General features: G+C 66.6%; 51 protein-coding genes and 1 other RNA gene (2 of these 52 running past the window's edge). 25 read left to right on the top strand and 27 right to left on the bottom strand.

All coding sequences use genetic code 11. The features are described 5' to 3' along the window. From BAC01S_RS15845 to cobA, 4 genes are all read left to right on the top strand, one after another. On the top strand, positions 1 to 209 hold the end of the coding sequence (locus tag BAC01S_RS15845) for a phosphoadenylyl-sulfate reductase (protein ID WP_027795655.1). 547 nt of this gene lie to the left of the window's left edge; only the last 209 of its 756 coding nucleotides appear in the window; the start codon falls outside the window, past its left edge; it ends in the stop codon at positions 207 to 209. Positions 210 to 325: 116 nt separating this feature from the next. Then, positions 326 to 1,288, top strand: coding sequence for a sulfate adenylyltransferase subunit CysD (gene cysD, locus BAC01S_RS15840; protein WP_027795654.1), 963 nt, complete (start codon positions 326 to 328; stop codon positions 1,286 to 1,288). A gap of 26 nt (positions 1,289 to 1,314) precedes the next feature. After that, on the top strand, positions 1,315 to 2,631 hold the full coding sequence (locus tag BAC01S_RS15835; RefSeq protein ID WP_027795653.1) for a sulfate adenylyltransferase subunit 1: 1,317 nt from the start codon (positions 1,315 to 1,317) through the stop codon (positions 2,629 to 2,631). 72 nt (positions 2,632 to 2,703) lie between these two features. Beyond that, entirely contained in the window at positions 2,704 to 3,483 is a 780-nt protein-coding gene (gene cobA, locus BAC01S_RS15830) for a uroporphyrinogen-III C-methyltransferase (protein WP_027795652.1), read from the top strand. A gap of 74 nt (positions 3,484 to 3,557) precedes the next feature. Here cobA and BAC01S_RS15825 read toward each other — a convergent pair whose 3' ends face one another. From BAC01S_RS15825 to lptF, 3 genes are read right to left on the bottom strand one after another with little or no spacing between them, the layout of a single operon-like run. Next, positions 3,558 to 3,938 (bottom strand): sirohydrochlorin chelatase, encoded by a 381-nt coding sequence (locus BAC01S_RS15825; RefSeq protein WP_043202407.1) that lies wholly within the window; start codon positions 3,936 to 3,938, stop codon positions 3,558 to 3,560. 22 nt (positions 3,939 to 3,960) lie between these two features. Continuing rightward, complete coding sequence (gene lptG, locus BAC01S_RS15820; RefSeq protein ID WP_027795650.1) at positions 3,961 to 5,109, bottom strand: LPS export ABC transporter permease LptG; 1,149 nt, start codon at positions 5,107 to 5,109, stop codon at positions 3,961 to 3,963. A gap of 3 nt (positions 5,110 to 5,112) precedes the next feature. After that, positions 5,113 to 6,213, bottom strand: coding sequence for an LPS export ABC transporter permease LptF (lptF, locus tag BAC01S_RS15815; protein ID WP_027795649.1), 1,101 nt, complete (start codon positions 6,211 to 6,213; stop codon positions 5,113 to 5,115). Between the two features lie 134 nt (positions 6,214 to 6,347). Between lptF and BAC01S_RS15810 the strand changes: the two genes are divergently transcribed. Genes BAC01S_RS15810 through BAC01S_RS31435 form a run of 3 tightly spaced genes read left to right on the top strand, consistent with a single transcriptional unit; the run spans position 6,348 to position 8,783 of the window. Next, entirely contained in the window at positions 6,348 to 7,874 is a 1,527-nt protein-coding gene (locus tag BAC01S_RS15810; protein ID WP_027795648.1) for a leucyl aminopeptidase, read from the top strand. 46 nt (positions 7,875 to 7,920) lie between these two features. Further along, on the top strand, positions 7,921 to 8,337 hold the full coding sequence (locus BAC01S_RS15805) for a DNA polymerase III subunit chi (RefSeq protein ID WP_027795647.1): 417 nt from the start codon (positions 7,921 to 7,923) through the stop codon (positions 8,335 to 8,337). 35 nt (positions 8,338 to 8,372) lie between these two features. Beyond that, positions 8,373 to 8,783: a DUF2486 family protein gene (locus BAC01S_RS31435; protein WP_052408755.1), complete on the top strand. Its 411-nt coding sequence runs from the start codon at positions 8,373 to 8,375 to the stop codon at positions 8,781 to 8,783. Positions 8,784 to 8,828: 45 nt separating this feature from the next. On the opposite strand, the gene BAC01S_RS15795 is transcribed toward BAC01S_RS31435, so the two are convergent. Beyond that, entirely contained in the window at positions 8,829 to 9,113 is a 285-nt protein-coding gene (locus tag BAC01S_RS15795; RefSeq protein ID WP_043202431.1) for a c-type cytochrome, read from the bottom strand. 271 nt (positions 9,114 to 9,384) lie between these two features. Continuing rightward, on the bottom strand, positions 9,385 to 11,058 hold the full coding sequence (ilvD, locus tag BAC01S_RS15790) for a dihydroxy-acid dehydratase (protein ID WP_027795645.1): 1,674 nt from the start codon (positions 11,056 to 11,058) through the stop codon (positions 9,385 to 9,387). A 156-nt stretch (positions 11,059 to 11,214) separates the two neighbouring features. Between ilvD and BAC01S_RS15785 the strand changes: the two genes are divergently transcribed. Together BAC01S_RS15785 and lgt are read left to right on the top strand one after the other, a co-directional pair. Further along, positions 11,215 to 12,174 (top strand): LysR family transcriptional regulator, encoded by a 960-nt coding sequence (locus BAC01S_RS15785; protein ID WP_043202405.1) that lies wholly within the window; start codon positions 11,215 to 11,217, stop codon positions 12,172 to 12,174. A gap of 188 nt (positions 12,175 to 12,362) precedes the next feature. Then, entirely contained in the window at positions 12,363 to 13,274 is a 912-nt protein-coding gene (gene lgt / locus BAC01S_RS15780; RefSeq protein ID WP_027795643.1) for a prolipoprotein diacylglyceryl transferase, read from the top strand. Between the two features lie 90 nt (positions 13,275 to 13,364). On the opposite strand, the gene BAC01S_RS15775 is transcribed toward lgt, so the two are convergent. From BAC01S_RS15775 to BAC01S_RS15755, 5 genes are all read right to left on the bottom strand, one after another. Then, positions 13,365 to 14,096: an SIMPL domain-containing protein gene (locus tag BAC01S_RS15775; protein ID WP_027795642.1), complete on the bottom strand. Its 732-nt coding sequence runs from the start codon at positions 14,094 to 14,096 to the stop codon at positions 13,365 to 13,367. A gap of 199 nt (positions 14,097 to 14,295) precedes the next feature. Next, the gene (locus BAC01S_RS15765; RefSeq protein WP_027795641.1) at positions 14,296 to 14,763 is read right to left on the bottom strand and encodes an EVE domain-containing protein; all 468 of its coding nucleotides are present in this window, start codon (positions 14,761 to 14,763) and stop codon (positions 14,296 to 14,298) included. Between the two features lie 77 nt (positions 14,764 to 14,840). Next, a non-coding RNA gene (gene ssrS / locus BAC01S_RS33475) (6S RNA) lies at positions 14,841 to 15,022 on the bottom strand. 66 nt (positions 15,023 to 15,088) lie between these two features. Next, entirely contained in the window at positions 15,089 to 15,403 is a 315-nt protein-coding gene (locus tag BAC01S_RS15760; RefSeq protein WP_027795640.1) for a cell division protein ZapA, read from the bottom strand. Continuing rightward, positions 15,400 to 15,753: an ATPase gene (locus BAC01S_RS15755; protein WP_027795639.1), complete on the bottom strand. Its 354-nt coding sequence runs from the start codon at positions 15,751 to 15,753 to the stop codon at positions 15,400 to 15,402. Before BAC01S_RS15755 ends, BAC01S_RS15760 begins: the two co-directional genes overlap by 4 nt. A gap of 376 nt (positions 15,754 to 16,129) precedes the next feature. On the opposite strand from BAC01S_RS15755, the gene BAC01S_RS15750 reads away from it, so the two are divergent. From BAC01S_RS15750 to cobC, 5 genes are read left to right on the top strand one after another with little or no spacing between them, the layout of a single operon-like run. After that, the gene (locus tag BAC01S_RS15750) at positions 16,130 to 17,185 is read left to right on the top strand and encodes a FecCD family ABC transporter permease (RefSeq protein WP_245616595.1); all 1,056 of its coding nucleotides are present in this window, start codon (positions 16,130 to 16,132) and stop codon (positions 17,183 to 17,185) included. After that, entirely contained in the window at positions 17,182 to 18,009 is an 828-nt protein-coding gene (locus tag BAC01S_RS35590; protein ID WP_027795637.1) for an ABC transporter ATP-binding protein, read from the top strand. The genes BAC01S_RS15750 and BAC01S_RS35590 overlap by 4 nt, the downstream gene beginning before the upstream one ends. Positions 18,010 to 18,051: 42 nt before the next feature. Beyond that, a complete protein-coding gene (cobT, locus tag BAC01S_RS35585; protein WP_027795636.1) occupies positions 18,052 to 19,116 on the top strand; it encodes a nicotinate-nucleotide--dimethylbenzimidazole phosphoribosyltransferase in 1,065 nt (354 codons plus the stop codon). A 55-nt stretch (positions 19,117 to 19,171) separates the two neighbouring features. Then, positions 19,172 to 19,939 (top strand): adenosylcobinamide-GDP ribazoletransferase, encoded by a 768-nt coding sequence (locus tag BAC01S_RS15735; protein WP_027795635.1) that lies wholly within the window; start codon positions 19,172 to 19,174, stop codon positions 19,937 to 19,939. After that, positions 19,924 to 20,529: an alpha-ribazole phosphatase gene (gene cobC / locus BAC01S_RS15730; RefSeq protein ID WP_027795634.1), complete on the top strand. Its 606-nt coding sequence runs from the start codon at positions 19,924 to 19,926 to the stop codon at positions 20,527 to 20,529. Before BAC01S_RS15735 ends, cobC begins: the two co-directional genes overlap by 16 nt. A 21-nt stretch (positions 20,530 to 20,550) precedes the next feature. On the opposite strand, the gene BAC01S_RS15725 is transcribed toward cobC, so the two are convergent. From BAC01S_RS15725 to cobU, 4 genes are read right to left on the bottom strand one after another with little or no spacing between them, the layout of a single operon-like run. Next, a complete protein-coding gene (locus BAC01S_RS15725; RefSeq protein WP_043202404.1) occupies positions 20,551 to 21,468 on the bottom strand; it encodes a cobalamin-binding protein in 918 nt (305 codons plus the stop codon). Beyond that, a complete protein-coding gene (gene cobD / locus BAC01S_RS31430; protein WP_043202402.1) occupies positions 21,465 to 22,553 on the bottom strand; it encodes a threonine-phosphate decarboxylase CobD in 1,089 nt (362 codons plus the stop codon). Before cobD ends, BAC01S_RS15725 begins: the two co-directional genes overlap by 4 nt. Further along, positions 22,546 to 23,481, bottom strand: coding sequence for an adenosylcobinamide-phosphate synthase CbiB (cbiB, locus tag BAC01S_RS15710; protein WP_027795632.1), 936 nt, complete (start codon positions 23,479 to 23,481; stop codon positions 22,546 to 22,548). The genes cobD and cbiB overlap by 8 nt, the downstream gene beginning before the upstream one ends. Before the next feature lie 32 nt (positions 23,482 to 23,513). Further along, positions 23,514 to 24,053: a bifunctional adenosylcobinamide kinase/adenosylcobinamide-phosphate guanylyltransferase gene (gene cobU / locus BAC01S_RS15705; RefSeq protein WP_027795631.1), complete on the bottom strand. Its 540-nt coding sequence runs from the start codon at positions 24,051 to 24,053 to the stop codon at positions 23,514 to 23,516. A gap of 105 nt (positions 24,054 to 24,158) precedes the next feature. Here cobU and BAC01S_RS15700 point away from each other — a divergent pair, with 105 nt between their 5' ends. Next, a complete protein-coding gene (locus tag BAC01S_RS15700) occupies positions 24,159 to 25,655 on the top strand; it encodes a cobyric acid synthase (RefSeq protein ID WP_027795630.1) in 1,497 nt (498 codons plus the stop codon). A gap of 23 nt (positions 25,656 to 25,678) precedes the next feature. Here the strand turns inward: BAC01S_RS15700 and BAC01S_RS15695 are convergent, their stop codons facing one another. Beyond that, entirely contained in the window at positions 25,679 to 26,098 is a 420-nt protein-coding gene (locus tag BAC01S_RS15695) for a PaaI family thioesterase (protein WP_027795629.1), read from the bottom strand. 185 nt (positions 26,099 to 26,283) lie between these two features. Here BAC01S_RS15695 and BAC01S_RS15690 point away from each other — a divergent pair, with 185 nt between their 5' ends. Then, the gene (locus BAC01S_RS15690; RefSeq protein WP_027795628.1) at positions 26,284 to 26,934 is read left to right on the top strand and encodes a ParA family protein; all 651 of its coding nucleotides are present in this window, start codon (positions 26,284 to 26,286) and stop codon (positions 26,932 to 26,934) included. Positions 26,935 to 26,990: 56 nt separating this feature from the next. On the opposite strand, the gene panD is transcribed toward BAC01S_RS15690, so the two are convergent. From panD to BAC01S_RS15670, 4 genes are all read right to left on the bottom strand, one after another. Next, entirely contained in the window at positions 26,991 to 27,377 is a 387-nt protein-coding gene (gene panD, locus BAC01S_RS15685; RefSeq protein ID WP_027795627.1) for an aspartate 1-decarboxylase, read from the bottom strand. A 97-nt stretch (positions 27,378 to 27,474) separates the two neighbouring features. Next, entirely contained in the window at positions 27,475 to 28,308 is an 834-nt protein-coding gene (gene panC, locus BAC01S_RS15680; RefSeq protein ID WP_027795626.1) for a pantoate--beta-alanine ligase, read from the bottom strand. Between the two features lie 246 nt (positions 28,309 to 28,554). Continuing rightward, on the bottom strand, positions 28,555 to 29,457 hold the full coding sequence (locus tag BAC01S_RS15675; protein WP_027795625.1) for a segregation and condensation protein A: 903 nt from the start codon (positions 29,455 to 29,457) through the stop codon (positions 28,555 to 28,557). Next, on the bottom strand, positions 29,457 to 29,642 hold the full coding sequence (locus BAC01S_RS15670; protein WP_027795624.1) for a DUF3460 family protein: 186 nt from the start codon (positions 29,640 to 29,642) through the stop codon (positions 29,457 to 29,459). Before BAC01S_RS15670 ends, BAC01S_RS15675 begins: the two co-directional genes overlap by 1 nt. A 338-nt stretch (positions 29,643 to 29,980) precedes the next feature. Between BAC01S_RS15670 and BAC01S_RS15665 the strand changes: the two genes are divergently transcribed. The 3 genes from BAC01S_RS15665 to BAC01S_RS34645 all read left to right on the top strand — a co-directional run bounded on the left by BAC01S_RS15665 (position 29,981) and on the right by BAC01S_RS34645 (position 37,567). After that, the gene (locus BAC01S_RS15665; protein WP_407667936.1) at positions 29,981 to 31,876 is read left to right on the top strand and encodes an autotransporter assembly complex protein TamA; all 1,896 of its coding nucleotides are present in this window, start codon (positions 29,981 to 29,983) and stop codon (positions 31,874 to 31,876) included. A 64-nt stretch (positions 31,877 to 31,940) separates the two neighbouring features. After that, positions 31,941 to 36,170: a translocation/assembly module TamB domain-containing protein gene (locus BAC01S_RS31425; RefSeq protein ID WP_084168601.1), complete on the top strand. Its 4,230-nt coding sequence runs from the start codon at positions 31,941 to 31,943 to the stop codon at positions 36,168 to 36,170. 380 nt (positions 36,171 to 36,550) lie between these two features. Further along, positions 36,551 to 37,567, top strand: a complete 1,017-nt coding sequence (locus BAC01S_RS34645) for a hypothetical protein (RefSeq protein ID WP_156954419.1) — start codon at positions 36,551 to 36,553, stop codon at positions 37,565 to 37,567. A gap of 87 nt (positions 37,568 to 37,654) precedes the next feature. On the opposite strand, the gene BAC01S_RS33310 is transcribed toward BAC01S_RS34645, so the two are convergent. The 4 genes from BAC01S_RS33310 to BAC01S_RS15630 form a co-directional block, all read right to left on the bottom strand. Further along, the gene (locus BAC01S_RS33310) at positions 37,655 to 38,635 is read right to left on the bottom strand and encodes a DUF2726 domain-containing protein (protein ID WP_027795621.1); all 981 of its coding nucleotides are present in this window, start codon (positions 38,633 to 38,635) and stop codon (positions 37,655 to 37,657) included. Beyond that, positions 38,632 to 40,299 carry a hypothetical protein gene (locus BAC01S_RS15640; RefSeq protein ID WP_027795620.1) on the bottom strand — a complete coding sequence of 556 codons (1,668 nt, stop codon included), beginning with the start codon at positions 40,297 to 40,299 and terminating at the stop codon, positions 38,632 to 38,634. The genes BAC01S_RS33310 and BAC01S_RS15640 overlap by 4 nt, the downstream gene beginning before the upstream one ends. Before the next feature lie 416 nt (positions 40,300 to 40,715). Further along, entirely contained in the window at positions 40,716 to 42,860 is a 2,145-nt protein-coding gene (gene metG, locus BAC01S_RS15635) for a methionine--tRNA ligase (RefSeq protein WP_027795619.1), read from the bottom strand. A 382-nt stretch (positions 42,861 to 43,242) separates the two neighbouring features. Further along, positions 43,243 to 43,896, bottom strand: a complete 654-nt coding sequence (locus BAC01S_RS15630; RefSeq protein WP_027795618.1) for an OmpA family protein — start codon at positions 43,894 to 43,896, stop codon at positions 43,243 to 43,245. A 299-nt stretch (positions 43,897 to 44,195) separates the two neighbouring features. Here BAC01S_RS15630 and apbC point away from each other — a divergent pair, with 299 nt between their 5' ends. From apbC to BAC01S_RS15605, 5 genes are all read left to right on the top strand, one after another. Next, complete coding sequence (gene apbC, locus BAC01S_RS15625) at positions 44,196 to 45,284, top strand: iron-sulfur cluster carrier protein ApbC (protein WP_027795617.1); 1,089 nt, start codon at positions 44,196 to 44,198, stop codon at positions 45,282 to 45,284. Between the two features lie 144 nt (positions 45,285 to 45,428). Beyond that, positions 45,429 to 45,968: a superoxide dismutase family protein gene (locus tag BAC01S_RS15620; protein ID WP_027795616.1), complete on the top strand. Its 540-nt coding sequence runs from the start codon at positions 45,429 to 45,431 to the stop codon at positions 45,966 to 45,968. Between the two features lie 280 nt (positions 45,969 to 46,248). Continuing rightward, positions 46,249 to 46,818, top strand: coding sequence for a dCTP deaminase (dcd, locus tag BAC01S_RS15615; protein WP_027795615.1), 570 nt, complete (start codon positions 46,249 to 46,251; stop codon positions 46,816 to 46,818). Between the two features lie 103 nt (positions 46,819 to 46,921). Continuing rightward, complete coding sequence (locus BAC01S_RS15610) at positions 46,922 to 49,201, top strand: arginine/lysine/ornithine decarboxylase (protein WP_027795614.1); 2,280 nt, start codon at positions 46,922 to 46,924, stop codon at positions 49,199 to 49,201. Positions 49,202 to 49,206: 5 nt separating this feature from the next. Next, positions 49,207 to 49,938, top strand: a complete 732-nt coding sequence (locus BAC01S_RS15605) for a lysozyme inhibitor LprI family protein (protein WP_245616594.1) — start codon at positions 49,207 to 49,209, stop codon at positions 49,936 to 49,938. Between the two features lie 19 nt (positions 49,939 to 49,957). Here BAC01S_RS15605 and BAC01S_RS15600 read toward each other — a convergent pair whose 3' ends face one another. From BAC01S_RS15600 to BAC01S_RS15590, 3 genes are all read right to left on the bottom strand, one after another. Further along, on the bottom strand, positions 49,958 to 50,893 hold the full coding sequence (locus BAC01S_RS15600; protein ID WP_027795612.1) for a bestrophin family protein: 936 nt from the start codon (positions 50,891 to 50,893) through the stop codon (positions 49,958 to 49,960). Positions 50,894 to 50,956: 63 nt separating this feature from the next. Then, positions 50,957 to 52,363, bottom strand: a complete 1,407-nt coding sequence (argH, locus tag BAC01S_RS15595) for an argininosuccinate lyase (protein WP_027795611.1) — start codon at positions 52,361 to 52,363, stop codon at positions 50,957 to 50,959. Positions 52,364 to 52,500: 137 nt separating this feature from the next. Further along, positions 52,501 to 53,331, bottom strand: coding sequence for a helix-turn-helix transcriptional regulator (locus tag BAC01S_RS15590; protein ID WP_043202400.1), 831 nt, complete (start codon positions 53,329 to 53,331; stop codon positions 52,501 to 52,503). A gap of 104 nt (positions 53,332 to 53,435) precedes the next feature. On the opposite strand from BAC01S_RS15590, the gene BAC01S_RS15585 reads away from it, so the two are divergent. Continuing rightward, positions 53,436 to 54,200 carry a class I SAM-dependent methyltransferase gene (locus BAC01S_RS15585; protein ID WP_027795609.1) on the top strand — a complete coding sequence of 255 codons (765 nt, stop codon included), beginning with the start codon at positions 53,436 to 53,438 and terminating at the stop codon, positions 54,198 to 54,200. Positions 54,201 to 54,270: 70 nt separating this feature from the next. Here BAC01S_RS15585 and ppc read toward each other — a convergent pair whose 3' ends face one another. Continuing rightward, positions 54,271 to 55,731: the 3' portion of a phosphoenolpyruvate carboxylase gene (ppc, locus tag BAC01S_RS15580; RefSeq protein ID WP_027795608.1), read on the bottom strand. It continues 1,629 nt past the right edge of the window; 1,461 of the gene's 3,090 nt are visible here — the last part of the coding sequence; the start codon falls outside the window, past its right edge — the gene reads right to left on this strand; the stop codon is at positions 54,271 to 54,273.

The raw sequence follows: 55,731 nt of genomic DNA, 5'->3' as shown, positions 1-55,731 counted from the left end.
CCTTCGACGTGCCCGTGAACCCGCTGCACGCACGCGGCTATCCGAGCATCGGCTGCGAGCCCTGCACGCGCGCCGTGCGCCCCGGCGAGGACAGCCGGGCGGGCCGCTGGTGGTGGGAGTCGCGCGACACGAAGGAATGCGGCCTGCATATCAGCCCGATTTCGGCGATCCCGGTGGTGGAAGTGCAGGCCACGGGGCACGCGAGTTAAAATTGAAAGCTGGCGCGCCGCAGGCTTGATCCCTGCATGCGCGCTGTCGTAGAGCAAGCAAGTCGCACTGCCCTCGCGATTTTCGGCGGCGGTGTGAATCAACGAAGGATCTCAACATGAGCACGACGCTCGAACCTACCGTGAATGCACCGCTTCAAGTGACCGCGAACCGCATGGACCACCTCGACTGGCTCGAAGCCGAGTCGATCCACATCCTGCGCGAACTGGTTGCCGAGTGCAGCAAGCCGGCGCTGCTGTTCTCGGGCGGCAAGGATTCGGTGGTCGTGCTCGCGCTCGCGCTGAAGGCATTCGGCCTCGGCGCCAACCGCAAGACCTCGCTGCCATTCCCGCTCGTGCACATCGACACGGGCCACAACTACGCCGAAGTGATCGACTTCCGCGACCGCCGCGCGGCCGAAATCGGCGCTGAGCTCGTGGTGGGCCACGTCGAGGATTCGATCAAGCGCGGCACCGTGCGTCTGCGCCGCGAAACGGATTCGCGCAACGCCGCCCAGGCTGTCACGCTGCTCGAAACCATCGAGCAATACGGCTACACGGCGATGATCGGCGGTGCGCGCCGCGACGAAGAGAAGGCCCGCGCGAAGGAGCGCATCTTCTCGTTCCGCGACGAATTCGGCCAGTGGGACCCGAAGGCGCAGCGCCCCGAACTCTGGAGCCTCTACAACGCGCGCCTGCACAAGGGCGAGCACCTGCGCGTGTTCCCGATCTCGAACTGGACCGAGCTCGACGTGTGGCAATACATCGAGCGCGAAAAGCTCGAACTGCCGTCGATCTACTACGCGCACCAGCGCGAGATCGTGCGCCGCAACGGCCTGCTCGTGCCGGTCACGCCGCTCACGCCGATGAAGGAAGGCGAAACGAGCGAATCGGCGCTCGTGCGCTTCCGCACGGTGGGCGACATCAGCTGCACGTGCCCCGTGGAAAGCGATGCCGACACCGTCGAGAAGATCATCGCCGAAACGGCCGTGACCGAAATCACGGAGCGCGGCGCGACGCGCATGGACGATCAGACGTCCGAAGCCGCGATGGAACAGCGCAAGAAGCAAGGTTATTTCTAAGAGCACGTTGAGGACAGAGATTCACTATGAGCACTACGCATCAACCTGAAGACCTCGGCGTGCTGCGCTTCATCACGGCGGGCAGCGTGGACGACGGCAAGAGCACGCTGATCGGCCGCCTGCTGTACGACAGCAAGGCGGTGTTGAGCGACCAGCTCTCGGCGCTCTCGCGTGCGAAGAACAAGCGCACGGTGGGCGACGAGATCGACCTCTCGCTCTTGACCGACGGCCTCGAAGCCGAGCGCGAGCAGGGCATCACGATCGACGTGGCGTACCGCTACTTCGCCACGGCCAAGCGCAAGTTCATCATCGCCGACACGCCGGGCCACGAGCAGTACACGCGCAACATGGTCACGGGCGCCTCGACGGCGCACGCCGCGATCATTCTGATCGACCCCACGCGCGTGACGGTCGAGAACGGCGTGACGCAACTGCTGCCGCAGACCAAGCGCCACAGCGCGATCGTCAAGCTGCTCGGCCTGCAGCACGTGATCGTCGCGATCAACAAGATGGACCTCGTCGACTACAGCGAAGCGGTCTTCAACCAGATTCGCGAGGCCTATGTCGAACTCGCGCGCCAGCTTGGTCTCGAAGACGTGCGCTTCGTGCCGGTTTCGGCGCTCAAGGGCGACAACATCGTTTCCGCGAGCGAGCGCATGCCGTGGTACGCGGACGCGCCGCTGCTCGACGTGCTCGAGGCGCTGCCGGTCGAGCAGGCCACGGGCGACGCGCTGCGCTTCCCGGTGCAATGGGTCGCGCGCCAGGACGGTTCGAGCGCCGACGACTTCCGCGGCTACATGGGCCGCGTCGAGGCAGGCGAAGTGAAAGTCGGCGACGCCATTACGGTGCTGCCGGCAGGCCGCAACGCGACGGTCGCCGAAATCATCGCGCCGGTGCCGGGCGGCACGGCGCAGGTGAATCGCGCGTTCGCGGGTCAGACCGTCACGATTCGCCTCACGGAAGACGTGGACGTCTCGCGCGGCGACACCTTCGTGCCGGCAACGGATGCCGCACAGCCCGCGAAGAAGCTCGAAGCGGACCTCTGCTGGTTCGACGAAGAGCCGCTTTCGACGCAGCGCAAGTATCTGCTCAAGCAGACCACGAGCACGGTGTTCGCGAAGATCGGCGCGGTCAAGCAGGTGCTCGACGTGCATACGCTTTCGCACGCCACCGACCGGCACGACCTCGCGATGAACGACATCGGCCGCGTGGCGCTCACGCTGCAAAAGCCGCTGGTCTGCGATCTGTATGATTCGCATCCCGGCACCGGCGCGTTCGTCCTGATCGACGAAGCCACGCACCACACGGTGGCGGCGGGCATGATCCGCGCGTTCTCGGCCTGAGTGAAGCCCCGTGCCGCGCCGCCCGCGTAGCCGGGCGCGGGGCGCGAGCGGCAACAGGATTCAGGAAAGCATATGGGCAAGGTATATCTGATCGGCGCGGGACCAGGCGCTGCGGACCTCATCACGGTACGCGGCGCGCGCCTGCTCGGCGAGGCGGACGTGGTGCTGCACGACGCGCTCGTCGAGCCGGCCATGCTCGACTATGCGCCGAAGCATGCGAAGTTCATCGCGGTCGGCAAGCGCTGCGGGCAACGCTCGACGGCGCAGCACTTCATCAACAAGCAGCTTGTGGACGCGGCGCGCGAGCATGCCGTGGTCGTGCGCCTGAAGGGCGGCGACCCGATGCTGTTTGGCCGCGCCGACGAGGAAATGCGCGCGCTCGAAGCGGCAGGCATCGACTACGAGATCGTGCCCGGCATCACGGCGGCGCTTGCGGGCGCGGCTGCGCTGCACCGCTCGCTCACGCTGCGCGGCGTAGCGCGCAGCGTCGCGCTCGCAACGCACTCGCGCGCGGCCGACTCCGCCGAAATCCGCGAGCAGGTGAAGGCGGATTCACTGGTGTTCTACATGGGCCGCGACAGCGCGCCCGAGATCGCGCGCGAGCTGATCGAAGCGGGACGCGCGGGCGCGACGCCGGTGGCGATCGTCGAGGCGTGCAGCACGGCGCGCGAACGCACGCTCACGCTGACGCTCGCGGAGTTGGCGGCGGGCCGCGCGCAGGATTGGCTCGATGCAACGCAGCCGAGCCTTCTGATGATCGGCGAAGCGTTTGCCGCGCGGGCCGATCAGCAGGGCGCGACGGATGCCGGGTCGGATGAGGCACACCCTACCGGGCGGCGCGCCGCAGCCTGAAACGAAAAAGGGGGCGCCGGACGGCTCCCCCTTCATTTGAGCGCCATTGGCGCTTTCGCATTCCCTCGCGCCGCTCAGTCGCGCAGCACCCCTAAACAGTACTGCACCACCGCGTCGAGCACGCCATCGTCCTCGCCCACTGCGCCCGCGCAGCGCAACCGCGCGCCGGGATGCGCAGCCTGGCAGCGCGCGACGATTTCCGGCAGGTCGCGGCGCACATGGCCGCCCTGACCGAAGAACACCGGTACGACCGTGATCGTCGCGCAGCCTGCGGCGGCCTGCTCCGCGACCGCGGTGGGCAGGTCCGGCGTCATGAGTTCGAGGAAGGCGAGGCTGACCGGGCCCGCGTCGCCGTGCACCGCGGCGAGCTTCGCGGCGAGCCGAGTGAACGGCTCCTGCCAGCGCGCGTCGCGCGCGCCGTGGCCGAAGAGAATCACGCCATGCTTGCCGTTCATCGCCGTCCCCAAGGTCGGTTCGCTAGTGCCGGTCGACCCATTTGAGGCCCACCAGCCCGAGCACGAGATAAATGAGGCCGGGTGTCGCCGCCGTGAGCGGCGCGGGCCACGTATTCAGCGTGCCCATATGCGAGAACAGCGTGTTCAGCAACTGGAAGCTCATGCCGAGCATGATTCCGCCGAACACCTTCACGCCCACCACGCCCGCGCGCGTATGCAGATACGCGAACGGCAGCGAGAGCACGAGCATCACGAACACCGCGAACGGGTAGAGCAGCTTGCGCCAGAGCGCGATGTTGTAGCGCTGCGCGTCCTGATGGTTTTCGTTCAAGTGCTGGATATAGCGGAACAGATTGAACATCGACATATTGTCCGGCGACACGAGCAGAACCGAAAGGATCTGCGGCGTGAGCTCGGAGCGCAGCGAATATTCGGGCGTCGCGGTCTGCACGGCGCGATAGACCGGATTGAGCGCGTCCACGGGCTGGTTCGTCGGCGGCGGCACGCCGACGAGCTCGGTGTCGGTGACGTCCTTGAGCAGCCAGTGGCCCGGCGACTCATAGCGGCCCGATTGCGCGAGCCGCACGTTCGTGAGCCGGAACTGCGAGTCGAATTCGTAGATGCGCACGTCGGTAATGGTCGCGTCGGGCTGCAGCTTGCCGACGTTCACGAAGCGCGTGACCTGCTCGCCGTCCGCGCGCTGGGTGAGCGTGTCCTTCACCCAGACACCCGACTGGAAGTCGCTGGACACCGCCGAACCGAGCGCTTCGAGACGCACGCGCTCCGAGAGCTGGTCCGTGTACGGGCCGATCACTTCGCCAACCACGTAGGTGATGAAGACGAGCGGCACGCCGATCTTGAGCAGCGACCACAGCGCTTCGCGCGTGGCGAGGCCCGAGACGCGGAAGATCGTGTACTCGGAATTGGCGGCCATCTGCGCGAACACGTAGATCGAGCTGATGAGCGCCGCGACCGGGATGATTTCGTAGAAGCGCGAAGGCGTCTGCAGCGCGACGCGCAGCACGGCATAGCTGAACTTGTAGTTGCCGTGGCCCACCGAATTCAGCTCGTTGATCAGGTCGAAGAAGAAGAACAGACCCGAGAACGCGAACAGGATGAAGATGAAGGTCACGTAGACCTGGCGCGCGAAATACTTTTCGTAGATGCGCATCGCTCAGCTCCCCTGCGACGCGCGCTGGAACGTCGCGCGGGTGAAGAGCGGCCGGTTGCGCACGCGTATCCAGAAGATGAACACGACGAGCGCGAACACGACGATGTGCAGGGCGACGAGGCCGACGGCGAACGACATCTTGCCCTGCTCGATCTGCGACTGCACGACGTTCAGCAGATTCGAATAGGTGAGGTAGATCAGCACGGCCATGACGAGGTTGATGGTGCGCCCACGCCGCGGATTCTGATAGGCGAGCGGAATGGCGAGCAGCATCAGGTTGAGCGCGATGAGCGGCAGGCCGCAGCGCCAGGCGAGTTCGCCGAGATTGTCGTTGGTCGGATGGCGCAGCAGGCCCAGCGTGGAGGTGGTGCTGGCCGTGGGCACCGAGACCACGGGCTGGCTCTGGATCTTCACGCCGTAGCGCTGGAATTCCATGATGCGGAAATCCGGCTGGCCCGGCTGCCCGTCGTAGCGGCGGCCGTTCTCCAGCACGACGAAGCGGTCGCCGCCCTTCATGGTTTCGGTGTGGCCCGTCTTCGAGACGATCACGCTGACCTTGCCGTTGTCCGTGCTCGTGACGAACACGTTTTGCACGTGCGACTGGTCGGCCGTCATGCTCTGGATGAAGAACACGCGGTGCGTGGTGGGCGACTCGCGGAACTGGCCGGGCGCCAGCAGCGACACTTCATCGCGCTGCTGGAAGCGCGCGCGGATCAGCTTGCTCTGCGCATTCGACCACGGCCAGCCGATGAACGCGAAGAACACGATCAGCGCGAAGATAGGCGCCGTGAAGAGGGCGATCGGCTTGATGAGGCGCGTGAGGCTCACCCCGGAGGCAAGCCAGACCACCATTTCGGAGTCCTTGTACCAGCGCGTGAGCACGAACAGGATCGACACGAACAGGGTGACGATGAGCATCACGGCCATGTAGCCGATCACGGTCAGCCCGATCAGGACGAGCACGTCCCGCGGGTCGACCTGGCCCGAGGCGGCAAAACCGACGATGCGGATCATCATCGTCGTCAGCATGATCGTGAGCAGAACCATGAACACGGCGCCGGCCGTGTACGCGAGTTCGCGCTGCAGGGAACGTTCGAAGATCATTCTTGATGAGTGGGGCGGGGAGCCCGTACCGGACGCCGCGTAGCTCGCGCATCCGACCAGGAGCCGCCGCGGGAAAAATAGCGGATAATTGCGGCTTTCATCCTAAGCCCAGATTTTATCCGAGGACAAGCGCGATGGACTTTAGCATAAAAGCCTGTGACTGGAGCAAAGGCGGGGACGGCGCGTCCCTGACCGGCAAGTCGGATTGCATCGTGGTCGGCGTGTTCGAGGCCCAGACCTTGTCCGGCGCCGCGTTCGCGATCGACAACGCCATCGGCGGCACGATCGCGCGCGTCGTCAAGGCCGGCGACATCGACGGCAAGGCCGGTTCCGCGCTGTTTCTGCCGGAAGTGACGGGTATCGGCGCCTCGCGCGTGCTGCTGGTCGGCCTCGGCAAGCAGGACGCCTTCGGCCAGAAGGCCTACGGCGAAGCCGTCAAGGCCGCCTGGCGCGCCATCCTCGGCACGAAAATCGCCCAGATCACGTTCACGCTCGCGCAACTGCCCATCAAGGAGCGTTCGAGCGACTGGGCCGTGCGCGCCGCCATTCTGGCGCTGCGCGGCGAGATCTACCGCTTCACGCAGATGAAGAGCAAGCCGGACACCGCGGCCCGCGCGCTCAAACGCACCGTCTTCAGCGTCGACGCCGGCGACGAGAAGGCCGCCAAGCTCGCCGCGAAGCAGGCCACCGCGATCGCCAACGGCATGGACCTCACGCGCGACCTCGGCAACCTGCCCGGCAACGTTTGTACGCCCACCTACCTCGCCGCCACCGCGAAGAAGCTCGCGCGCGACTGGAAGTTGAAGGTCGAGGTGCTGGGCCAGCGCCAGATCGAGGCGCTCAAGATGGGCTCGTTCCTTTCGGTGACGAAGGGTTCGGTCGAGCCGCCGCAGTTCATCGTGCTGCACTATCAGGGCGCGCCCGCCAAGGCTGCGCCGGTGGTGCTGGTGGGCAAGGGCATCACGTTCGACACGGGCGGCATCTCGCTCAAGCCCGGCGAGGGCATGGACGAAATGAAGTACGACATGTGCGGCGCGGGCTCGGTGCTGGGCACGCTGCGTGCTGTCGCCGAGATGGGCCTGAAGCTCAACGTGATCGGTATCATCCCCACCTGCGAGAACATGCCTGCCGGCAACGCGACCAAGCCGGGCGACATCGTCACGACGATGGCGGGCCTGACCGTGGAGGTGCTCAACACCGACGCCGAAGGGCGCCTGATCCTCTGCGACGCGCTCACCTACGCCGAGCGCTTCAAGCCGGCCGCCGTGGTCGACATCGCGACGCTCACGGGCGCGTGCATCATCGCGCTCGGCCACCACAACAGCGGCCTGTTCTCGACGGACGATGCGCTGGCGGGCGAACTGCTCGACGCCTCGCGCGAAGCGAGCGACCCGGCCTGGCGTCTGCCGCTCGACGAAGAGTACCAGGAGCAGCTGAAGTCGAATTTCGCCGACCTCGCCAATATCGGCGGGCGTCCGGCGGGCAGCGTGACGGCGGCGTGCTTCCTGTCGCGCTTCACGGAAAGCTATCCGTGGGCCCACCTCGACATCGCCGGCACCGCCTGGAAGAGCGGTGCGGCGAAGGGCGCGACGGGCCGCCCGGTGCCGCTTCTCTCGCAGTTCCTGATCGACCGGGCCGCGGACGGTCGCTCTGGCCAATGACGCAAGCGGTAGCGGGCACGGTTCTGGCTCACGCGTGGAGCGGGCGATGACGCGCATCGACTTTCATACGAACGTCGGCGATTCGCTTGCATACGCGTGCCGGCTCGTGCGCAAGGCGTACCTGGCAGGCGAGCAGGCGGTCGTGCTGGCGGAGCCTGCGCGCCTGCGTGCCTTCGACGCGATGCTGTGGACCTTTTCGGCGCTCGACTTCGTGCCGCACTGCATGGCCGAGAGCCCGCTCGCCGCGGGCACGCCTGTCGTGCTGGCAGCGGACCTCGAGCGGGCCCCGCATCACCGCGTGCTGCTCAATCTCGGCGCGGCGGTGCCGGCGCAATTCGCGCGCTTCGAGCGTCTGCTGGAAGTGGTCGGCGATGCGCCGGACGAACTCGCGTCTGGCCGCGAGCGCTATCGCTATTACCGCGATCGCGGCTACGCGCTGAACAACTACAAGCCCGGCGGCTAAGGCCGCGCGGGCTTTCCCGATCGACGGAGGTTCTCATGTCGGACGTTCATGACATCAACGACGCCTCGATTCCGCTCTTGACGGATACCCTCGTGCCCGGCAATCCGCTGCGTGCTGTCACGCCGCTGGCGCAGACCTTCGCAGCGGAGGCCCCGGCGGCCGTACCGGCGCCGGCCGCCGAAGACGGCCTGTTCGCACACGACGCCGACGCGCTCGTCGAGCGCCTGCGCGGGCGCTGCCTGACCTGGCTCACCGGCGAAGGCCGCAACGTGATCGAGGCGCGCTGCAACGCCGCCTTGCAGGAACACACGCATTGGCTCGTGGGCCATGTGTCGCGCGAGATCGGCCTCGCGCTCGAAACGGAGCTCAAGGGCTGGGTGCGGGCCGCTGTGCGCGAGGAACTGGCGGCGCGCTCGGGGGTTCCGCCCGAGTCGGGCGGCGGCTGATCCGCCACGCCCGGGCGCAATGCGAGCGAAGCGAGCCCGCGGGCTTTACTTCAGCGTGAGGATCCAGCGCGCGAGCGTTGCCGCCTGAGCGGGACTGAGCTGCGTGTTGGCGGGCATGGGCACGGTGCCCCACACGCCGTTGCTGCCTTCCATGATCTTGTGCACGAGATAGGTTGGCGCGTCGGGCTTCGACGCGTACTTCGACGCCACGTCGCGCAACGCCGGCCCCATGAAAGCGCGGTTCACCGAATGGCAGCTCATGCAGTTCTGCTGCTGCGCGAGGGCGAGGCCCGTTGGCGCGGGCTGGGCCGCCGGGGCCGCTTGTGCCATTTGAGGTGCTGTTTGCGCGATCTGGGTAGCCGGTTCCGGTTGCCCCGCCAGCCCGTTCTGGGCGCAGGCCGTCCCCGCGGCGAGCGCCAGCGGGAGTGCGGCGGCGAGCGTCGCTGTTATCTTTTTCGCTTGCGACTTCTGGTTCATGCTGGTCTCCGCCAGCGTGAGCGCCGGCTGCTGTAGTGTGGTCGCATTATAAAAGCAAAGGGCGCACGATTTTCCGTGCGCCCTGAATCACACCGCAGATTACGGTTACGGCTGTAATCGTCGATCAGCCCGTCACCGCGCCCTCGTTCGCCGGCCGCGCGAGGGCCGCGTACTTGGCCATCACGCCGCGCGTGTAACGCGGCGCGGGCTGCCGCCAGGCGGCGCGGCGGCGCGCGAGCTCGGCTTCGTCCACGTTCAGCTGCAGGAGCAGCTTGTGAGCGTCGATGGTGATCGAATCGCCTTCCTGCACGAGCGCGATGAGACCGCCTTCGAACGCCTCCGGCGCGACGTGCCCCACCACCATGCCCCAGGTGCCGCCCGAGAAGCGGCCGTCGGTGATGAGGCCGACCGATTCGCCGAGCCCCTTGCCGATGATGGCCGAGGTTGGCGCGAGCATCTCCGGCATGCCCGGCCCGCCCTTCGGACCGAGGTAGCGCAGCACGACCACGTCGCCGGCCTGGATCTTGTCCGCGAGGATGGCTTCCAGCGCGCTCTGTTCATCGTCGAACACGCGGGCCGGGCCGGTGATGACGGGATTCTTCAGGCCCGTGATCTTGGCGACGGCGCCCTCTGTCGCGAGATTGCCCTTGAGGATCGCGAGGTGGCCCGCGTTGTACAGCGCCTGTTCGATGGGGAAGATCACCTTCTGGTCCGCACGCGGCTTCGAGGGTACGTCCTTCAGTTCTTCCGCGATCGTCTTGCCCGTGATGGTCATGCAGTCGCCGTGCAACAGGCCCGCGTCGAGCAGGATCCTGAGCACCTGGGGAATGCCGCCGGCGTCGTGCAGGTCGGTTGCGACATACTGGCCCGAGGGTTTCAGGTCGCAGATCACGGGCACTTTCTTGCGCATGCGCTCGAAGTCGTCGATGGTCCAGTCGATCTCGGCGGCGTGCGCGATGGCGAGGTAGTGCAGCACGGCGTTGGTCGAGCCGCCCGTGGCCATGATGAGCGCCACGGCGTTTTCGATCGACTGCTTCGTGATGATGTCGCGCGGCTTGAGATCCTTCTTGACGGCTTCAACGAGCACGCGTGCCGACTCCGCCGCCGAGTCGACCTTTTCCTGATCGGGGTTGGCCATCGTCGACGAATACAGGAGCGACATGCCGAGCGCCTCGAACGACGAACTCATCGTATTCGCCGTGTACATGCCGCCGCACGATCCCGTGGAGGGACATGCGTTTTTCTCGACCCCTTCGAAGTCCTCTTCGGACATGCGGCCGGCCGTGAACTCGCCGACCGCCTCGAACGCCGAGACGATGGTGAGATCCTTGCCCTTCCAGTGGCCCGGACGGATCGTGCCGCCGTACACATAAATGCCCGGCACGTTCATGCGCGCGAGCGCCATCATGCCGCCCGGCATGTTCTTGTCGCAGCCGCCGATCACCACCACGCCGTCCATCCACTGGCCCTGCACGCAGGTCTCGATGCAGTCGGCGATCACTTCGCGCGAGACGAGCGAGTACTTCATGCCCTCGGTGCCCATCGACATGCCGTCCGAGATCGTCGGCGTGCCGAAGGTCTGCGGATTCGCGTCCGCGCCCTTCACGGCCGCGACGGCGGCATCGGCGAGGCGCTGCAGGCCCGCGTTGCAGGGCGTGATGGTGGAGTGGCCGTTGGCGATGCCGATCATCGGCTTGTCGAAGTCGGCCTTCTCGTAGCCGAGCGCGTAATACATCGAACGGTTCGGCGAACGGGCGACGCCTTGCGTGATGTGCTTCGAACGACGGTTGTAGGGCATGGGGACCTCCTTGGGGCGGTGTCTCGAATGCCGGCTTTAACGGTGGGTTTCTGGTGTCCTCGCGAGGACGCGCCGGCCTGTCTGCAGCAGATTGCAGTTTCGCGAGCCGAATGTCCAATATATTATTCAAGCCTGATTGAGTCGAAAAAAGTATCAATGACCAGCCCGAATCTTCCCGATCTGCGCCAGTTGCGCTATTTCGTGGCCGTCGCCGAGGAGCAGCACTTCGGCCGCGCGGCGGCGCGCCTTTCGATGACGCAGCCGCCGCTTTCGCAGGCGATCCGGGCGCTGGAGGACGTGCTGGGCGTGGAGCTGTTCGCACGCACACGCCGCTCGGTCGAGTTGACGGCCGTGGGCGCCGACCTGCTGCCCGAGGTGCGCCGCCTTCTTGCGGCCGCCGAGGCGCTGCGCCCGCTCGCGCAGAGCCTCGCGCGCGGCGAGGCGGGCACGCTGGCGCTCTCGTTCGTCTCCACGGCCGACTATGGCCTCCTGCCGCTGCTGCTGCGCGACTTCGGCGCCCGCTATCCGCGCGTGCGCCTGCAACTGGCCGAGGCAACGAGCGACGTGCAGGTGGAAGAGCTGGTGGCGGGGCGCATCGACGCGGGCCTCGTGATCGGGCCCCTGCCGCCGCGCTACGCGGCGCAGCTGGCCTACCTGCCGGTGGCGCGCGAGCCGCTCGTGGCCGCCATGCCGGGCGCCTTGTCGGCACGCACGGGCGGTCCGGCCGCCGACGACTGGAGCGACGCGCCCGTGAGCCTGCGCGACCTCGCCGAAGTGCCGCTGGTCGTGTTTCCGCGCCAACTGGCGCCTGGCTTCTACGATGCGATCATGGACTGCTACGGCGCGGCCGCGCTGGCGCCGCGCGTGGGCCAGGAGGCGATCCAGATGCAGACGATCGTGAGTCTCGTTTCGGCGGGCATGGGCATCGCGCTCGTGCCGCGCTCGCTGCGGCATCTGCGGCGCACGGGTGTGGCTTACCGGCCGCTTGCCGGCGAGGGGCGCAGCATCGAAACGGGACTCGCGTGGCGATCGGGGGACGTGAGCCCGGTGCTGGCGGCCTTCATCGACATCGTGCGCGCCCACGCGGCGAACGTGGAGGCGCCTTTCCACGCCTGAGCGGCCGCCGCGCGGCGTGTCCCCGCGGTCTCGTTCACGTTCGCGTGCCAGAATGCGCGTCGCGGCGCCCGCGTCGGCGATAATGTTGCGCCGCGAACCCTGCCGGCCGCGAGGCGTCCAACGCTCGCGTGGCCGCCCCCGCCCACCGGATATCTTTTTATCGCCGAAACGGAAGAACTGATCTCACGATGCTCATTCACCCGAACCTCGACCCCGTCGCCATTCACCTGGGGCCGCTCGCCGTGCGCTGGTACGGCCTCATGTACCTCGTCGGCTTCATTCTCGCGATCGTGATCGGCCGTCTGCGCCTGCGCCTGCCCTACGTGGCCGCGCAGGGCTGGACCGCCAAAGACATCGACGACATGCTGTTCTACGGCGTGCTGGGCACGATCCTGGGCGGCCGTCTTGGCTACGTGCTGTTCTACAAGGCGGACTGGTACTTCGCGCATCCGCTCGACATCTTCAAGGTGTGGGAAGGCGGCATGTCGTTTCACGGCGGCTTTCTCGGCGTGACCTTCGCGATGGTCCTGTTCGCGTGGCAGCGCGGCCGCACGTGGCTGCAAGTTACCGACTTCGTCGCGCCGATGGTGCCCACGGGGCTCGCCGCGGGACGCCTTGGCAACTTCATCAACGGCGAGCTGTGGGGCCGTGTGACGTCGCCCGACGCGCCCTGGGCCATGATGTTCCCGAGCGCCTCCAGCGAGGACGCGGGATGGCTCGCGGCGCATCCGCAGCAGGCCGCCGCGTGGCATCTCAACGAAGTCTTCGCGCAATACCACATGCTGCCGCGCCATCCTTCGGAGCTCTACGAGATCGCGCTCGAAGGCATCGCGCTCTTCCTCGTGCTGATCTTTTTCTCGCGCAAGGAGCGTCCGGTGGGGGCGATCTCGGCAGTGTTCCTGATCGGCTATGGCCTCGCGCGCTTCACCGTGGAATTCGCGCGCGAGCCCGACGACTTCCTCGGCCTGCTCGCGCTCGGTCTTTCGATGGGGCAGTGGCTTTCGCTGCCGATGATCATCGCGGGCGTGATCATGATGATCTGGGCCTACCGTCGCGCGGCGGGCCGCAAGGGCACGCAGACCGCCAATGCGAAAAGCTGAGCGAGCCGGCTCGCTACCATGAAAAAGCCCGGTCATCGCGACCGGGCTTTTTCGTTGCGTGCGCACCGAGTATTGCGGCGCGCTTCGCCGTCACTTCATCTGCACCGACCCTGACACGGTGACGGTCACGGTCGACGTGCCGCCCTCGAGCGGCACCGGCGGCGCGGCCTTCGCATCGGCCGACATCGCGCGCGCGGCCATCATCATCATCGGGCGCGGCGGCACGCCCGCATGGCCCACGTTGACCTCGCGGATCGTATAGCTGCCGTAGCCGAACGCGCGCGCGGCCGCCGTGGCCTGCTCGCGGAACGAGGCAATCGCTTCGCCCGAGAGCTTCTGTTCGGCGGCGCGTTGCGCTTCGGGCGAGAGCGAGAACTGCACGTTGCCCACCTGCATGATCGACGAGATGTCGCCCGCGAGCTTCGAGGCGGCCGCGAAATCGTGCGATTCGATCACGACCTCGGTGCGCCCGCGCCATGCGGAAATGCGGCCGTCGCGGTCGGTGGACGGAAAGATCGAGAACTGGCCGGAGCGCGCGCTCACGCCTGCCACGCCCTTGGCCTTCTGCAATGCGGCGTCGGCGCGCTGGTTGAGGGTCGTGGTCAGTGAGGCGGGGTCGCTGGCTTCCTGCTCGTAGAACAGCGTGATCGTGACGACGTCCTGCGGGACTTCGTCACTGGCCTGCGCGGACAGCGACAGCACGCCGGCCGGCTGGTAGCGCGCGTCGCTCTGCGCGAACGCGGCGCCGGGCGCGAGCGTGAGCGCGATGGGCGCGGCCACGGCGAGTGCGGCGGCGAGTGTCACGACGGCTTTTCTCTTCATTGTTGGCTCTCCTTGCAGAACGGGTTCGCAACCGGGGCGCGCGCGAATTCATGCTGCCATGCTGCGCTTTGCGCAGGATTGTGCGGCACGTGCGCCGCGCGCGCGGTTTGCGTGCCCATTAGTCGGGCGCCGCGGCGCGCGGGTTCCCTTCAGGTGTAAGGATTTTTAAATCTTTAACGCCGGCGGTTCGCCGATGCAATCATTGCGATCCCATCAGGCGCTTCGTGATGAAGTTCCACTCGGCAAGCGTGACGGGCGTGATCGAAAGACGATTGCCTTTCGCCAGCACGCGCATGTCGGCAAGTGCTTCGTGCTCGCGCAGCGCGGCGAGCGGGATCAGCGGGCACTTCTTCCTGAACACGACGTCGACGAGCATCCAGCGCGGATTCTCCTGCGTCGATTTCGCGTCGTAGTAAGGGCTTTTTGCATCGAACTGCGTGGGATCGGGATAGGCCGTCGACGAGACTTCGGCAAGACCCGCGATGCCGGGCTCGGGGCAGCTCGAATGATAGAAGAGCACGCCGTCGCCAATCTGCATCGTGTCGCGCATGAAATTGCGCGCCTGATAGTTGCGCACGCCGGTCCACGGCAGCGTGCGATGCGCTGCGTGGGCGAGATCGTCGATGCTTGCTTCGTCGGGTTCGGACTTCATCAGCCAGTAGCGCATGAGTCGGAGATCACGAAGAAAGAGAAGGGGAGCCGCAAAGAAAAACGGCATCGGACACAAGTCCGATGCCGTTCGAATAGGTCCCCGCCATAGCCGCTAGGCCGGCATCCTGAACCGAGGGTTCAGAATTGGTCGCAGTTAGCAGCACTTCGGGTACATCAGACAGAGTGACGCGCACGCCCGTGCTACAAATTTCCGCAACCGTGCACATGGCATTGGTTCAAGGAATATATGACCTTGGCGAACCAGGCAGGGAAGCTGACTAAACCTTTTAAAACGTGTTGCTCTTAAAAGCTGCTGGCAACCGATAGCTCAGGCACAGACGTTATTGCACGTTGTGCTGCTCAATCACTGCGCCGAGCTGTTCATTCATTTGGCGCATTGTACGACGGATTTCTTCCGCTGGGAATGCTTCGCCATGCCGCACGCTGCTCTGCAGGCGCAGCAGTTCCGAGGCGATCGAGAGCGCCGCCATCACGGCGATGCGATCGGTGCCGCGCACGTTGCTGTGCGTGCGGATCTTCGACATTTCCGAGTCGACGCGCGCCACCGCTTCGAGCAGCGCCGCTTCGGTTTCCGGCGAACAGGCGAGGCGATAGGCCTGGCCGAGGATCGTCGCTTCGATCTGTTTGGTCGTCATGCATTTTCTCCGTGGCGGGTCGTGTTGCTATCGTCGCTGGCGGGGGAAGACGGTTCGAGCAGATCGAGCTGGTTGTCGGGCTCGGCATGCGCGCGCGCGCGCGGCAGCTTTTCGAGGATCGCGTTCAGGCGTACCTGCGCATCGTCGATCTTCGCAGAGAGGGCATCGCGCTCCGCTTGCAGCGCATTGCGCTCTTCGCGGATCTGATCGAGTTCTGCCTGGGTCGCTTCGCACTGCGCGCGTGCCTGCGCGAGTTGCTCTTCGAGCGCGAGGCGTGCTTCATGGTGGCGCTGATTGATCTCGATCAGCCGCCCGATATTCTGTGAGAGTGTTTCGAGTTCGTTGAGCATGTGCTGCGTCCTCTAAAGACAGGCATTCTAGCGCGGATTAACGGCTATTCCGACAATTGTGTCGTTTCCAGACGTAACAGCACTGCTTCGTGCCGGTAACGGCAGCGAGCGCGCCCGGCGGGAATGCGTTTTGCCTGTGCGAGACGGGCCGTGCGTCGGTTCACGCATTCGGCTCGCGCCGGCCTCGCATTCGGCTGTTTCATCGGCCCATTTCTTGACGCTCCCGCAGGTGCCTCCTACACTTGCGGCACTCTGGCACCGTATGCCGTCCGAGCGCGAAACCAGAGGGAAAACCCGGGTAAACAGGGCGGTGACCTTCGCCACGAACCCGCGCCATCCAGTGCGCCGCCGGCACACGATCACGACGACCCGACCCATGAATTCGCCTGCCCGCATGACACACCATGCCGCGCCGTTGCGCCCGTCGATGAGCGCGGGCCGGGCGTGCGCGATCTGGGGCGCGCTGGCGTTCGCGGCGCTCGTGGTGTTCGCGGCGTCGCTCGCGACCGGCAGCGTGACGGTGACGCTTCGCGAGGCGCTGGCCGCGCTGTCCCCCATGCATGCGGGCGCTGCCGACATGACGACGGAAATCGTCCGCACGCTGCGCCTGCCGCGCGCGCTGAGCGGCTTTGCGTGCGGCGCGCTGCTCGCGCTGGCCGGCGCATTGCTTCAGGTGCTGTTGCGCAACCCGCTCGCCGAACCGTACGTGCTCGGCGTGTCGGGCGGCGCGGCCGCGTTTGCGCTCGTCGCGATGATCGCGGGCGCCGCCTGGTGGGCCGTGCAGACGAGCGCTTGCGCCGGGGCATTTGTTTCGATCCTGCTCGTGTTGGGTCTCGCGCGCGGCGCGCTGTGGCGCGGCGAGCCGCAGGACAGTTCGCCGCGCCTCTTGCTGACCGGCGCGGTGACGGCGGCAGGCTGGGGCGCGCTGATTACGCTGCTGCTCACGCTCGCGCCCGACACGCGGCTGCGCAGCATGCTCTTCTGGCTCACCGGCGATCTGAACGGCGCGGGCATGCCGTGGGCCGCGCTCGCCGCGCTCGCTTTGGTGCTTGCCGTGACGGCGCCCATGGCGCCGCAACTGAATGTGCTGCTGCGTGGGGACGCGGCCGCGCAGGCGCTCGGCGTGCCGGTGCTGCGCCTGCGTCTTGCCGTCTATCTCGCCGCCTCCCTCGCCGCCGCGGCCGCGGTCACGACGGGCGGCACGATCGGTTTCGTCGGGCTCGTCGTGCCGCATATGCTGCGTCTCGCGTTTGGCAACGACCAGCGCATGCTGATGCCGGCCGCCGCGCTCGCGGGCGGCCTCGCGGTGATGGCCGCCGACCTCGCGGCGCGCACGCTGGCCGCGCCCGCGCAATTGCCGGTGGGTGTCGTGACCGCGCTCGCCGGCGTGCCCGTGTTCCTCTGGATGCTGCTGCGGCGGCGCGCGCGATGAGCGATGCGTTGCGTCCGGCCCCGCTCGTTGCGGCTCACGCGCTCACGTTGCGCGCGGGCGCGCGTACGCTCGTCGAGTCGCTCACGCAGGACTTTCGCGCGGGCGAGCTCTGGTGTATCGCGGGTGCGAACGGCGCGGGCAAGACCACGCTGATCGGCGCGCTGGCGGGTCTTTATGCGGGCGCGGCAGGGCATGTCGAGGTCGAGGGGCGTGCGCTTGCCGCCTGGCCGGCCGCGCAGCTTGCGCGGCGCCGCGCACTGATGCCGCAGGACACGCGCGACGCCTTCAGCGCGAGCGTGCTCGACATCGTGCTGCTCAACCGCTATCCGCATCTCGCCGGTTGGGGCTGGGAACGCGACGAGGATCGCGCGGCCGCGCAGGCTGCGCTTGCGATGCTCGGCCTCGAATCGCTCGCCGCGCGCGACGTGCTTTCGCTTTCGGGCGGCGAGCGGCAGCGCGTAGGTCTTGCCGCCGTGCTGTGCCAGGAAGCGCCGCTCCTGCTGCTCGACGAGCCGCTCGCGCATCTGGACCTGCATCATCAGATCGCGTGCCTCGACGCGTTGGCGCTCTGGGTGAGCACGGCGCCGCGTGCGATCATATTTTCCTGTCACGATCTCAATCTGGCGCGCCGCTATGCGACGCACGCGCTGTTGCTCGACGGGCGCGGCGGCTTCCACGCAGGGCCGGTGCGCGACGTGTTGACGCCCGAACGCGCGAGCGCGGCATTCGGCCACCCGCTCGTGCTGATACGCGATGGCCTGCACGAAGCGCTGGTGCCTACATTCTCGGGCAAGCTTGCACCGTCGCCTGAAAACGATGTCTGAATGCGCATTGCCCGATCCCGAACTCTCTGAATTGAACCGAAGATGAAGTCGCCCCTATCCGATCTGCTCGCCGTCGAACCGCTGGACCTCTCGCTGCGCGACGAGTTGCAGCACCTCATCGATACCCGGACCAAACCGCCCGGCAGCCTCGGGCGCCTCGAAGCGCTGGCGCGCCAGCTCGGCATGATTCAGCGCAGCACGCGGCCCACGGTCGAGCGGCCCGCGATGATCGTCTTCGCCGGCGACCACGGGATTGCAAACGAAGGCGTGAGCCCGTATCCGCAGGCCGTGACCGCGCAGATGGTGGCGAACTTCCTGGCGGGCGGTGCGGCGATCAACGCGTTCAGCGGCGTGGCGGGCCTCGAGCTGGAAGTCGTCGACGCGGGCGTCGCCACGCCTTTGCCGTCTTCTTCTTCGCTCGTGACGGTGCCCATCGCGCGCGGCACGCGCAACTTCGCGCACGAGCCGGCGATGACGCGCGACCAGGCCATCGCCGCGCTCGAAGCGGGCGCGGCGCGCGTGCGTCATCACGCGGCGCTCGGCACGAACGTGATCGGCTTCGGCGAGATGGGCATCGCGAACACGTCCTCGGCCGCGTGCCTGATGAGCCGTCTGTGCAACGTGCCGATCGACGAATGCGTGGGCCGCGGCACGGGCCTCGACAACGCGGGCCTCGCGAGAAAGCGCAACGTGCTGGCGGCTGCGCTCGCGCGGCATCCGAACGCGCGCGAACCGCTCGACGTGCTCGCGACCTTCGGCGGCTTCGAGATCGCGATGATGGCGGGCGCCTGCCTCGAGGCGGCGCGCTCGCGCATGGCGATACTCGTGGACGGCTTCATCGCGACTTCGGCGCTGCTCGTGGCCGATGCGCTCGCGCCCGAAGTGCGCGGCTACTGCGTTTTCGCCCATGCGTCGAACGAGGCGGGGCATCGCCGCATGCTCGATCACTTCGGCGCGCGCGAACTGCTGTCGCTCGATTTGCGGCTAGGCGAGGGCACGGGCGCGGCACTCGCGGTGCCGCTCCTGCGCGCGGCCTGCGCGTTTCTGAACGAGATGGCGAGCTTCGAGTCGGCGGGTGTCGCCAATCGCGGCGAGCGCGGCGCGTGATGCGTGGGCCACGCGTGACGTTCGTGCCAAGTGCGTGTCGGCTCAAGGCCGTCCCATGAATCCGCTCGCCGAACTGCGCTACTTTTTCACGGCGCTCGGCTACTTCACGCGCGTGCCGGTGCCTCGCTGGGTCGGCTTCGAGCCGGCCTGGCTCAACGCGGCGGCGCGTTACTTTCCGCTCGTGGGCGTGCTCGTGGGCGCGCTCGCCGCGCTCGTCTATCTCGTTGCGCTGCATGTGTTTCCGCCCGGCGTGGCCGTGCTGCTTTCGATGGCCGCAACGCTCCTTGTCACCGGTGCGTTTCACGAGGATGGGCTGGCCGACTGTTGCGACGCGTTCGGCGGCGGATACCAGCGCGAGGACGTGCTGCGCATCATGCACGACTCGCGCATCGGCGCGTTCGGCGCCATCGCGCTCGTCGTGGCGCTCGCGCTGAAGTGGCAGACGCTTGCTGCGTTGCCGCCAGCGCGCGCCGCGACGCTCATGATCGCGGCACACGCGGCAAGCCGCGCCTGCGCGATCAGCTATCTCGTCACGCTCGACTACGTGCGTGCCGAAGGCAAGGCCAAACCCGTCGCGCAGCGCATGAGCGCTGCCGCGCTGCTGTGCGCCTGCGTGTTTGGCCTGCCGTGGCTCTTCTGGCCCGACTGGCCCAACTGGCGTGGGGGCCTCGCGACGCTCGTGCTCCTCGCGGTATTGCGTTATGGGCTGGGGCGCTATTTCGTGAAGCGCATCGGCGGCTATACCGGCGATTGTCTTGGCTTCGCCCAGCAGGTGTTCGAGCTGGCGATCTATCTGATGGGGCTTGCGTGGACCTCGTTCTGATCCGCCATCCGGCGGTGGCCGTGGAGGCGGGCGTGTGCTACGGCGCAAGCGATGTAGCGCTCGCGGGCGACGTGGCGCAGGAGGCGGCAGCGCTGGCACGCCGGCTCGAGGCGCTCGGCGCACGCGCGCCTGCCCGTATCGAATCGAGTCCGCTGGCACGCTGCGCACGCGTTGCGAATGCGCTGGGGACGACGCATGGTGTTGCGCCCGGGATCGACACGCGGCTCGCGGAGATGGATTTCGGCGCGTGGGAGCTGCAGCGCTGGGATGCGATCGCGCGCGAGCAGATCGACGCCTGGGCCGTTGACTTCGAGCACGCGCGCCCTCACGGCGGCGAGAGTGTCGCGCAGTTCGAGGCGCGCGTGCGCGCATGGTTCGAGGGGGCCGGCGTAGCGGCGCCCGGCACATCGGCATCGGACGAGGTGGCCTGGGTCGTGACGCATGCGGGGGTGATCCGCGCCATGACGGCATGTGCGCTCGGGCTCTCGTTGTCGCGCTGCGTGCGCTGGCCGCTGGAGTACGGCGCGCTCGTCTGGCTGCGCAGAGAAGCGCGCGGCGGTCCGTGGCTCCTGGTCCGCTGGAACGCTTGAGCAACTGATTCGGATCACGAATCAATGAGCCGGGGCGGCGTCGCGCGTGCGGGCGAGATCCAGATCCTTGCAGAGTTCCGCGGCGCCTTGCGCGATGCGCGGGGCGGGCCGCGTGAGCAGGTCGCCGTCGATGGCGAAGAGATTGCCGTGCGCCACCGCCGTCAACGCGGGCCACGCGCGCCAGCGGTCGAGCCCGGGGAGCGGCTTGTCCGGCGCCGTCGCGCCTTGGGACGACGTGACGATCGCATCGGGATTCGCGGCGAGGACGGCTTCCGTCGAGACGGTCGGCACGAGCGGCTGGAGCGCCGCGAACACGTTGCGTCCGCCGCATAACGCGATCACGTCGCTGATCATGTGTTCGCCGTTGAGCGTCATCAGCGGCTGATCCCAGACCTGGAAGAACACGCTGACCGGTGTGCGCCCCGCGTAGCGCTCGCGCAGTTGCGCGATGTCGTGGCGATACGCGCCGGCGGCGCGCTGCGCGGCGCTCGACGTATCGAGCAGGACGCCCAGGCGCGTGAGCGAGGTCGCGACATCGTCGAGGCGGCGCGGTTCGCTGAAGAACAGCGGGATGTTTAGTTCGCGCAGCCGGTCGAGTTGCTGCTGGGCGTTGCCGTGCCGCCAGACCACGATCAGGTCGGGTTTGAGCGCGACGATGCGTTCGAGGTCGAGCGCGCGGTTATCGCCCACGCGCGGGATGTTTTGCGCAGCCGGCGGGTAATCGCTGTAGCTCACGGCGCCCACGAGCTTGTCGCCGCCGCCCGCGGCGTAGATCAGTTCGGTGATGTGCGGCGAGAGGCTGATGACGCGCTGCGCGGGCGCGGCCAGCGTGACGGTGTTGCCGGCGTCGTCCACGGCGCTCACGGCGGCGTGCGCCGCAGGCGCGCCAAGCCACGCTTGCGCGCAGAACACGAGGGTAGCGAGCACGCGTGCGTTCATGAGGCGCTTTCGTTTTGTGTGCCTTGTCTGCCGCGCTGTGCATCGCGCTGTGCATCGACCTCGCGCACGGCTTCGCGCAGCGCGGTTTCCAGGCGCCGCCATTCGTCTTCCGATGCGGGCAGGCCGAAGCGCAGGCTGGCCGGCGCTTCGAAGCGGCGTGTCCAGACGGCACGCCGCGCGAGCGCGTCCTGGAGCGCGTGGGCGCGGGCGTCGGCGACCCAGACGAAGAGCGGCGTGGTGTGCGGGGTAAAACCGTGCGCGCGCAGGAGCGCATCGAGCCGCGCGCTTTCTTGTGCAAGCTGCGCGCGCATCGCGGTCTGCCATGCCGTGTCGCGAAAGGCGTGCGTGACGGCGTGCCGCGCGGGGCCGTTCACCGTCCACGCGCCGAGGCTCGCGCGCAATGCCTCCAGCAGCGGCGGCCGGGCGAGCGCGAACCCGCAGCGCGCGCCTGCCAGCCCGAAGAATTTCCCGGGCGAGCGGAGCACGGCGAGTCCTTCGCGCGCGACTTCACCCGCGAGCGAGGCGCAGTGGGCAGCAGTGAAGGCATCGGCGAACGCTTCGTCCACGATCAGCGTGCCGCCGCGCGCGGCCAGTTGCGCGTGCCAGCGCAGCAGCGCAGCTGTGTCGAGATGCTCCGCCGTCGGATTGTTCGGATTCACGACGACCGCATGCGTGACGCTCTCGGGCAGCGTGTTGCGCGCGACGTCGAGCGCGACGATTTCGTGCCCCGCCTCGACGAACGCGGGCGCGTACTCGCCGTAGGTGAGCGGCGCGATGGCCACGCGCGCACGCGGCAGCAGCGCGGGCAGCGCGCGGATGGCGGCCTGGCTGCCCGCTACGGGCAGCACGTGCCGCTCGTCCGGGGCACCGTAGTAGCGGGCGGCGCAGGCGGCGAAGCCGTCGCCGTCCTCGGGCAGGCGGCGCCAGGCGCTGGCCGGGACCGGCGGCACCGGATAGCCGTGCGGATTGATGCCGGTGGACAGATCGATCCACGCCTCCCAGGCGATGCCGTAGCGGCGCGCGGCTTCGTGCAGGTTGCCGCCGTGCGCGACGGGGCGGGGCGGCGCGTCGATGCGCTCAGACATGGCTCGCCACGCTCACGAAAGCCAGGGCGATCAGCACGGCGAGCCACAGGATCGTCGCGCGTTCGACGAGACGCAGCGCGGCGTCCACGTCCTGCGCGCGCGGCGGCGTGCCCGCGCCGAGCGTCGGCCGCTGCTCGATCGCGCCGTGATAGACGGCCGCGCCGCCCAGCAGCACGTTCAGCGCGCCCGCGCCCGCGGCCATCACCGGTCCGGCGTTCGGGCTGTCCCAGCGGCGCGCCTGCTCGCGCCAGCAGCGCAGCGCCACGCGCGTGTCGCCGAGCAGCGCGTAGCTCGCGGCCGTGAGGCGCGCGGGAATCCAGTTGAGCACGTCGTCGATGCGCGCCGCCGCCCAGCCGAAGCGCAGATAGCGCGGCGTGCGGTAGCCCCACATCGCATCGAGCGTATTGGCGAGCCGAAACGCGAGCGCGCCCGGCCCGCCCGCGACGGCGAACCAGAACAGCGCGCCGAAGATGGCGTCGTTGCCGTTCTCCAGCGCCGATTCGACGGCCGCGCGGGCGAGGGCGGTGGTGTCGGCCCGGGCGGTGTCGCGCGAGACGATGCGCGACGTGAGTTCGCGCGCGCGCGCCAGGTCGCGTTGCGCGAGCGCGGCGCCGATCGGCGCGATGTGGTCGGCGAGACTGCGCGCGCCCAGTGCGAACCACAGCAGCGCGACATGCAGCGCCGCGGCGAGCGGCCACGGCAGGATGGCCACGAGCAATGCGGCGGCGAGGACGGGCGGCGCCACGGCGGCGAGCCAGGCGAGGAGACCGAGCGGGCGGCCGCGCCGTCCGGTGTTCAGACGCTCTTCGAGGCGGTTCGCGAGCTTGCCGAACGCAATGAGCGGATGGGCGCGGCGCGGCTCGCCGAGCCAGTGGTCGACGACGACGCCAGCAACGGCGAGCGCGGCGGTGACGGGCAGGGTCAGCATGAAAGCGGCATCAGGATGTCTTCAAGCGGTCTTCAAGGCGTCTTGAGCGCGAGCGGCAGGCCGGCGGCGACGAACGTGGCGCGGTCGGCAAGTGCGGCGATGCGCTGGTTCAGGCGGCCGAGTTCGTCGACGAAAAGCCGCGTGGCCGCGCCGAGCGGCACCACGCCCATGCCGATCTCGTTGCTCACGACCAGCACCGTGCCCTGCGCGCGTTCGCAGGCGGCGGCGAAGGCGTCGATGCGCTCGGCCCAGTCGTCGCGCGGCGCTTGCGCATCCGGCGGGCAGAGCAGGTTGGCGAGCCAGAGCGTGAGGCAGTCGATCAGCACGCACCGGCCCGGCGCGGCAGCGGCTTCGAGCGCGCCGGCCAGATCGAGCGGCGCCTCGACGAGCCCCCATTCCACGGGCCGGCGCGCGCGATGATGCTCGACGCGCTGCGCGAACTCGCCGTCCCCTATGCGCGCGGTGGCGATATAGGTGACGGCCAGGCCGCTCTCGCGGGCGAGGCATTCGGCATACGCGCTCTTGCCCGAGCGTGCGCCGCCGACGATGAAGGTGAGGTCGCGCGAAATCATCGCGTGATTGTACCGGCTTGTTCCCGCCTCACTCACGGCCTGAACGCCTCGCCGTGCGCGCGATGGGATAATGCGCGCTCGCCCGCCAGAGAGCTTTTTCGAACGATGACCGCACTGATTCCCGCCGTGCCGCGCGGCACGCTGATGATCCAGGGCACGACCTCCGACGCCGGCAAGAGCACGCTCGTTGCGGGGCTGTGCCGGCTCGCGCGGCGCGCGGGGGTGCGCGTGGCGCCGTTCAAGCCGCAGAACATGGCGCTCAACAGCGCGGTGACCGTCGACGGCGGCGAGATCGGGCGCGCGCAGGCGCTGCAGGCGCTCGCCGCCGGCATCGACGCCCACACGGACCTCAACCCCGTGCTGCTCAAGCCGAACAGCGACCTCGGCTCGCAGGTCATCATCCACGGCAAGGTGCGCATGAACCTCAACGCGCGCGCTTATCAGGACTACAAACCGCTCGCGCGCGAGGCCGTGCTCGAATCGTATGCGCGGCTGCGCGCCCGCTACGACACGGTGTTCGTGGAAGGGGCAGGCAGCCCCGCCGAAGTGAACCTGCGCGCCAACGACATCGCCAACATGGGCTTTGCCGAGGCCGTGAACTGCCCGGTGCTGCTTGTCGCGGACATCGACCGCGGCGGCGTGTTCGCGCATCTGATCGGCACGCTCGCGTGCCTTTCGGAGAGCGAACGGATGCGCGTGAAGGGCTTCGTCATCAACCGCTTTCGCGGCGATCCCGCGTTGCTCGCGCCCGGCCTCGAATGGCTCGAAGCGCAGACGGGCAAGCCCGTGCTGGGCGTCGTGCCGTATCTGCACGGCCTCACGCTCGACGCGGAGGACATGCTGCCGACCGCCCCGCATAGCCACGCCGATGCCGCGGGCGCGACGCTGCGCGTGGTGGTCCCGGCGCTGCCGCACATCAGCAACCACACGGATTTCGACGCGCTGCGCGCGCATCCCCAGGTCGAATTCAGCTACGTGCGCACGAACAGCGCGCCGCCGCCGGCCGATCTCGTGATCCTGCCGGGCTCGAAGAACGTCCGCGACGACCTGGCGTGGCTGCGCGCGCAGGGCTGGGAAGCGGCGCTCGCGAGGCATCTGCGTTACGGCGGGCGGGTGATCGGCATCTGTGGCGGCATGCAGATGCTGGGCCGCGCGATTGCCGACCCGCATGGCGTGGAGGGCGAGCCCGGGGCGGTGGCGGGCTTCGGCTGGCTCGACTACGAAACGGAACTCACGCGCGAGAAGACGCTGAAGAACGTGACGGGCGCGCTCGCGCTGGACGGTGCGGCGGCCGTGAAGGGCTACGAGATCCACATGGGCGAGACGCGCGGCCCGGCGCTCGATCGGCCCGCGCTGCGGCTCGATGCCGACGGGCATGCGCGGCCCGATGGCGCGCAGTCGGCGGACGGCCAGATTCTCGCCACCTACGTGCACGGCCTCTTCGACACGCCCGAGGCCTGCGCCGCGCTGCTGCGCTGGGCCGGGCTGGCGGCGGCGCGCCCGGTGGACTATCCGGCGCTGCGCGAGGCGTCGCTGGAGCGTCTTGCCGATACGCTGGCCGGCAGTCTCGATCTGGAACGCGTGTTCGCGGCGATCGGGTAAGCCGGCACGGGGTCAGCGCCGCGTCAGTACAGCACCATTTGCGTGCAGCGGAAGAGGGCGATGGTCTTGCCGTCCGGCCCGCTCACCGTCGCGTCCCAGACCTGGGTGCTGCGGCCCAGGTGGACGCCCGTCGCCACGGCTGTCAGCGTGCCTTCGCGCGCGGTGCCGAGGAAGTTGCTCTTGAGCTCGATGGTCGTGAAGTTCTTCGCCGTGGGCGGCAGGTGGGCGAAGCAGGCATAGCCGCAGGCCGTGTCCGCGAGGCCGATCACCGTGGCCGCGTGCAGGAAGCCGTTGGGCGCCAGCAGATTGCTGCGCACGTCGAGTTCGGCGCGCAGCAAGCCCTGCTCGATGGCCACGGCGCGAAAGCCGAGCAGCTCGGGCAGGCGGCCGCGCTGGCGTTCGTGCAGGGCTTCGGGGGTGACGTCGGGACGCAGCGTGCTCATGGGAAACGTTTCCTCTCACGGAAGATCGACAACGAGGGTCAAGGGGCGCGACCGTACGCCCGGGGCTTCGGCGCCGCCGGATTTGCCGATATTATCGGACGGTTGGCGGAAATCGCCGTAAATGGCGTCGCAACATATCGGCAATCCGGCTGGCCCGCGTGCCAGCCATCCTGACGGGAGTATTCATGACGGTAATCGTGGTGGCGAATCCCAAGGGCGGCGTCGGCAAGAGCACGCTGTCCACCAATCTGGCCGGCTATTTTGCCGCGCAGGGCGAGTGGGTGGCGCTCGCCGACCTCGACCGGCAGCAGTCCGCCCATGCCTGGCTCGACCTGCGGCCCGCGACGCTGCCGCCCATCGAGAGCTGGAACGTCGATCTGGACGATCCGCAGAAGCCGCCGAAGGGCCTGGAGCGCGCGATCATCGACACGCCGGCCGGCCTACACGGCAACCGGCTCGCGGCGATCGTGGCGCTGGCGGACAAGGTGATCGTGCCGCTGCAGCCCTCGATGTTCGACATCCTCGCCACCCAGGACTTCCTCGACCGCCTCGCGAAGGAAAAGGCGGTGCGCAAGGGCTCGATCGAGGTGGGCGTGGTGGGGATGCGCGTGGACGCGCGCACGCGTTCGGCGGATCAGCTACAGCGTTTCGTGGAGGGCTTGAAGCTGCCGGTCCTCGGCTATCTGCGCGATACGCAGAACTATGTGCAGCTTGCCGCGCACGGCCTCACGCTATGGGATGTCGCGAAAAGCCGGGTGGAAAAGGACCTGGAGCAGTGGCAGTCGATTCTTGCCTGGGTGAACAAGAAAAACGGCCAGAAAGTGAGCGATCACTAGCTTTAAGATGGAGAGAGTCCTGCGGCACGGCTGCGTGCCGCAGGGCGAAAGGAATCTCAGGTCCAGCTCTGCGTCGGCACGTGGTCGCGGCTGCCCTTGATGCGGTTGTTCTCGTCCACGAACACCAGGTCCGGCTTCCAGCCGGCCTTCAGTTCTTCCTCATCCACGTTCGCGAAGGCCGCGATGATCACGAGGTCGCCCAACTGCGCGCGGCGCGCCGCCGAGCCGTTCAGCGAAATCATGCCGCTGCCGCGCTCGCCCTTGATCGCGTAGGTCGAGAAGCGCTCGCCGTTGTTGATGTTCCAGATGTCGATGCGCTCGTTTTCGACGATGTTCGCGGCTTCGAGCAGATTCTCGTCGATGGCGCACGATCCTTCGTAGTGCAGCTCGCAGTGCGTGACGGCGGCGCGATGGATCTTCGACTTGAGCATATGGCGTTGCATGGTGCGTCTCCTCATGCGAGCGGGCGCGGCCCGCCGCAGGTCAGGCAGGGGCGGCCGGCAGCGCGGCCGCCGCGTGGAACGTGGGCGGAGCCCGGGATCAGATTTCGAGGTTGTCGATCAGGCGCGTGGCGCCGAGCTTTGCCGCGGCGAGCACGACGAGCGGCGCATCGGTATCTTGAGCCGTGGGCGGCAGCAGGTCGATGCGCTTGCGGATCGCGATGTAATCGGGCTTCCAGCCGCGCGCGGCGAGCGTCGCCATGGCGTCGAGCTCGAGCTGCTGAAAGTCGCGGCGGCCCGAGAGCACCGACTCGCGGATCGCGCGCAGCACGCCCGCGAGCTGCGGCGCCTCGGCGCGCTCGGTCGGCGTGAGGTAGCGGTTGCGCGAGCTGAGCGCGAGGCCGTCGGTGTCGCGGATCGTCTCGGCGGCGATGATCTCGGTCGGCAGCGCGAACTGGTGGCACATCGCGCGCACGATCATCAACTGCTGGTAGTCCTTCTTGCCGAACACGGCCACGCGCGGCTGCACGCACGACATCAGCTTCATCACGACCGTGCAAACGCCTTCGAAGAAGCCCGGGCGGAACTCGCCTTCGAGAATGTCGCCAAGGTTGTGCGGCGGATGCACGCGGTATTCCTGCGGCTGTGGGTACATGTCGGCCTCGGTCGGCGCGAACAGCACGTATACGCCTTCCTTCTGCAGCTTCTCGATGTCGTCCTGGAGCGTGCGCGGGTATTTGTCGAAGTCCTCGTTCGGACCGAACTGCAGGCGGTTGACGAAGATGCTCGCCACGACCGGATCGCCGTGCTGGCGCGCAAGCCGCATCAGCGACAGATGGCCTTCGTGAAGATTGCCCATGGTCGGCACGAAGGCGGTGCGGTTTTGGCCGCGCAGCTGGTCGCGCAGTTCCTGAATCGAGCTGATGACTTTCATGGTCGGATGCGTTGTGCCTCGCACGGGGCAAGACGGGGTTGCAGCCACCGGCAGCCGATGGCGGCGGGCCGGTTACGGAACGCCGTTTAGGCGGCGGCGTGTGCCCGGCCGAAAGGGGGCCGGGCAAGCGCGGGCGATTGTAGAGGATTTGTGCCTGCAGCGCAGCCGCCCTGGAAGGGGGGCTTTCCCGCAGGGCGCCGCGGCTTGACAGCGGGAAAATTAGGGTCGGCTAAAAGAAAACCGGGCTCAGGCCGGCAGGTAGGCGAGGCGCACGTAGATCGGCGCGAACGGTTCGGCCTGAGTGATCTCGATCAGCGACTCGCGCGAGAGTTCGAGCATGGCGATGAAGTTCACGACCACCACCGGCACGCCGCGCGTGACGTCGAACAGCTCCGAGAACTCCATGAAGCGCGCGTTCTGCAGCTTGCGCAGGATCACGCTCATGTGCTCGCGTACGGAGAGTTCCTCGCGCGAGATCTTGTGGTGCTGCACGAGCTTCGCGCGCTTGATGACGTCGGCCCAGGCGGCGCGCAGGTCGTTGCTGTCCACGTCGGGAAAGCGCGGCGTGATGCTCTGCTCGATGTAGACCTCCGCGCGCAGGAAGTCGCGCCCGAGCTGCGGCAGCCGGTCGATGCGCTGGGCGGCGAGCTTCATCTGCTCGTACTCCAGCAGCCGGCGCACGAGTTCGGCGCGCGGGTCTTCGGCTTCCTCGCCGGTGTCGGCCTTCTTGACCGGCAGCAGCATGCGCGACTTGATCTCGATGAGCATGGCGGCCATCAGCAGATACTCGGACGCCAGTTCCAGATTGGTCTTGCGCAACTGCTCGACGTAGCCGAGGTACTGCGTCGTGACCTCCGCCATCGGGATGTCGAGAACGTTGAAGTTCTGCTTGCGGATCAGGTAGAGCAGCAGGTCCAGCGGTCCTTCGAAGGTTTCGAGGAAAACTTCGAGGGCATCCGGCGGGATGTACAAGTCCTGCGGCAGTTTGAAGAGCGGCTCGCCGTACAGGCGCGCGAACGCGACGCCGTCGACCGTGTCGGGCGTCGAGTCGGTTGAGGGGGCGGTCAGCGCGTCATTGGCCGCGCCGGTGGGCGCGGACCCGGCGCCGTGGTGCGGCTCGGGTGCGCCGGCCCCGTCGGCCTCGGCCATCAGAAGTTCTGGTAGTAGACGTACGACGTCTGCTTGACGCGCGAGGCCTGCTGGCGCTCGCGTTCGTCGAGATCGACCGGCTGCTTGTCCCACAGGAGCGCGCGGCCCTTGCGTTGCTGGTCCTCGAGCTGCGGCTTCTGCTGCTTGAGCTGGGTCAGGAACTGCGTGATGTCCGACTGATACATGGTCGACGTCCGTCAAAAAAGGCGGCTCGCATCGGTGCAGGGCCGCCGTTGTTCGTGTCGGCCGCAATTTTACCGCAAGCGTGCGGCGCGGAACATCCGGGCGGGCGGTCCAGGCAGGCGGCGTGACGGTGTCGTAACAAGGTGTCAGAACAAACTCGCCGCGCCACGCGCTGGGGTAATCCCGTGCCGATGTGTTCAAATAACGCGTTTGCGCCCCGCGCGGAGCCGCGATCAGGCCGGCATCGGGCCGGCGATCGGGGGCAACCCGGCGGCGCGCGGCAACGCAAGCGTGGCTACGAGGCGTGGCAGTCTGCTCTATAAAAGGCCGGAGGTCTCGTTTGGCGGGATGGATGATCGAAGCGTGGCGCGCACGGCGGCGTCTCCCGGTGGAGGCGCGGCCCACGCACGCCGCCGCCGGGCATTTCCCGGTGCGCTTCCTCGTCCACCCGTCCTTTCGTCTCTGCGCGTGGCTCGCCGCCGGCCTGATCGCCGCCGTCCTGCTCCCGGCCGAGCCCGCGCAAGCCGCGCTGACCGACCTGCTGCCCTGGTCGCACAAGCCCACTGTCTACGACGTCAAGATCGACGCCTCGCCGCGCGAGCTGCGCAAGCTGCTCGAGGCGCACCTGGACATCGCGCGGTTTTCGACCCGCAAGGACGTGAGCGACGACCAGTTCGGCTTTCTCGTCACCGCCACGCCCCAGCAGGTGCGCGATCTCGCCTCTACCGACGGCTACTTTTCGCCGGTCGTGCGCACGGACGTGCGCACCGTGAACGGCAAGCGGACGGTGCACGTGAGCGTGGACCCGGGGCCGCGCACGACGATCTCGTCGGTCGAGCTGACGTTCCGCGGCCCGGTGCTGACCGAGGACAAGCGCCAGGAAAACGCCGCGCGCTTCGCGTTCTCGCTGCACGACGGCGACCCGTTCACGCAGTCGGGCTGGAACGACGCCAAGAATGCCGCGCTCAAGGCCCTGCAGTCGAAGCGCTACATCGGCGCGAAGATCGTGCATTCCGAGGCGCGCATCGACCCGCTCGCGCACGACGCGAAGCTCTCCGTCCTGTTCGACAGCGGGCCCACCTTCACGATGGGCCAGCTCGACGTCTCGGGGCCGAGCCGCTATCCGGCCTACATCGTCGGCAACGTCAATCCGATCGCGCCGGGCGAGATCTACGACGTGAACCGCATCACGGAACTGCAGCGGCAACTGCAGAACACGCCCTATTACGCGAGCGTCGCGATCGACGTGGACGACAACACCCAGAAGCCGCTCGATACACCCGTGCACGTGAAGGTGAGCGAGTATCCGTACAACAGCTTCCGCGGCGGGGTGGGCTACTCGACCGACACCGGCGCGCACGTGCAGGGCTCGTACACCTATCTCGACACCTTCGGCGCGGCGTGGCCCCTTCAGCTCCAGGGGCGGATCGACCAGATCCAGCAGTACGGCCAGATCCAGCTTTCGATGCCGCCCGGCTACCGCGCGTGGACCAATAGCGCGCTCGCGTCCTACACGACGACCGACGTGTCCGATACGCGCATCTATAGCCTGCGCGCCGGGCTGCAGCGCACGCGCACCTCGCAGAACATCGACTTCGCCTATTCGCTGTTCTACGTCCAGGACCGGCTCGACCAGAACGCGGCGGCGCCCACCATCGCCCGGGCGCTCATGCCGCAGTGGTCTTGGACGCGCCGCAACGTCGACGATCCGCTCTTTCCGCGCTCGGGCAACGTGATTCGCGTCGAGGCCGGCTTTGCCGTGAAGGACGTGCTTTCCGACGCCACCTTCGGCCGCGCCTACATGCGCGGCCAGCAATACCTGCCGATCGGCCGCACCGACCTCGTGCTGTTCCGCGCCGAGCTGGGCGGGGTGTTCACGGGCGCGAGCTCGACCGACGTGCCGGCCTCGCTGTTGTTCCGCGCGGGCGGCTCGAACTCGGTGCGCGGCTATGCCTTCGACAGTCTCGGCAACAATGTCGACGGCTCGATCCTGCCGACCAAATACCTCGTGACGGGGTCGTCCGAGTACCAGCACTGGTTCACCCGCGACTGGGGCGCCGCGGCGTTCTTCGACATCGGCACCGCCACCGACACCTGGGGCGAAAAGGTCTTTTATCCGGGCGCCGGCGTGGGCGCGCGCTGGCGCAGCCCGGTGGGCCCGGTCAACCTCGACGTCGCCTACGGGTTTCGCACCCGCAGCGTGCGGCCTTACCTGACGCTCGGGATCGCTTTCTGATGACGACGCCCGCCACGCTCCGCTTCGTTTTGCCGCCGCTGCCGGGCGCCGGGGAGGCTGTCGCATGAGCGCGCGCCTGCTCGCACGCTGGTTCGGGCCGACGGCCGCGGCGCACCACGCGCTCGCCGCGGGCGGCGGGGCGCCGCCCGAAGGACCGCCGCCAGGCGGTCCCAGGGAGCCTGGAGACCCTTCCGGTACGGGCGGCGCGGCCGGCGGCGGCGCTGAGCCGCCCGCGCCGCCGCCGCGGCGCAAGCACCACCTGTGGAGAGCCTTGGCGTGGGCGATCGCGGTGCCGGTGCTGATCGTCTCGCTGGTGGGGGGATTGCTCTACGGCGCGGCGACGACCGAGCGCGGCACGGCTTACGTCTGGCGCGCGGCCGTGAAGCTGCTGGGCGGCCAGCTAGGCGGCACGCTCGAAGGCGGCACGATCGCGACGGGCTTGCGCCTGCGCGATGTGAGCTGGCACGGCGCGGACGGCACGACGCTCTCCGTCGACCGGGCCGGCGGCCAGTGGACCCTCTCCGGCAAGCCGTGGCACTTCGTCCTGAGCTATCTGCACATCGGCGACGTGGATCTGCGCATCGTGCCTTCCACGGAACCTTCGGCGCCGATGACGCTGCCGAAGGACCTGCGGCTGCCGCTCGCGGTGGAGATCGACGATCTGCGCGTGGCGAAGCTCACGCTGCACGAAGGCGCGACGACCACCGAATTCTCGCACTTCGTGTTCCATGCGCGCAGCGACGGGCGTCATCACGAAGCCGCCGTCGAGCAGCTCGACACGCCTTACGGGGCGGTGAGCGCCGAGGCGAAGCTCGACGGCGTGCGGCCGTTCGCGCTCTCGGGCGACTTCGGCTATTCGGGCAAGGTGAACGACGAGGCCGTGCAGGTGAGCGGCCGCGTGGGCGGTTCGCTCGAGGCGCTCACCGCCGACCTCGACGCGAGCGGCATGAAGCTGGCCGGGCGCGCGCACGTCGAGGCGATGCCGTTCGCCCCTGTGCCGCTCAAGCGCGCGACGCTCGCGTTCGATCACGTGAACCCGCAGGCCTTCGCGCCCGGCGCGCCGTTCGCCGATCTCGCGCTGCGCGCCGACCTGCAGCCGGTCGCGAGCCCTGCCGTTGCCGGGGCAACCGCATCCGCTGCTTCGGCGGCTTCCGTCCCCCGCCCGGAAACGAAATCCGCGCAAGCGAAATCCGGCGCCGCGGGTTTCACCGTCGCGGGCAGCGTATCGATCGTCAATGCGAAGCCGGGCTCGATCGACGCGCATCTGCTGCCGCTCGTGGACGCCCGCACCGACGTCGTCCTCGACGCCCACACGCAGCGCCTCTCCAATCTCGCCGTGCGGCTGGTAAAAGACGCGACGGTGACGGGCGGCGGCACGCTCAGCGGGCGCAACGGCCGCTTCGATCTCAAGGTGGCCGGCCTCGACCTGAATGCGATCGAAGCGAGCGTGCGCCCGACGCGGCTCGCCGGCCCGATCACCGTGCGCCTGGCCGACGACGTGCAAAGCGTCACGCTCGACCTCGCCGACCCGAAAGCCGCGCTGCGTGCCCAGGGCAAGGTGACGTTCGACCCGGCGCGCCTTTCGTTGAGCGACGTGCGCGTGAGTTCGGGCGGGGGGCATCTCGACCTTTCCGGCGAGATCAAGCACGACGCGCATTCGAGCTATGCGCTCAAGGCCGCGCTCTCCAACTTCGATCCGCTCTCGCTCACCTCGCAGGCCCCGTCCTCCCATACCTCGGCGAAGGCCGAGGCGGGTGCGCCGCGCGGCAAGAGCAAGAGCAACGCGCCGGCCGCGCCGCCCGCGCGCCGCATCGAGGCGCGCGTGAACGGCACGCTCAACGCGAGCGGCGCGCTCGCGCCCACGTTCACGACGAAGGCCGCGTTCAAGCTCGGCCAGAGCGTCTACGACGACCTGCCGCTCACGGGCGAGGGCGTCGTCCAGCTGGCGGGCTCGCGCATCCTGCCGAGCCGCGCGACGCTTTCGGTGGCGGGCAACAATGTGGCGCTGCAGGGCAGCTTCGGCGCGGCCGGCGAGCACCTGCGTTTCACGGTGGATGCGCCGCAGCTCGATCGTCTCGGCTTCGGCGTGGCGGGACAGGTCGCGGCGAGCGGCGACCTCACGGGCACCTTCGCGCATCCCAATGTCGCGCTCGACTACAAGGCCGACGGCGTCGTGTTCGGCGAGAACCGCGTCGGCCATGCGCAAGGCCATGCCGACGTGCGCGATGGCGCGAACGGCGCGCTCGCCTTCAGCGCCGACGCGAGCGACATCGCCGCCGCAGGTGTCGAAATCGCCACGCTCTCGGCCCATCTTGCCGGCACGCGCGCGCAGCACACGCTCACGGCGAGCGCGAAGGGCAAGCTGCAAGGCCAGCCGCTCGACATGCAAGTGGCGGCCAACGGCAAGCTCTCCGATACGCGCGACGGCACGCGCTGGGACGGCACCGTCACGCAGTTGCAGAACCGCGGCTTGCCCGACCTCAATCTGGAAAGGCCGCTCACGATCAGCGCGGGGGCCGGCAAGGTGACGCTCGGCGCGACGCGTCTTGCGATGGAGGGCGCGCTGCTCGACCTCAAGTCGTTCGATCTCGACCACGGCCGCATCCGCTCGGCGGGCTCGCTCACGGGGGTTTCGCTCGCGCGCATGCTGCAGATTCAGCAGAAGATCACCGGCACGGCGTCCAATCTCAAGACCGACCTGATCTTCGACGGCGACTGGGACTTCTCGGTCGGCCCGACGGCGACAGGCTACGTTCAGATCAAGCGCCGTTCGGGCGACGTCACGGTCGAGATCGGGCGCGGCGTCGCCTCGCTCGGCGTCGGCGACCTCAACGCGCGCGCCGGGTTTTCCGGCGGCAGCCGGCTCGACCTGACGGCGCATGCCCAGGCAAGCCGCATCGGCGCGCTCGACGTCGATGCGCACGCCACGCTCGCGCCGCGCGACGGCGTTCTCACGCTCGACGACGAGTCCGTGCTGAGCGGCACGATCAAGGCGAACGTGCCGTCGCTGAAGACCACGGGCGGCCTCTTCGGGCCGAACTACGTGCTCGACGGCCGCCTTGCCCTGCAGCTCGCGCTGGCCGGCACGGTCGCGCGGCCGAACGTGTCGGGCTCGCTGACCGGCGACGAGCTTTCCGCCACGCTCGTCGATCAGGGCATCCAGCTCAAGGACGGCGTGGTCCGCGTGATGCTGTCGCAAAACCTCGTGGACTTCCAGCAGGTGGAGTTCCACGGCGCGAGCGGCACGCTGCGCGCGACGGGCCGCGTGGGCCTCGACAACGCGGAGCCCGATCTCAAGGCGAGCATCGTCGCCGACAAGCTCGAGCTCTTCGCCTCGCCGGACCGGCAGCTCTCGCTTTCGGGCAGCGCGGACATCGCGAACGGGGGGCACCTGGGCGCCATGCAGATCAACGGCAAGTTCACGGTCGATCATGCGCTCTTCGACATGCCCGAGTCGGCGGCGCCCGAACTCGGCGACGACGTCGTGATCGTGCGTCCGGACGGCACGACACGCGGCGGCACGCCACCGCCCGAGGAGCAGGCCCAGCAGGCGGCCAGCAAGCCGGCGCCGCGCTTCTCGCCGCGCGCGAACATCGAAATCGATCTGGGCCGCAACTTCCGCTTCAAGGGGCAGGGCGCGGATCTTGGGCTCGCCGGCTCGATCACGGTGGTGAGCGCGCCGGCCGTGCCGCTGCGCGCGGTGGGCAACGTGCGCGTGACGGAAGGGTCCAGCTACACGGCCTTCGGGACCAGGCTCAACATCGAGAACGGCTTCTTCACGTTCAACGGGCCGGTGGCGAATCCCGGCATCAACATTCTCGCGATGCGCCGCAACCAGGAGGTCGAGGCGGGCGTGCAGGTCACGGGCACGGTGGAGGCGCCGGTGGCGAAGCTCGTTTCCGAGCCCAACGTGCCCGACAACGAAAAGCTGTCCTGGCTGCTGTTCGGCCACGGCACCGACCAGGGCAACGACCTCGGCCAGCAGAATTCGATGACGACGGCGCTCGCGCTGCTCGGCAGCGCGAGCGGCAAGCGGATTGCGGAGTCGGTGGGGCTCGACGAATTCACGATCGGGCGCAGCGACGTGGGCCTCACCGACCCGGAAGTGGTGAAGATCGCCAAGGCCCTCAACACATGGCTCGTGATCGGCTACGAGCAAGGGCTGCAGTCGGCCTCGAACGCGATCAAGGCGACCGTCAACTTCTCGCGCTACTGGTCGGTGGCCGCATATGGCGGCACGTTCTATGGCGCCGACGTGCTCTACACGCGGCGCTTCGACCGGGTCAAGTGGTAAGGCGCTTCGCGGCGCGTAGACGGCTTGCAACCCCATTATCGGGCAGTTAAGTGCGCGCCGCACGCTAGTTTGTGCTCGAGATGCAGCAGTCAGTCTTCTGGAGGAAATGCCTGCCCTCCCCAGAGGAAGGCTTCCCATAATTTCGTCCCACTTGCAATGGGCGTTGGGAAGGCCTTAGGCCGTCTTGGACAAGTACTTTGTCGATAGCCTGCATCATTGCTATAAATTCGGCATCGGTTTCTGGGTACATTGGCCAAGCAAACGTCGTTATCTTTCCTCCAGTCGGCTCATATCTATGGTGTAGGTCGTGACTGTTCCTAACCCTAGGGGAGCGTCTACGGCTTATAACTTTTTAGGGTATCTCAAAGCAGGACGATTCCATGCAAGACGCTAATATCCTGCGACAACGATTTGCAACGGATGCGGACGAGATCGCGAGATCTCTGATCAAAGCTCTTGACCTTACCCACAGTGGCAAAATCGAGCATCTGGCTGAACCATTGACCCGCTGGCTCGACTTCCGGCTTCGCATAATCGACCCGCGACCACGCAGAGTACATCTTTCCGACTGCTTTCCTAAGACGTTAGACATCCAAACTGGCCAAGCCTTGCGCTCGATGGTTGAGGCGATTAAACGAGGCGACGACATCAATCACTTTCAAAGCAAAAGCCTTATTTACTCGGACCCAAGTGGAACCCGACGCGGAGGCAGGACTGACCTCTTGTGGGGAGACTGGGGAATACATCATCTACATATTGCCGAGCAACCTTCTAATCACGTTCCTGGTTTTGCCACGCGCTCGGATCACCTACTTTTTCTTCTCGCGTTTCGCGACGATGTCCTGTTCATCGATGTGAGAACGCACGCCGAAGGTTCGACACTTTTTTCTGACCAAGAGCTAGTTCAAGTAGTGGCAAGAAATTGGCTTGAAGTAATGCAACCCTTTGAACTGAAGAACGTCCTCGCCGGAGGTTTTGCCCCAACCAGTGAGGAGCGGATGCAATTGAGAAGGTCGGGTATCGCAACTCCGCTTGAGATAGACGGAAAAGTCTATATTGGCCCAGGTTTAGGTATAACTTCCGCTTCAACACCTGCCAAAGTTACCTTAGCCAAAGATCGAGTAATACGGAACATCGTTCGTCTGGCTGAACTCGTTGCCGAGCCATCAGGGCAGTTCCAACAAGCGATACCGGAATCGATCCGTGATCGCGCTCAATTCTCTTTGGCGCTCATGCCCCTGGGCATCGGACTCTTCGAAGAGGAAACCAAGCATGGCTGGATCTTTCCAGAGATGAAATTCGACGGAACTGACAGCCTCCTTGCCGAACTATCCGATAGCTTCACGCCCCCTTGGATAAAGAAGGCGATGATGGAGGCTCAACAAAGAGGAGTGTGAAACCTAATAGGCTGCATGGCGGTTACATGGGCTATTGAACCGTGCCCCGGATAACCGCCATGCCTCGTCATTTCAGACGGCCGGTGGCTAATATGGCTGTGCCGAACTGTTTGCAGCATAAGCCTCTGCGGGCACCAGCGATTCGTGGTTTCGCCGTGGTCGAAGTCGTCTGGGGCGTAGTTTGTCCAACTCGTCAGCCTCTGACTGCAGCAGGTCGTAAAAATCTTCTGCACGTACGCTTTTTGCATCTGAAGCTCTGATACGTACCAAAGGTAGCCCGGCAAGCTGAAAAAGCTGGTTTTTGAGTTGATCTCTCTCGGCGGCTTCGTCGCTGTCGTGATGTACTGAGTCAAGCTCGATCCCAGCCACAGGATCTTCGTCCTCGGTACAGAGCAGCACATCCACCTGTGCAGCCCATGCATAGTTGCGAACCCGAAAAGGAAGGCGAACTTCCAGCTTATCGATATCGATGAAATTGCGAAGAGGCAAATTCGGATACGCACGCATGGAGGGAAAGTATTGCCTAACCGCCTGCAGGAACTCCCATTCCTGGTTGCTTGCGCAAAGATTTTTTCTGAAGTCAAAGGCATCCGCCATCGACCAGATTCCAAGCGTGAACTGGCTTACGATAGCAACGCGCTTCATTTCTACTATCGAATCGTGATTACCCTGCTTAGCCACAACGTCCGCTTCATTTTCGGGCTTAGCAGGGGTTCTTAACCTGTTCGATTCGTCGAAAATCGGCAGGCGCGGAGCGGGTAACACTGCGGCAGGGTCTACCGTGCGTAAAGCTGCGTCGATTCTCAGATTGATGGCTTCGAGAAGATCGTTGTCGATGAAAATAAGGCTTCCACCTCGGACCATATGCCATAGTTGCACGACGGTTGTAGCCTCAAGTGTGTTCGCAGCGAATTCTCTTCGGAGCACTGCGGGCAAGATCTTTTGCGTCAGGCTGAGCATCTTGGGATCGGACGGTTGCTTAATCCGATACTCCACATAAGCAGCCAGGAATCCGGAAACATCGCAGGATTCGAGTTGCTCACGCATGGTTTCGAATGAGGTGCTCATGCTGCACCTCCGAGGCGCACAAAACGCAGATATACGGCGTGACCATATGCCCACGGCCAAGCGTCAGGGATCTCCGCGAGAAGGCCCTTCGTCGGTATGAGATGTGGCACAACCGCCGCATACATTTTCAAGTCGAGCTCTTCAACCTTGGCCATGAGCTCCATGGCCTCGTTGGCATGCAACAGATACGGGAGTTCTTCCGCCGTGAATGTCCCGGTCGACGCCCACTTCTGAAGATTCAACCCCGCACCAAAATCATCTACCGCTTCGTGTAGCGTCTCGGCGATTTCTTGGTCGAGATCGCGAGGACGCGAATAGCGTACGCCGCAGACACGAGGCATCAGAGCTCGTAATAGGGCATCGTCTTCCACTAGCGCCATCTCGGACAAGTTGGGTTTTGCGAAAACGTGATTGATCTGCTCGATGTTCAGGTTTTTCAGCATTCCCCAGACAAATCCGATAGGCAGCTTATCGCTCATCGGGATGGCTTCGTCTGCGAATTTCTCGCAGTACGCTTCCCATGTCAGACCTGCTGATTGCAGCTTGTGCAGAATGAAGTGAAGGTCTACTCGATACTCTTCGGGAGGACGGCTCAGGTATTCCACCGACTTGGTCTGTTCGTGGTATTTGAATCCGTGTCCCTGAATACGCTTTGCCTGACGGTAGCGACGCAACAACTGTTCGCATTCAGAGATGCCAATTTGCTCAACAGTTCGGCCAGGAACATAGTCTCGCGGCTTCAATGTTTCGAGGGACCATGTATAACGAATCCCATTGGCATACCAAGTTCCAACGCCTTCTGTCGGAACGGTCACCTTCAACGCCGGAAGATTTCGTGTTGCGTCGTCACGCAAGGAAAGCTCCAGTTGATGCCAACAGGTGATTTCATTCCCACGGGCAATCTCGTATGCACTTCGGGGGTCATCCTCGTTGTCCTCGCGCATCAACACGAGCTCTGAGTTCACGACATCATTAAGGCCAACCGCCAAGGGAGAGTTGGTCGGCTCGTTCGAGCGCGCGCACAGCTTGAGCACCGAATAACCGTCAAGGACCGCTTTGCCGTTTTCTTCCAGGTGCCTCCGAAGCTTTTCGAAAGCGGCAGGAGCGCCGGAAAGCCATCCATCTCGATTATGTGCGTAAGTGATCGTCCCCAAGGGCCACAATTCAGGCGATTTGTCCGGCTCACTGGCCGGGACTGGCGCCATAAGCTGCACTGAATGCTCCGCGAAGCTCAGTTGAAGGATGCCGAGCGGAAGCTGCCCGCGTGCCAAAAGACGATCCGCCCATTCCCGGAGTTCCTCTGCGAGGCTCGACCAAGAGTCGAACGTCTGTTCGTCATACCGGTCTTTATCCAGCGCCATAAACCTGAGCAACGGCTGGCTTTTGTCTTCAGCGGCGTACCAGCTTCTGGCACCGTGAACGCGGGATGCGGCCTGTAAAGCACTCATGTGCTTGATGCGAACTCCGTACCGTTGCAGCGCTTGGCTCAGGTGCTTCGCCAGCACCTTCGGGTCGTCCGGAATTGGTTGCAACTGGGCAATGATTTCCAGCGCAGAACTCAGCGTAAAGTTCGGCGCCATTGACCGGATATAGGCCCAGAAAGCAGTTACCTGAGATTCGTTCGAGGGGGATTGCGGCGCATTGGCCGACTTGGAGGCAGTCATATGAGCTCCATACGGAAAGCACGGCTATGAACGGCACGCGTTATTCGGCTTTCCGGGAGTTCATCCTTGCCGGGTGACACTCGAAGGTACTGCAGTGCTGGTTTTGCCAGGCCGGACAGGTGTCCGGTGCGTGCGCTGACGGGAGCAACTCACCCACAGTTCGGCTGAACTGCAAGCATAGCTTATGCAAGGATATGCTCGAATGTCAAGCGACTGGAGTTACGAAGCTTAGGGGTAACTGCCCGAGAGGTTAGGTCGAGCCAGCTTCAGTTTTGGCTTGGTAGGTTAAGGGGTAACTGCCCGATAATGGGGGCTTGCAAAGCAAAACGCCCCAGGCAACGTGCCTGGGGCGTTTCGTCTTCTGTCGCGCCGAACCACGAAAAGCGCGAAACCGCTATCGCATCTTTATCGCATCCTTACCGCACGCGCATGCCGGGCTTCGCGCCGCTATGCGGCTCGAGGATGTAAAGCCCCGGCTCGGCCTTCTCGTCGGCGGACGAAGCCGCGAGCACCATGCCTTCCGAAAGCCCGAACTTCATCTTGCGCGGCGCGAGGTTCGCGACCATCACCGTGAGCTTGCCCTTGAGGTCTTCCGGCTGGTACGCCGAGCGGATGCCCGAGAACACGTTGCGCGTCTTGCCTTCGCCCACGTCGAGCGTGAGCTGCAGCAGCTTGTCCGAGCCTTCCACCACATTGCAGTCGACGATCAGCGCCACGCGCAGGTCGATCTTCGCGAAGTCGTCGATCGAAATGGTGTCTGGCGTTTCGCTTTCCGTGGATGCCTTCTTCGCTTCCTTGGCCTTCTTGCCGGCATCGGCCGAAGCGGCAGGGGCCTCGGTGGCCTGCAGCGAATTGCGGTTGGCCGCGAGCAGCGCGTCGATCTGCTTCGGATCGACGCGCGTCATCAGGTGCTTGTACGCGTTGATCGGCTGTGCCGACATGAGCGGCTTCGCGGCGTCCGCCCACGTGAGCGGCGCGATCGAGAGGAAGCTTTCCACGTTTTCGGCGAGGGTCGGCAGCACGGGCTTGAGCGCGAGCGACAGCAGGCGGAACGCTTCGAGGCTCACGCTGCAGGTTTCGTGCAGCGCCACGGCGTTGGCCGGATCCTTCGCCTGCTCCCACGGCTTGGCCGTATCGACGTAGCCGTTCACCGCGTCGGCAAGCTCCATCGTGTGACGCAGCGCACGGCCGTATTCGCGCGCCTCGTAGTGCGCGGCGATCTGCGGGATCGCTTCGCGCAGCTGCACGAGGAGCGGATGCTGCATGGCGCTGTCCTGCACGCGGCCCTCGAAGCGCTTGATGAGGAAGCCCGCCGCGCGGCTCGCGATGTTGATGTACTTGCCGACGAGGTCGCTGTTCACGCGGGCCTGGAAGTCCTCGAGATTCAGGTCGAGGTCTTCCATCGTGCTGTTGAGCTTCGCGGCGAAGTAGTAGCGCAGCCATTCGGGGTTCAGGCCCGTCGTGATGTAGCTCTCGGCCGTGATGAAGGTGCCGCGCGACTTCGACATCTTCGCGCCGTCCACCGTGAGGAAGCCGTGCGCGAATACGTTGGTCGGCGTGCGATGGCCCGAGAACTGCAGCATGGCCGGCCAGAACAGCGTGTGGAAGTACAGGATGTCCTTGCCGATGAAGTGGTACTGCTCGGTCTTCGAGCCGGGCTTGACCCACGCGCCGAAGTCGATGCCGCGCTTTTCGCACAGGTTCTTGAAGCTCGCGTAATAGCCGACCGGCGCGTCGAGCCACACGTAGAAGTACTTGCCGGGCGCGCCCGGAATCTCGAAGCCGAAGTACGGCGCGTCGCGCGAGATGTCCCAGTCGGCGAGCTTCGATTCGCCCGCATCGCCCAGCCATTCGCGCATCTTGTTCGTGGCTTCGGGCTGCGCCAGGCCGCTCACCCAGCCGCGCAGGAAGTCTTCGCAGCGCGGGTCGGAGAGGCGGAAGAAGTAGTGCGTTGAGGTCTTGCGCACGGGCGTCGCGCCCGAGACCACCGAGTACGGATTCTTCAGGTCGGTGGGCGCATAGGTCGAGCCGCACACTTCGCAGCTGTCGCCGTACTGGTCCTTCGCGCCGCACTTCGGGCACTCGCCCTTGATGAAGCGGTCCGGCAGGAACATGTTCTTGACCGGATCGTAGGCCTGCTCGATGTCGCGCGTTTCGATGAAACCCGCTTCCTTGAGCGCCAGATAGACGGATTCGGAGAGCACGCGGTTCTCTTCGGAATCGGTCGAGTAGTAGTTGTCGAACGAAACGCCGAAGCTGTCGAAGTCGCGCTTGTGCTCCTGCCACACGCGCGCGATCAGCTGCTGCGGCGTGAGACCTTCCGTTTCGGCGCGCAGCATGACCGGCGTGCCGTGCGTGTCGTCGGCACCGACGTAATAGATCTCGTGGCCGTGCATTCGCAGCGTGCGAACCCAGATGTCCGTCTGGATGTACTCGACCAGATGGCCGATGTGGATTTGCCCGTTGGCATAGGGCAGGGCAGACGTGACGAGAATCTGGCGGCGGCCGCTGGGTGTGGCAGGCGCGCCGGCGGCACTGAGGTCGGTGGCGGGTGCTGACATATTGGGGAAGTTCCGGTGTTGCGGGAGGTGGAAAGCGCGATTTTAGCAGGGCGGGCCGTATAGACGGGCGGGGCGGGAAGCGGCGCACGGAGGCGGGGTGGCACACGGGCTGCATGCCGTGTCGCGATTTCGACCCCAGATGCTGGCAGTGTGCCGGCTCGGCCGGTCTATGCTGCAATGCACAATATGCGGGCAAAAAGCGGACAAAAAGCGGGCAAAAAAAACCGGGGCGGAATGGCCCCGGAGCAACAACGACAAGAGGAGAATGGACGCGGCGGCAACGTCAGCCGCGTACCGTAAAGAGAGACAGCGGGGTTCGGGCAGAGTTCGAAAAAATTTTCGATTAAAAATCCTCGGCTCTTTGCCGCAAGCCCGCCTGCCCTTAGCCCCCCTGGTGTTGCGCCGTCGCGCGCAGATACATTTCCACGCGGCGGTTCGCGGCACGGCCGGCCTCGGTGCTGTTGTCCGCGATCGGCTGGGTGTCGCCGCGGCCCTCGGCCGACATGCGCTGCATCTGGATGCCGCGCCCTGCGAGGTAGTTCACCACGCTCTGCGCGCGGTTGACCGAGAGGGTCTGGTTATATGCGGGCTGGCCCGTGCTGTCGGTATGGCCCACCACCTGGACCACCACTTCCGGATTCTGCTGCAGCGTCTGCGCGACCTGGTCGAGCACCGGCGCGAACGACGGCTTGATCGCGTAGCTGTTCGTGTCGAAAGTCACGTTGCTCGGGATGTTGAGCTTGAGCGAGCCGTCCGGCTGCTCGGTGATCTGCGTGCCCGTGCCCTTGGTCGCGCCCGTGAGCTTGTTGTGGATCGCGGTCCAGTTGTAGCCGGCCACCCCGCCCACCAGCGCGCCCGCGCCGGCGCCGATCGCCGCGCCCTTGCCGCCGCCGAAGATCGCGCCGATCGCCGCGCCCGTGCCGGCGCCGATGCCGGTGCCGACGGCCGTGTTGGTGCCCTGCTGCGTGGCGCAGCCGGCGACGAGCGCGCCGGCCACGGCGAAGACGGACAGGCGGGTCATGATTCTTGTGTTCATTTTCTTTCCTTTTTGGAATGGAACAGGATGGCTGCCGCGCGCCGCCCACAGCCCCCGACAGCGGTCAGGGTCTTCGGGCGGCCCACGGCGTCAGCTACTACAATGACGGCTTGAAGGCTGGTATTGCGAGCTTTGTCCACCGAATGGGCGACGCCAGCGGGCGATAACAATAGCTGTTGCCGCGAAGCGTGCCTCGCCGCCGTGAAATCCGCAATCCAGCTTAACAATTTCTTTCTTTTTCCGGCGCCAGAGCGATCATCGGATTCGCGCCCGGCGCCGGGGTTCCCCACGGAGTATCAATGAGCATAGATCGGGCTTTGGTCGACGCCGCGCTGGCGGCCCTCACGGATCCGAACACGGGCCGGCCGTATGCGGCAGGCAAGGGCGTGCGCAACGTGGCGGTCGAGGGCCATGCCGTGAGCGTCGAGATCGTGCTCGGCTATCCGGCGAAGAGCCAGTTCGAGGCGGTCCGCGCCCAGGTCGAAGCGGCGCTCGCCGCGGTGTCGGGCGTGCGGACGAGCCGTGTCGCGGTGAAGAGCGAGATCGTTTCTCATACCGTTCAGCGCGGCGTGAAGCTGCTGCCGAACGTGAAGAACATCGTCGCCGTCGCTTCGGGCAAGGGCGGCGTCGGCAAGAGCACGACGGCCGTGAACCTCGCGCTCGCGCTCGCGGCCGAAGGCGCCGCGGTGGGCGTGCTCGACGCGGATATCTACGGCCCCTCGCTGCCGATGATGCTCGGCATAGCGGGCCGGCCGGAGTCGCCCGACGGCCAGTCGATGAATCCGCTCGAAGGCCACGGCCTGCAGGCGAACTCGATCGGCTTTCTCGTCGAGCAGGACAATCCGATGGTCTGGCGCGGCCCGATGGCCACCTCCGCGCTCGAACAGCTGCTGCGGCAGACGAACTGGCGCGAGCTCGACTATCTCGTGGTCGACATGCCGCCCGGCACCGGTGACATCCAGCTCACGCTCGCGCAGCGCGTGCCGGTGACGGGCGCCGTGATCGTCACGACGCCGCAGGACATCGCGCTCATCGACGCGAAGAAGGGCCTCAAGATGTTCGAGAAGGTGGGCATTCCGATCCTCGGCATCGTCGAGAACATGGCCGTGCACGTCTGCTCGAACTGCGGCCATGCCGAGCACATTTTCGGCGCGGGTGGCGGCGAGCGCATGGCGCAGGAGTACGGCGTGGAAGTGCTCGGCAGTCTGCCGCTCGACATCGCGATCCGCGAGCAGGCCGACTCGGGCCGCCCCACCGTGGCCGCCGATCCTTCAGGCCGCGTGGCGGAAATCTACCGCGCGATTGCGCGGCGCGTCGCGATCCAGATCGCCGAACGCGCGCGCGACATGACCTCGAAGTTTCCCGGCATCGTCGTGCAAAACACCTGAGCGCCGCACCGGCCGGGCCCGCGCGGCGCGGCTCGCATGGTGCGGCCCCGCACGCGCGCAGACGTCCGGGTGCGCGGTATCATGTGGGCTTCGTCGGGTCCGGTTCGATGGCTGCAGGGGCAGCACGCGGCCCTAGAGGATCGCATGGGTAAAGGGAACGAGACGCAAGCAAGGTATGGCTACGTCGTGCTGGCAGTTGCCGGGTGCATGCTGCTCGGCGGCTGCACGGGTTTCATGGGGCAGCAGGACAAGCGCGCCGCCGCGCAGTTGCTGCCCACCATGGGCAATCAGGTGCGCGGCTCCGTGTCGTTCATCGAGCGGGCGGACGGCGTTCAGGTCTCCTACAACCTGATGGGTCTGCCGCCCGATAGCGATCACGCATTGCAGGTTCACGAGCGCGGCGACTGCAACGCCGCCGATGCCTCGAGCGCCGGCGTCGTCTTCGCGCCGGCCGCCGACCGGCTCAAAGCCGGGGCACGCGTGGAAGGCGATCTTGGCAACATCCATGCCGATTCGAACGGCGTCGCCACCGGCTTCATCGTCGCGCCCGACGTGTCGCTCGACGGCGTGCGATCGGTGGTGCAGCGCGCCGTGCTTCTCCATCGCGACGCCATCGACCCCTATGCCTACCCGCAGCGCGGCACCGGCCCGGCGCTCGCGTGCGGCGTGATCCACTCCCAGTGACGAAGCGCGCACGCGTTTTCTGCGTGCGTTCGGGCGAATTTCTTGCATATCGCTTTCACGGTGCGCGGCGCGGGATCCCGCCGGTTGCGCCGGTAACACCGCCTGGCTTATGCCTCACAGGCGCCTCGCACGCGCTTTCCGGCACGTCGATCCACATCGCGTAAAATAAGCGCCTTTCGCAGGTGGCGGCGCTCTGCACCTGCAGGCACCCGCGGGCTCCGCCTGCTCCCGGGCGTATTTCCCGCCCCTTTCGTCATACACCTGGCACGCAGCGACTTATATGGCAATCAAATCCGACAAGTGGATCCGGCGCATGGCCGAAGAGCACAAGATGATCGAGCCGTTCGTGCGCGACCAGATCCGCACGTCGGAGGATGGCCGCAAGATCGTGAGCTACGGCACTTCGAGCTACGGCTACGACATCCGCTGCGCCGACGAATTCAAGATCTTCACGAACATCAACTCGACCATCGTCGACCCGAAAAACTTCGACGAAAAGTCGTTCGTGGACTTCAAGGGCGACGTCTGCATCATCCCGCCGAACTCGTTCGCGCTCGCGCGCACGGTGGAGTACTTCCGCATTCCGCGCACGGTGCTGACGGTGTGCCTCGGCAAGTCCACCTATGCGCGCTGCGGGATCATCGTGAACGTCACGCCGTTCGAGCCGGAATGGGAAGGGTACGTCACGCTCGAATTCTCAAATACGACACCTTTGCCTGCGAAAATCTACGCGAACGAGGGCGTCGCGCAGGTGCTCTTCTTCGAAAGCGACGAGGTCTGCGAAGTGTCTTACGCGGACCGCGGCGGCAAGTACCAGGGGCAGCACGGCGTCACGCTGCCGAAGACCTGATCCGGCTTCCCGGCGGCGCGGGCTTACAAAGCTCACCGCCCCATTCGACTACGGGGACCGCTGCGCAACACATGCAGCGGTCGTTTCTTTTGGAGATTCGCCCATGAAGTTTCGCTTTCCCGTCGTCATCATCGACGAAGATTTTCGCTCCGAGAACATCTCGGGTTCCGGCATCCGGGCGCTCGCCGAAGCCATCGAGAAGGAGGGCGCGGAGGTTCTCGGGCTGACGAGCTACGGCGACCTCACGTCGTTCGCGCAGCAGTCGAGCCGCGCCGCATGCTTCATTCTCTCGATCGACGACGACGAACTGCTGACGTACGTCGAAGGCAGCGACGAGGAAGCGCCGGAGCACGCGCCCGCGATCATCGCGCTGCGCGCGTTCATGGAGGCGGTGCGCAAGCGCAACGCGGACATCCCCATCTTCCTGTACGGCGAAACGCGCACCTCGCGGCACCTGCCCAACGACATCCTGCGCGAGCTGCACGGCTTCATCCACATGTTCGAGGACACGCCGGAGTTCGTGGCGCGCCACGTGATTCGCGAAGCGCGCGTATACCTCGACGCGCTCGCGCCGCCGTTCTTCAAGGAACTGGTGCAGTACGCGGACGAAGGCTCGTACTCGTGGCACTGCCCGGGTCACTCGGGCGGCGTGGCGTTCCTGAAGAACCCGCTCGGCCAGATGTTCCACCAGTTCTTCGGCGAGAACATGCTGCGCGCCGACGTTTGCAACGCGGTCGAGGAACTCGGCCAGCTTCTGGACCACACCGGCCCGGTCGCGGCTTCGGAGCGCAACGCGGCGCGCATCTTCAGCGCCGACCACGTGTTCTTCGTGACCAACGGCACGTCCACCTCGAACAAGATCGTCTGGCACGCAACGGTCGCGCCGGGCGACATCGTGCTGGTGGACCGCAACTGCCACAAGTCGATCCTGCATTCGATCATGATGACGGGCGCGATTCCCGTGTTCCTCACGCCCACGCGCAACAACTTCGGCATCATCGGCCCGATTTCGCGCGACGAGTTCAAGCTGGAGAACATCCGCAAGAAGATCGAGGCCAACCCGTTCGCGCGCGAGGCGCTCGCGAAGAACCCGAACGCGAAGCCGCGCATCCTCACGATCACGCAGAGCACCTACGACGGCGTGATCTACAACGTCGAGATGATCAAGGACCTGCTGGGCGACCTGCTCGACACGCTGCACTTCGACGAAGCCTGGCTGCCGCACGCCGAGTTCCACGAGTTCTACCAGGACATGCACGCCATTGGCGCGGGCCGTCCGCGCACGGGCGCGCTCGTGTTCGCCACGCACTCCACGCACAAGCTGCTCGCCGGCATCTCGCAGGCTTCGCAGATCGTCGTGCAGGACTCGGAGAACAGCACGTTCGACCGCCATCGCTTCAATGAAGCCTATTTGATGCACACGTCCACGAGCCCGCAGTACGCGATCATCGCGTCGTGCGACGTGGCCGCCGCGATGATGGAAGCGCCGGGCGGCACGGCGCTCGTGGAAGAGTCGATCGCGGAAGCGCTCGATTTCCGCCGCGCCATGCGCAAGGTCGACGCCGAATACGGCGACGACTGGTTCTTCCAGGTCTGGGGCCCGGACGAACTGGCCGAAGAAGGCATCGGCTCGCGCGAGGACTGGATGCTGCGCCCGAATGACCACTGGCATGGTTTCGGCGCGCTGGCGGAAGGCTTCAACATGCTCGACCCGATCAAGGCGACCATCGTCACGCCGGGTCTGGACGTGGACGGCGATTTCGGCGAGACCGGCATTCCGGCCGCGATCGTGACGAAGTACCTGGCCGAGCACGGCATCATCGTGGAAAAGACGGGGCTCTACTCGTTCTTCATCATGTTCACGATCGGCATCACGAAGGGCCGCTGGAACTCGATGGTGACCGAACTCCAGCAGTTCAAGGACGACTACGACAACAACCAGCCGCTCTGGCGCGTGCTGCCCAAGTTCGTGGCCCAGCATCCGATGTACGAGCGCATTGGCCTGCGCGACCTGTGCCAGCAGATCCACAGCGTCTATCGCGCCAACGACATCGCGCGCCTCACGACCGAGATGTATCTCTCGGACATGGAGCCGGCCATGAAGCCGTCCGACGCGTTCGCGAAGCTCGCGCACCGCGAGGTGGACCGCGTGGCTATCGACGAGCTCGAAGGCCGCGTTACGTCGATCCTGCTCACGCCGTACCCGCCGGGCATTCCGCTGCTGATTCCGGGCGAGCGCTTCAACAAGACGATCGTGAACTACCTGAAGTTCGCGCGCGAATTCAACGAGCGCTTCCCGGGCTTCCACACGGACATCCACGGGCTGGTGGGCGAGATGATCAACGGACGCATCGAGTACTTCGTCGATTGCGTGCGCGACTGAGCCCGATGAAGAGCGGTAACACGATGCGCGTTCGGCCGCGTCGGCCACATTGGCCACATGGGTTATGGGGCGCGGCGTCGCTGCTGGCGGCGTGGCTCCTGCTGGCGGGGCCGGCGCATGCGGAAGTGGCGGCGGCCGATCCGATCGATGCCGGGATGCGCGCGTGTCTTGCGCGCGCGGACCGTTCGTCGACGGCCGGGCAGGTGCAGTGCATGGACGACGCGCGCACTGCCTGGCACAGCGCGGCCGACAACGCGCTCAACGCATTGATCGCGAAGGTGCCGCCTGCGCAGCAAAAAGGCTGGCAACTGAGCCAGCAGCGCTGGGCGACGTGGCGCGACGCCGAGGACACGATGCTCGCGGCCGCGTTCGCGACCACGAGCGGTTCGTCCTATCAGCTCTACGAAGCGGATATGCGCCTGCAGCCCGTGCGCGACCGCGCGCTCTCGCTGCGGCGTGAAGCCGCGGCCGCCGGGCCGCAGGACGCGCCGGGCAAATGGGTGTGCTCGGCGGATGCGCACTGCGAGCACGTCAGCTACGACCTCAATCGCTATTACCGCAAGCTCTATGCGCGCATGCCGGCGCATGCGCATCCTGTCCTCGCGCGCGCGCAGGCCGCATGGCGCGCGTACCGCGACGCTACGATGCCGCTCATTGACGAGCACGCGCAGCTCGATCTGCTGGGGGCGCGCCTTGCCACGCTCAAGCGGCTCTCGGAGACGGTGAACAACCGCTGATGCCCGACCGAGGCCCGCGTCAGTCGACGATGAAATCCTCGGGCAGGCGCGTGGGCAGCGTCGTCGGCTCGCCGAGCAGGTCGTGCAGCGCGGCCTCGATATAGACGGACATCGCCGTGAGCGCGAGGTCGTTGTCCTCGGTGCCGAACGGATCCTCGATTTGCGAGGCGATGGCCTCGTGCGCCATGAAGGTGTACGCAACGAACACCGCGAAGATCGGCGTAAGCGCGCCGATGCTGTCCACGAGGCCGAACGGCAGCAGCGCGCAGAAAAAGTACACCGTGCGGTGGATCATCACCGTGTAGGCGAACGGCAGCGGCGTCGAGGCAATGCGCTCGCAGCCGCCAATCACATCCGAAAGCCCATTCAGATTGCGCTCGAACGCGAGCACCGCGAAGCCGTCGAGGCGGCCTTCGCGCGCCTCGTTGCGCACCCATTCCGAGGCGCAAAGGAGCAGCGTCATGGGCCTGAAGCGCGAGGCCAGCACGCGTGCGAGCAGCGCGGGCGGGAGCCGCTGCGCGAGGTCCGTTTGCGGGTCGGTGTGGCGTAGTTGATGGCGCAGCGCGTGCGGCAGCGCGCAGAGGATCGCGACGAGCTCGCGGACGCGGGCGGTGCCGTCGTCGTCACCATTCTCGCTATTATTCGGCAGGGTCAGCGCTTCGCGCGTGAGCGAGCGCGTTTCGTTGAGCAGTTGCCCCCAGAGCTTGCGCCCTTCCCAGTAGCGGTCGTAGCTCGCGTTGTTGCGAAAGCCGAGGAACACCGCGAGCGCGATGCCGATCAGCGAGAACGGCACCGTGCTCAGATTGACGGTGACCTTGAGAATGTGATCGTGCGACGCCACGGCGACGAACGACAGGCACAGCACGATAAAGAGCCGCGGCAGCAGTTGCGGCAGCACGGAGCCGCGCCACGCGAGCAGCATCCAGAACCAGTTGAGGCGAGGGCGGACGATCATCGGCGAACGAGGGACGGGGCGGGGCGTGGGGCGCATAAAGCGCGCCCCGCAACGTTGATGGAGTTACCTGAGCGCGGTGCGTGCTGCCGCAATGGCCGCACGCACCTGTTCGGGCGCCGTGCCGCCCGCATGGTTGCGCGCCGAGACCGAGCCCTCGAGCGTCAGCACTTCGAACACGTCCTCGCCCAGCAGATGCGAGACCGCCGGCAGCTCGCGGCGCATGTCGTCGAGCGTGAGGTCGGCGAGGTCGCAGTTGCGGTCCACGCAGATGCGCACGGCGTGCGCCACGGCTTCGTGCGCGTCGCGGAACGGCAGGCCCTTCTTCACGAGGTAGTCGGCCAGGTCCGTGGCCGTGGAGAAGCCTTGCAGCGCCGCGGCGCGCATGGCTTGCTCCTTGACCGTGATGCCCGCGACCATCTCCGCGAAAATGCGCAGCGTGTCGGCCACCGTGTCGACCGTGTCGAACAGCGGCTCCTTGTCTTCCTGGTTGTCCTTGTTGTACGCGAGCGGCTGGCCCTTCATCAGCGTGAGCAGGCCCATCAGATGGCCGTTCACGCGGCCGGTCTTGCCGCGCGCCAGTTCGGGCACGTCCGGGTTCTTCTTCTGCGGCATGATCGACGAGCCCGTGCAGAAGCGGTCGGCCAGGTCGATGAAGCCCACGCGCGGGCTCATCCACAGCACGAGCTCTTCCGAGAAGCGCGAAACGTGCGTCATGACGAGCGCCGCGGCGGCCGTGAATTCGATCGCGAAGTCGCGGTCGGAAACGGCGTCGAGCGAGTTCGCGCAGATGCCGTCGAAGCCCAGCGTCTTCGCGACCGCATGACGGTCGATGGGGTAGCTCGTTCCCGCGAGCGCCGCTGCGCCCAGCGGCAGGCGGTTCACGCGCTTGCGGCAGTCGGCCATGCGCTCGGCGTCGCGCGTGAACATTTCCACGTAGGCGAGCAGGTGATGGCCGAACGTGACGGGCTGCGCCACCTGCAGGTGGGTGAAGCCCGGCATGATCGTGCCGGCGTGCTGGTCGGCGAGGTCGAGCAGCGCGCGGCGCAGGTCGCCGAGCAGGCCGCCGATGCGGTCGATCTCGCCGCGCAGCCACAGGCGGATGTCGGTCGCGACCTGGTCGTTGCGCGAGCGGCCCGTGTGCAGGCGCTTGCCCGCGTCGCCGATCAGGGCGGTGAGGCGCGCCTCGATGTTCAGATGCACGTCTTCGAGGTCGAGCTGCCATTCGAACTCGCCGCGCTCGATCTCGCCCTTGATCTGCGCCATGCCTTGCTGGATGGCCGCGAGGTCGTCGGCGGAGATGATCTTCTGCGCGGCCAGCATCGACGCATGCGCGAGCGAGCCCTCGATGTCCACGAGCCCGAGGCGTTTGTCGAAGAAGACCGACGACGTGTAGCGTTTGACCAGCTCCGACATGGGTTCGGAGAAGCGAGCCGACCAGGCTTCGCCTTTTTTGTGCAGTTGGGACGTCATGGTGATGGGCGCAAACGACGTGAGAAGGAGGTGGGAAGGCTGCCCGCGCGGCGGCCGCCTCGCGTGAAGGCGGCGCGTGACGCGAAAGAGCCTGATTTTACCATCGACGGACACGGCGGCCCCCGCCGCCGGGCCGCTCAGAGCCGCACCAGCACCACCAGCTTCAGGTCTTCGCGGTGCGCGGGCTTGAACGTGATCTGGTCGTAGGCGATGCGGCCGTGCCGCGGGTGATTGAACTCGCGCCGGCCGCCCTCGCGCTCGAACACGTCCTGCGAGGCCCAGAAGCGCGCGAACGCGTCGCTCGACGCCGTCAGCGAATCGATCAGCGCGCGCGTGGGCGCGTCGTTCAGGTGGCGGATCGAGTCGGCGCGGAACTCGGCGGCCAGGCGCCGCGCGCGCGTTTCCCAGTCGACGATCAGCTCGCGCCCGAGCGGCTCCGTGAACGTGAAACGCAGCAGGTTGCGGTCGTGCGCGCCGTCCAGCCAGCCCGTGAACAGGTCCGTCGCGCGCGCGTTCCAGGCGAGCGCCGTCCACTGGCGGTCGAGCACGTAGGCGGGCGCATTCACGAGCTGCACCGTTTGCAGCAGCGTGGCGGGGGCGTCGGCGGCGCCCGCCACGTCGGGCTCGGCGGGGTCGCGCTGGGCGGCCAGCTCGAACAGATAGGCGCGTTCGGCGCGCGAGAGCTGGAGCGCGACGGCGATGCGCGCGAGCGCGTCCGCCGAGGCCGAAACGGGCCGGCCCTGCTCGATCCACGTGTACCAGGTCGGGCTCACGCCGCAGAGCTGGGCGACCTCCTCGCGCCGCAGGCCGGGCGTGCGGCGGCGCGGGCCGGGCGGCAGGCCCACGGCCTGCGGGGAAAGCCGCTCGCGATGGGCGCGGATGAAGTCGCCCAGCGCCTGCGCGGGCGTGGTGTCGAGAATGCGGACGGAGCCGGAGTCGGGGGTGTCTGCGGGTGTGTCGGGCTTCATGAGCGTGGGACGGGTGCTGGTGATACCAGAATATCTGCTTAACTTGTACTGGTACCAAACGGGCTCTATTGTAGCGGCAGCACGAACCGGAAAAGGAGCATTCGATGAAGCATCACGATCAGGTGGCAGACGCCTTCGGCTCGACGGCCGCCGCCTACCTCACGAGCCAGGTCCACGCGAGCGGGGCGGATCTGCAAAGTCTTGCCGCGACGTTCGCTGCCACCGGCGGCCACGCGACGGTGCTGGACATGGGCTGCGGCGCGGGCCACGCGAGCTTCGCGGTGGCGCCGCACGTGCGCGAAGTGGTGGCGTACGACATCGCGCCGCAGATGCTGGCGACCGTCGAGGCCGCGGCGAAGGAGCGGGGCCTCTCCACGATCCGCACGCAGCAGGGCGCGGCCGAGACGCTGCCGTTTTCGGAAGGCGCGTTCGACTGGGCCGTGAGCCGCATGAGCGCGCACCATTGGCGCGACGTGCCGAAGGCGCTCGCCGAGGTGCATCGCGTGCTCAAGCCGGGCGGCCGCCTGAAGTTCATCGACATCGCGGGCATCGACGATCCGCTTTACGACACGCATATCCAGGCGGTCGAGATTCTGCGCGACGCCTCGCATATCCGCGACTATCGCGCCGACGAATGGATCGCCATGCTCGACGCCGCCGGCTTCGATGCGCAGGTGAGCGAGCGCTGGCGCATCGGCATCGACTTCGATTCGTGGGTGGCGCGCATGCGCACGCCGGCCGAGCGCGTCACGGCCATCCGCTCGATGTGGAAAAGCGCACCGGATGAAGTGCGGCAATATTTCGATGTGCAGAGCGATGGCTCGTTCAAGCTCGATGCGCTGATGATCGAGGCGAAGCGGCGCGGCTGAGCCGCATGAAAAAACGGCGTCGCGCCCCTGAGGGCACGACGCCGTTTGCACATGAGCGCGGCGCGAAGATTTAACCCGTATTGCGCAACCCCGCCGCAATCCCGTTGATGGTCAGATGAATGCCGCGCCGCACGCGCGGGCTCGGGTCGCCGGCGCGATAACGCTTGATCAGCTCGACCTGCAAGTGATTGAGCGGATCGAGATACGGGAAGCGGTTCTTGATCGAGCGCGCGAGCAGCGGGTTGTCGGCAAGGCGCTCGCCCGAGCCCGTGATCTCGCCCAGCACCTTCGTCGTGCGCTCCCATTCGGCCACGATGCGCTCGAACACATGCTTGCGCAGCTTCTTGTCGGCGACGAGCTGGGCATAGCGCGAGGCCACCGCGAGGTCGGTCTTGGCGAGCGTCATGTCCATGTTCGAAAGCAGGTTCGAGAAGAACGGCCAGCTCTTGTACATCTTCCTGAAGAGCGCGAGGCGCCGCGTGCGCTCGGCCTCGCTGCCCGCTTCGTCGAGGTACGCGGCCACCGCGCTGCCGAAGCCGTACCAGCCCGTGAGCAGCAGGCGGCACTGGCCCCACGAGAAACCCCAGGGAATCGCGCGCAGATCGTCGATCTTGCGGTTCTTCGGGTCCTGCAGCTTGCGCGAGGCCGGCCGGCTGCCGATGTTCAGCTCGGCGATCTCGGTGATCGGCGTCGAGGCGAAGAAGTAGTCGGTGAAGCCCGGCGTCTCGTAGACGAGCGAGCGGTACGCGGCCATCGCCGCGTCCGAGAGTCCCTGCATCGTTTCTTCGAAGTCGGCCAGCTGCTGCGGCGAGTTGCCCGCGTGGTCCTGCGGCAGCAGCGTGGCTTCGAGCGTCGCGGCGACCACGGTTTCCAGGTTGCGCCGGCCGATCTCCGGGTTGCCGAACTTGCTCGCGATCACCTCGCCCTGCTCGGTGAGGCGGATCTGTCCTTCCACGGTGCCCGGCGGCTGCGAGAGGATGGCGTTGTAGGTCGGGCCGCCGCCGCGGCCCACCGTGCCGCCGCGGCCGTGGAAGAGGCGCAGCGTGATGCCGCGCTCGCGGCACAGCGCCACGAGCGCGAGCTCGGCGCGATAGAGCTCCCAGTTCGAGGTGAGGAAGCCGCCGTCCTTGTTGCTGTCCGAGTAGCCGAGCATGATTTCCTGCTCGTTGCCCTGATGCTCGACGATACCGTCGATGCCCGGCAGCGCGAACAGGTCGCGCATGATGTTCGGCGCATGGCGCAAGTCGGGAATCGTCTCGAAGAGCGGGATCACCATGAGGCCGGCCTTTGCCGGGTCGTCCGCGTGGCCGAGGCGTCCCTTGAAGAGCCCCGTCTCTTTCTGCAGCAGCATCACTTCGAGCAGGTCGGAAACCGTTTCGGTGTGCGAGATGATGTAGTTGCGCACCGAGCGTGCGCCGAACTTCTCGCGCGTCACGCGCGCCATCTCCAACACGCCGAGCTCGCTCTTGACCAGGTCGGAGTACTCCAGATACGGCGTGCGCAGCATGCGCGGGTCCGCGAGCTGGGCGAG

Source organism: Paraburkholderia acidipaludis NBRC 101816, assembly GCF_000684975.1.
GTDB lineage: Bacteria > Pseudomonadota > Gammaproteobacteria > Burkholderiales > Burkholderiaceae > Paraburkholderia > Paraburkholderia acidipaludis.
Note: the sequence above shows the minus strand (reverse complement) of the source record. Positions and strands in the feature narration are given on the sequence as shown.

Excerpts from the sequence above, each read along its gene's own strand:
- lptG (WP_027795650.1), bottom strand. The coding sequence starts at position 5,109 with ATGCGCATCTACGAAAAGTATTTCGCGCGCCAGGTCTACGTGACCTTC.
- BAC01S_RS15600 (WP_027795612.1), bottom strand. The coding sequence starts at position 50,893 with ATGATCGTCCGCCCTCGCCTCAACTGGTTCTGGATGCTGCTCGCGTGG.
- argH (WP_027795611.1), bottom strand. The coding sequence starts at position 52,363 with ATGACGTCCCAACTGCACAAAAAAGGCGAAGCCTGGTCGGCTCGCTTC.
- apbC (WP_027795617.1), top strand. The coding sequence starts at position 44,196 with ATGAGCATAGATCGGGCTTTGGTCGACGCCGCGCTGGCGGCCCTCACG.
- BAC01S_RS15700 (WP_027795630.1), top strand. The coding sequence starts at position 24,159 with ATGACCGCACTGATTCCCGCCGTGCCGCGCGGCACGCTGATGATCCAG.
- BAC01S_RS15835 (WP_027795653.1), top strand. The coding sequence starts at position 1,315 with ATGAGCACTACGCATCAACCTGAAGACCTCGGCGTGCTGCGCTTCATC.
- BAC01S_RS31425 (WP_084168601.1), top strand. The coding sequence starts at position 31,941 with ATGAGCGCGCGCCTGCTCGCACGCTGGTTCGGGCCGACGGCCGCGGCG.
- cysD (WP_027795654.1), top strand. The coding sequence starts at position 326 with ATGAGCACGACGCTCGAACCTACCGTGAATGCACCGCTTCAAGTGACC.
- BAC01S_RS15735 (WP_027795635.1), top strand. The coding sequence starts at position 19,172 with ATGAATCCGCTCGCCGAACTGCGCTACTTTTTCACGGCGCTCGGCTAC.
- BAC01S_RS15630 (WP_027795618.1), bottom strand. The coding sequence starts at position 43,896 with ATGAACACAAGAATCATGACCCGCCTGTCCGTCTTCGCCGTGGCCGGC.
- panD (WP_027795627.1), bottom strand. The coding sequence starts at position 27,377 with ATGCAACGCCATATGCTCAAGTCGAAGATCCATCGCGCCGCCGTCACG.
- BAC01S_RS15805 (WP_027795647.1), top strand. The coding sequence starts at position 7,921 with ATGACGCGCATCGACTTTCATACGAACGTCGGCGATTCGCTTGCATAC.
- BAC01S_RS35590 (WP_027795637.1), top strand. The coding sequence starts at position 17,182 with ATGAGCGATGCGTTGCGTCCGGCCCCGCTCGTTGCGGCTCACGCGCTC.
- BAC01S_RS15810 (WP_027795648.1), top strand. The coding sequence starts at position 6,348 with ATGGACTTTAGCATAAAAGCCTGTGACTGGAGCAAAGGCGGGGACGGC.
- BAC01S_RS15775 (WP_027795642.1), bottom strand. The coding sequence starts at position 14,096 with ATGAAGAGAAAAGCCGTCGTGACACTCGCCGCCGCACTCGCCGTGGCC.
- BAC01S_RS15765 (WP_027795641.1), bottom strand. The coding sequence starts at position 14,763 with ATGCGCTACTGGCTGATGAAGTCCGAACCCGACGAAGCAAGCATCGAC.
- lgt (WP_027795643.1), top strand. The coding sequence starts at position 12,363 with ATGCTCATTCACCCGAACCTCGACCCCGTCGCCATTCACCTGGGGCCG.
- panC (WP_027795626.1), bottom strand. The coding sequence starts at position 28,308 with ATGAAAGTCATCAGCTCGATTCAGGAACTGCGCGACCAGCTGCGCGGC.
- cobD (WP_043202402.1), bottom strand. The coding sequence starts at position 22,553 with ATGTCTGAGCGCATCGACGCGCCGCCCCGCCCCGTCGCGCACGGCGGC.
- BAC01S_RS34645 (WP_156954419.1), top strand. The coding sequence starts at position 36,551 with ATGCAAGACGCTAATATCCTGCGACAACGATTTGCAACGGATGCGGAC.
- BAC01S_RS15695 (WP_027795629.1), bottom strand. The coding sequence starts at position 26,098 with ATGAGCACGCTGCGTCCCGACGTCACCCCCGAAGCCCTGCACGAACGC.
- BAC01S_RS15690 (WP_027795628.1), top strand. The coding sequence starts at position 26,284 with ATGACGGTAATCGTGGTGGCGAATCCCAAGGGCGGCGTCGGCAAGAGC.
- cbiB (WP_027795632.1), bottom strand. The coding sequence starts at position 23,481 with ATGCTGACCCTGCCCGTCACCGCCGCGCTCGCCGTTGCTGGCGTCGTC.
- BAC01S_RS33310 (WP_027795621.1), bottom strand. The coding sequence starts at position 38,635 with ATGAGCACCTCATTCGAAACCATGCGTGAGCAACTCGAATCCTGCGAT.
- BAC01S_RS15585 (WP_027795609.1), top strand. The coding sequence starts at position 53,436 with ATGAAGCATCACGATCAGGTGGCAGACGCCTTCGGCTCGACGGCCGCC.
- BAC01S_RS15675 (WP_027795625.1), bottom strand. The coding sequence starts at position 29,457 with ATGGCCGAGGCCGACGGGGCCGGCGCACCCGAGCCGCACCACGGCGCC.
- BAC01S_RS31435 (WP_052408755.1), top strand. The coding sequence starts at position 8,373 with ATGTCGGACGTTCATGACATCAACGACGCCTCGATTCCGCTCTTGACG.
- cobU (WP_027795631.1), bottom strand. The coding sequence starts at position 24,053 with ATGATTTCGCGCGACCTCACCTTCATCGTCGGCGGCGCACGCTCGGGC.
- BAC01S_RS15725 (WP_043202404.1), bottom strand. The coding sequence starts at position 21,468 with ATGAACGCACGCGTGCTCGCTACCCTCGTGTTCTGCGCGCAAGCGTGG.
- metG (WP_027795619.1), bottom strand. The coding sequence starts at position 42,860 with ATGTCAGCACCCGCCACCGACCTCAGTGCCGCCGGCGCGCCTGCCACA.
- ilvD (WP_027795645.1), bottom strand. The coding sequence starts at position 11,058 with ATGCCCTACAACCGTCGTTCGAAGCACATCACGCAAGGCGTCGCCCGT.
- BAC01S_RS15760 (WP_027795640.1), bottom strand. The coding sequence starts at position 15,403 with ATGACGACCAAACAGATCGAAGCGACGATCCTCGGCCAGGCCTATCGC.
- BAC01S_RS15750 (WP_245616595.1), top strand. The coding sequence starts at position 16,130 with ATGAATTCGCCTGCCCGCATGACACACCATGCCGCGCCGTTGCGCCCG.
- BAC01S_RS15620 (WP_027795616.1), top strand. The coding sequence starts at position 45,429 with ATGGGTAAAGGGAACGAGACGCAAGCAAGGTATGGCTACGTCGTGCTG.
- cobT (WP_027795636.1), top strand. The coding sequence starts at position 18,052 with ATGAAGTCGCCCCTATCCGATCTGCTCGCCGTCGAACCGCTGGACCTC.
- BAC01S_RS15825 (WP_043202407.1), bottom strand. The coding sequence starts at position 3,938 with ATGAACGGCAAGCATGGCGTGATTCTCTTCGGCCACGGCGCGCGCGAC.
- BAC01S_RS15605 (WP_245616594.1), top strand. The coding sequence starts at position 49,207 with ATGAAGAGCGGTAACACGATGCGCGTTCGGCCGCGTCGGCCACATTGG.
- BAC01S_RS15640 (WP_027795620.1), bottom strand. The coding sequence starts at position 40,299 with ATGACTGCCTCCAAGTCGGCCAATGCGCCGCAATCCCCCTCGAACGAA.
- lptF (WP_027795649.1), bottom strand. The coding sequence starts at position 6,213 with ATGATCTTCGAACGTTCCCTGCAGCGCGAACTCGCGTACACGGCCGGC.
- BAC01S_RS15670 (WP_027795624.1), bottom strand. The coding sequence starts at position 29,642 with ATGTATCAGTCGGACATCACGCAGTTCCTGACCCAGCTCAAGCAGCAG.
- dcd (WP_027795615.1), top strand. The coding sequence starts at position 46,249 with ATGGCAATCAAATCCGACAAGTGGATCCGGCGCATGGCCGAAGAGCAC.
- cobA (WP_027795652.1), top strand. The coding sequence starts at position 2,704 with ATGGGCAAGGTATATCTGATCGGCGCGGGACCAGGCGCTGCGGACCTC.
- BAC01S_RS15610 (WP_027795614.1), top strand. The coding sequence starts at position 46,922 with ATGAAGTTTCGCTTTCCCGTCGTCATCATCGACGAAGATTTTCGCTCC.
- BAC01S_RS15795 (WP_043202431.1), bottom strand. The coding sequence starts at position 9,113 with ATGGCACAAGCGGCCCCGGCGGCCCAGCCCGCGCCAACGGGCCTCGCC.
- BAC01S_RS15785 (WP_043202405.1), top strand. The coding sequence starts at position 11,215 with ATGACCAGCCCGAATCTTCCCGATCTGCGCCAGTTGCGCTATTTCGTG.
- BAC01S_RS15755 (WP_027795639.1), bottom strand. The coding sequence starts at position 15,753 with ATGCTCAACGAACTCGAAACACTCTCACAGAATATCGGGCGGCTGATC.
- BAC01S_RS15590 (WP_043202400.1), bottom strand. The coding sequence starts at position 53,331 with ATGAAGCCCGACACACCCGCAGACACCCCCGACTCCGGCTCCGTCCGC.